The 50,924-nt window shown below is 65.6% G+C and carries 49 protein-coding genes (1 of these 49 only partly in view); 24 read left to right on the top strand and 25 right to left on the bottom strand.

The features are described from left to right. Positions 1 to 104: 104 nt before the first annotated feature. On the bottom strand, positions 105 to 677 hold the full coding sequence (locus tag RSW2DRAFT_RS11435; RefSeq protein WP_008031096.1) for a hypothetical protein: 573 nt from the start codon (positions 675 to 677) through the stop codon (positions 105 to 107). A 120-nt stretch (positions 678 to 797) separates the two neighbouring features. Between RSW2DRAFT_RS11435 and RSW2DRAFT_RS11430 the strand changes: the two genes are divergently transcribed. Both RSW2DRAFT_RS11430 and RSW2DRAFT_RS11425 read left to right on the top strand, forming a co-directional pair. Continuing rightward, complete coding sequence (locus RSW2DRAFT_RS11430; RefSeq protein WP_008031095.1) at positions 798 to 2,165, top strand: cytochrome P450; 1,368 nt, start codon at positions 798 to 800, stop codon at positions 2,163 to 2,165. A gap of 215 nt (positions 2,166 to 2,380) precedes the next feature. Then, on the top strand, positions 2,381 to 3,142 hold the full coding sequence (locus tag RSW2DRAFT_RS11425) for a tellurite resistance TerB family protein (protein ID WP_008031093.1): 762 nt from the start codon (positions 2,381 to 2,383) through the stop codon (positions 3,140 to 3,142). A 6-nt stretch (positions 3,143 to 3,148) separates the two neighbouring features. Here the strand turns inward: RSW2DRAFT_RS11425 and RSW2DRAFT_RS11420 are convergent, their stop codons facing one another. Then, positions 3,149 to 5,452: a DNA topoisomerase IV subunit A gene (locus RSW2DRAFT_RS11420; protein ID WP_008031091.1), complete on the bottom strand. Its 2,304-nt coding sequence runs from the start codon at positions 5,450 to 5,452 to the stop codon at positions 3,149 to 3,151. Positions 5,453 to 5,596: 144 nt separating this feature from the next. On the opposite strand from RSW2DRAFT_RS11420, the gene RSW2DRAFT_RS11415 reads away from it, so the two are divergent. The 5 genes from RSW2DRAFT_RS11415 to RSW2DRAFT_RS11395 all read left to right on the top strand — a co-directional run bounded on the left by RSW2DRAFT_RS11415 (position 5,597) and on the right by RSW2DRAFT_RS11395 (position 9,471). Continuing rightward, positions 5,597 to 6,067 carry an SH3 domain-containing protein gene (locus RSW2DRAFT_RS11415; protein ID WP_008031090.1) on the top strand — a complete coding sequence of 157 codons (471 nt, stop codon included), beginning with the start codon at positions 5,597 to 5,599 and terminating at the stop codon, positions 6,065 to 6,067. A 37-nt stretch (positions 6,068 to 6,104) separates the two neighbouring features. Next, positions 6,105 to 6,935 carry an SDR family NAD(P)-dependent oxidoreductase gene (locus tag RSW2DRAFT_RS11410; protein WP_008031088.1) on the top strand — a complete coding sequence of 277 codons (831 nt, stop codon included), beginning with the start codon at positions 6,105 to 6,107 and terminating at the stop codon, positions 6,933 to 6,935. A gap of 140 nt (positions 6,936 to 7,075) precedes the next feature. Next, complete coding sequence (locus RSW2DRAFT_RS11405) at positions 7,076 to 7,648, top strand: cob(I)yrinic acid a,c-diamide adenosyltransferase (protein ID WP_008031086.1); 573 nt, start codon at positions 7,076 to 7,078, stop codon at positions 7,646 to 7,648. Positions 7,649 to 7,783: 135 nt separating this feature from the next. Continuing rightward, a complete protein-coding gene (locus RSW2DRAFT_RS11400) occupies positions 7,784 to 8,545 on the top strand; it encodes an electron transfer flavoprotein subunit beta/FixA family protein (protein WP_008031083.1) in 762 nt (253 codons plus the stop codon). Further along, complete coding sequence (locus RSW2DRAFT_RS11395) at positions 8,545 to 9,471, top strand: electron transfer flavoprotein subunit alpha/FixB family protein (RefSeq protein WP_008031080.1); 927 nt, start codon at positions 8,545 to 8,547, stop codon at positions 9,469 to 9,471. The genes RSW2DRAFT_RS11400 and RSW2DRAFT_RS11395 overlap by 1 nt, the downstream gene beginning before the upstream one ends. 51 nt (positions 9,472 to 9,522) lie before the next feature. Here the strand turns inward: RSW2DRAFT_RS11395 and RSW2DRAFT_RS11390 are convergent, their stop codons facing one another. Next, the gene (locus RSW2DRAFT_RS11390; protein ID WP_008031078.1) at positions 9,523 to 10,344 is read right to left on the bottom strand and encodes a DUF6473 family protein; all 822 of its coding nucleotides are present in this window, start codon (positions 10,342 to 10,344) and stop codon (positions 9,523 to 9,525) included. 174 nt (positions 10,345 to 10,518) lie between these two features. Here RSW2DRAFT_RS11390 and RSW2DRAFT_RS11385 point away from each other — a divergent pair, with 174 nt between their 5' ends. Further along, the gene (locus tag RSW2DRAFT_RS11385) at positions 10,519 to 11,394 is read left to right on the top strand and encodes a 3-hydroxybutyryl-CoA dehydrogenase (RefSeq protein ID WP_008031076.1); all 876 of its coding nucleotides are present in this window, start codon (positions 10,519 to 10,521) and stop codon (positions 11,392 to 11,394) included. A 63-nt stretch (positions 11,395 to 11,457) separates the two neighbouring features. Here RSW2DRAFT_RS11385 and RSW2DRAFT_RS11380 read toward each other — a convergent pair whose 3' ends face one another. Genes RSW2DRAFT_RS11380 through RSW2DRAFT_RS11355 form a run of 6 tightly spaced genes read right to left on the bottom strand, consistent with a single transcriptional unit; the run spans position 11,458 to position 15,942 of the window. Next, on the bottom strand, positions 11,458 to 11,727 hold the full coding sequence (locus RSW2DRAFT_RS11380) for an HPr family phosphocarrier protein (RefSeq protein ID WP_008031074.1): 270 nt from the start codon (positions 11,725 to 11,727) through the stop codon (positions 11,458 to 11,460). Further along, complete coding sequence (locus RSW2DRAFT_RS11375; RefSeq protein ID WP_008031073.1) at positions 11,724 to 12,149, bottom strand: PTS sugar transporter subunit IIA; 426 nt, start codon at positions 12,147 to 12,149, stop codon at positions 11,724 to 11,726. Before RSW2DRAFT_RS11375 ends, RSW2DRAFT_RS11380 begins: the two co-directional genes overlap by 4 nt. A 7-nt stretch (positions 12,150 to 12,156) precedes the next feature. Further along, the gene (gene rapZ, locus RSW2DRAFT_RS11370; protein WP_040672069.1) at positions 12,157 to 13,068 is read right to left on the bottom strand and encodes an RNase adapter RapZ; all 912 of its coding nucleotides are present in this window, start codon (positions 13,066 to 13,068) and stop codon (positions 12,157 to 12,159) included. Positions 13,069 to 13,096: 28 nt separating this feature from the next. After that, positions 13,097 to 13,510, bottom strand: coding sequence for an HPr kinase/phosphorylase (locus tag RSW2DRAFT_RS11365; protein ID WP_008031069.1), 414 nt, complete (start codon positions 13,508 to 13,510; stop codon positions 13,097 to 13,099). Between the two features lie 14 nt (positions 13,511 to 13,524). Beyond that, a complete protein-coding gene (locus RSW2DRAFT_RS11360; protein WP_008031067.1) occupies positions 13,525 to 15,231 on the bottom strand; it encodes a sensor histidine kinase in 1,707 nt (568 codons plus the stop codon). A gap of 9 nt (positions 15,232 to 15,240) precedes the next feature. After that, positions 15,241 to 15,942, bottom strand: coding sequence for a response regulator transcription factor (locus RSW2DRAFT_RS11355; RefSeq protein ID WP_008031065.1), 702 nt, complete (start codon positions 15,940 to 15,942; stop codon positions 15,241 to 15,243). Positions 15,943 to 16,281: 339 nt separating this feature from the next. Between RSW2DRAFT_RS11355 and RSW2DRAFT_RS11350 the strand changes: the two genes are divergently transcribed. After that, the gene (locus RSW2DRAFT_RS11350) at positions 16,282 to 17,880 is read left to right on the top strand and encodes a phosphoenolpyruvate carboxykinase (RefSeq protein WP_008031062.1); all 1,599 of its coding nucleotides are present in this window, start codon (positions 16,282 to 16,284) and stop codon (positions 17,878 to 17,880) included. A 258-nt stretch (positions 17,881 to 18,138) separates the two neighbouring features. Then, positions 18,139 to 19,806 (top strand): acyl-CoA dehydrogenase family protein, encoded by a 1,668-nt coding sequence (locus RSW2DRAFT_RS11345; RefSeq protein WP_008031061.1) that lies wholly within the window; start codon positions 18,139 to 18,141, stop codon positions 19,804 to 19,806. Between the two features lie 56 nt (positions 19,807 to 19,862). Here RSW2DRAFT_RS11345 and RSW2DRAFT_RS11340 read toward each other — a convergent pair whose 3' ends face one another. From RSW2DRAFT_RS11340 to folK, 14 genes are all read right to left on the bottom strand, one after another. After that, positions 19,863 to 21,122, bottom strand: coding sequence for an MFS transporter (locus RSW2DRAFT_RS11340; RefSeq protein WP_008031057.1), 1,260 nt, complete (start codon positions 21,120 to 21,122; stop codon positions 19,863 to 19,865). Between the two features lie 62 nt (positions 21,123 to 21,184). Then, positions 21,185 to 22,429 carry an MFS transporter gene (locus RSW2DRAFT_RS11335; protein ID WP_008031055.1) on the bottom strand — a complete coding sequence of 415 codons (1,245 nt, stop codon included), beginning with the start codon at positions 22,427 to 22,429 and terminating at the stop codon, positions 21,185 to 21,187. Further along, positions 22,426 to 23,142, bottom strand: a complete 717-nt coding sequence (recO, locus tag RSW2DRAFT_RS11330) for a DNA repair protein RecO (RefSeq protein ID WP_008031052.1) — start codon at positions 23,140 to 23,142, stop codon at positions 22,426 to 22,428. Before recO ends, RSW2DRAFT_RS11335 begins: the two co-directional genes overlap by 4 nt. A gap of 37 nt (positions 23,143 to 23,179) precedes the next feature. After that, entirely contained in the window at positions 23,180 to 23,512 is a 333-nt protein-coding gene (locus RSW2DRAFT_RS11325) for a DUF1491 family protein (RefSeq protein ID WP_008031051.1), read from the bottom strand. Positions 23,513 to 23,569: 57 nt separating this feature from the next. Then, positions 23,570 to 24,514 (bottom strand): GTPase Era, encoded by a 945-nt coding sequence (era, locus tag RSW2DRAFT_RS11320; RefSeq protein WP_008031049.1) that lies wholly within the window; start codon positions 24,512 to 24,514, stop codon positions 23,570 to 23,572. Beyond that, the gene (rnc, locus tag RSW2DRAFT_RS11315; RefSeq protein WP_008031047.1) at positions 24,501 to 25,196 is read right to left on the bottom strand and encodes a ribonuclease III; all 696 of its coding nucleotides are present in this window, start codon (positions 25,194 to 25,196) and stop codon (positions 24,501 to 24,503) included. The genes era and rnc overlap by 14 nt, the downstream gene beginning before the upstream one ends. Beyond that, positions 25,193 to 25,981 carry a signal peptidase I gene (gene lepB / locus RSW2DRAFT_RS11310; RefSeq protein ID WP_008031045.1) on the bottom strand — a complete coding sequence of 263 codons (789 nt, stop codon included), beginning with the start codon at positions 25,979 to 25,981 and terminating at the stop codon, positions 25,193 to 25,195. Before lepB ends, rnc begins: the two co-directional genes overlap by 4 nt. A 58-nt stretch (positions 25,982 to 26,039) precedes the next feature. Beyond that, entirely contained in the window at positions 26,040 to 26,450 is a 411-nt protein-coding gene (gene acpS / locus RSW2DRAFT_RS11305; protein WP_008031043.1) for a holo-ACP synthase, read from the bottom strand. A gap of 18 nt (positions 26,451 to 26,468) precedes the next feature. Next, the gene (locus tag RSW2DRAFT_RS11300) at positions 26,469 to 26,909 is read right to left on the bottom strand and encodes a hypothetical protein (RefSeq protein ID WP_083800682.1); all 441 of its coding nucleotides are present in this window, start codon (positions 26,907 to 26,909) and stop codon (positions 26,469 to 26,471) included. A 44-nt stretch (positions 26,910 to 26,953) separates the two neighbouring features. Beyond that, a complete protein-coding gene (locus RSW2DRAFT_RS11295; RefSeq protein WP_008031040.1) occupies positions 26,954 to 27,712 on the bottom strand; it encodes a pyridoxine 5'-phosphate synthase in 759 nt (252 codons plus the stop codon). 33 nt (positions 27,713 to 27,745) lie between these two features. Further along, positions 27,746 to 28,441: a DUF2062 domain-containing protein gene (locus RSW2DRAFT_RS11290; protein WP_008031037.1), complete on the bottom strand. Its 696-nt coding sequence runs from the start codon at positions 28,439 to 28,441 to the stop codon at positions 27,746 to 27,748. A gap of 21 nt (positions 28,442 to 28,462) precedes the next feature. Then, positions 28,463 to 30,580 carry a RelA/SpoT family protein gene (locus RSW2DRAFT_RS11285; RefSeq protein WP_008031036.1) on the bottom strand — a complete coding sequence of 706 codons (2,118 nt, stop codon included), beginning with the start codon at positions 30,578 to 30,580 and terminating at the stop codon, positions 28,463 to 28,465. A 40-nt stretch (positions 30,581 to 30,620) separates the two neighbouring features. Further along, positions 30,621 to 30,974 (bottom strand): DNA-directed RNA polymerase subunit omega, encoded by a 354-nt coding sequence (gene rpoZ / locus RSW2DRAFT_RS11280; protein WP_008031034.1) that lies wholly within the window; start codon positions 30,972 to 30,974, stop codon positions 30,621 to 30,623. A gap of 96 nt (positions 30,975 to 31,070) precedes the next feature. Continuing rightward, on the bottom strand, positions 31,071 to 31,679 hold the full coding sequence (gene folK / locus RSW2DRAFT_RS17485; RefSeq protein ID WP_083800680.1) for a 2-amino-4-hydroxy-6-hydroxymethyldihydropteridine diphosphokinase: 609 nt from the start codon (positions 31,677 to 31,679) through the stop codon (positions 31,071 to 31,073). Between the two features lie 104 nt (positions 31,680 to 31,783). On the opposite strand from folK, the gene RSW2DRAFT_RS11270 reads away from it, so the two are divergent. Together RSW2DRAFT_RS11270 and RSW2DRAFT_RS11265 are read left to right on the top strand one after the other, a co-directional pair. Continuing rightward, positions 31,784 to 32,356 (top strand): LabA-like NYN domain-containing protein, encoded by a 573-nt coding sequence (locus tag RSW2DRAFT_RS11270; RefSeq protein ID WP_008031031.1) that lies wholly within the window; start codon positions 31,784 to 31,786, stop codon positions 32,354 to 32,356. Positions 32,357 to 32,480: 124 nt separating this feature from the next. Next, positions 32,481 to 33,557 (top strand): AbrB family transcriptional regulator, encoded by a 1,077-nt coding sequence (locus RSW2DRAFT_RS11265; protein WP_040672080.1) that lies wholly within the window; start codon positions 32,481 to 32,483, stop codon positions 33,555 to 33,557. Between the two features lie 6 nt (positions 33,558 to 33,563). Here the strand turns inward: RSW2DRAFT_RS11265 and RSW2DRAFT_RS11260 are convergent, their stop codons facing one another. After that, positions 33,564 to 34,001: a MarR family winged helix-turn-helix transcriptional regulator gene (locus RSW2DRAFT_RS11260; RefSeq protein WP_040672078.1), complete on the bottom strand. Its 438-nt coding sequence runs from the start codon at positions 33,999 to 34,001 to the stop codon at positions 33,564 to 33,566. Between the two features lie 70 nt (positions 34,002 to 34,071). On the opposite strand from RSW2DRAFT_RS11260, the gene RSW2DRAFT_RS11255 reads away from it, so the two are divergent. Beyond that, positions 34,072 to 34,524 (top strand): hypothetical protein, encoded by a 453-nt coding sequence (locus RSW2DRAFT_RS11255; protein ID WP_008031025.1) that lies wholly within the window; start codon positions 34,072 to 34,074, stop codon positions 34,522 to 34,524. Here RSW2DRAFT_RS11255 and dnaE read toward each other — a convergent pair. Then, positions 34,521 to 37,955 (bottom strand): DNA polymerase III subunit alpha, encoded by a 3,435-nt coding sequence (gene dnaE, locus RSW2DRAFT_RS11250; protein ID WP_008031024.1) that lies wholly within the window; start codon positions 37,953 to 37,955, stop codon positions 34,521 to 34,523. The genes RSW2DRAFT_RS11255 and dnaE overlap by 4 nt on opposite strands. A gap of 160 nt (positions 37,956 to 38,115) precedes the next feature. On the opposite strand from dnaE, the gene xdhA reads away from it, so the two are divergent. From xdhA to RSW2DRAFT_RS11195, 11 genes are all read left to right on the top strand, one after another. Continuing rightward, positions 38,116 to 39,525, top strand: coding sequence for a xanthine dehydrogenase small subunit (xdhA, locus tag RSW2DRAFT_RS11245; protein WP_008031023.1), 1,410 nt, complete (start codon positions 38,116 to 38,118; stop codon positions 39,523 to 39,525). Beyond that, entirely contained in the window at positions 39,522 to 41,852 is a 2,331-nt protein-coding gene (xdhB, locus tag RSW2DRAFT_RS11240) for a xanthine dehydrogenase molybdopterin binding subunit (RefSeq protein ID WP_008031022.1), read from the top strand. Before xdhA ends, xdhB begins: the two co-directional genes overlap by 4 nt. After that, complete coding sequence (gene xdhC / locus RSW2DRAFT_RS11235; RefSeq protein ID WP_008031021.1) at positions 41,845 to 42,786, top strand: xanthine dehydrogenase accessory protein XdhC; 942 nt, start codon at positions 41,845 to 41,847, stop codon at positions 42,784 to 42,786. The genes xdhB and xdhC overlap by 8 nt, the downstream gene beginning before the upstream one ends. Next, complete coding sequence (locus RSW2DRAFT_RS11230) at positions 42,783 to 44,318, top strand: ABC transporter ATP-binding protein (protein ID WP_008031020.1); 1,536 nt, start codon at positions 42,783 to 42,785, stop codon at positions 44,316 to 44,318. Before xdhC ends, RSW2DRAFT_RS11230 begins: the two co-directional genes overlap by 4 nt. A 78-nt stretch (positions 44,319 to 44,396) precedes the next feature. Then, a complete protein-coding gene (locus RSW2DRAFT_RS11225; RefSeq protein WP_008031019.1) occupies positions 44,397 to 45,482 on the top strand; it encodes an ABC transporter permease in 1,086 nt (361 codons plus the stop codon). Further along, on the top strand, positions 45,482 to 46,411 hold the full coding sequence (locus RSW2DRAFT_RS11220) for an ABC transporter permease (protein ID WP_008031018.1): 930 nt from the start codon (positions 45,482 to 45,484) through the stop codon (positions 46,409 to 46,411). Before RSW2DRAFT_RS11225 ends, RSW2DRAFT_RS11220 begins: the two co-directional genes overlap by 1 nt. A 48-nt stretch (positions 46,412 to 46,459) precedes the next feature. Beyond that, a complete protein-coding gene (locus RSW2DRAFT_RS11215; protein ID WP_008031016.1) occupies positions 46,460 to 47,545 on the top strand; it encodes a BMP family ABC transporter substrate-binding protein in 1,086 nt (361 codons plus the stop codon). Between the two features lie 150 nt (positions 47,546 to 47,695). Next, entirely contained in the window at positions 47,696 to 48,979 is a 1,284-nt protein-coding gene (locus RSW2DRAFT_RS11210; protein ID WP_008031014.1) for an NAD(P)/FAD-dependent oxidoreductase, read from the top strand. 136 nt (positions 48,980 to 49,115) lie between these two features. Then, positions 49,116 to 50,192, top strand: a complete 1,077-nt coding sequence (locus RSW2DRAFT_RS11205) for an NAD(P)/FAD-dependent oxidoreductase (RefSeq protein WP_008031012.1) — start codon at positions 49,116 to 49,118, stop codon at positions 50,190 to 50,192. After that, the gene (locus RSW2DRAFT_RS11200) at positions 50,189 to 50,821 is read left to right on the top strand and encodes a DUF938 domain-containing protein (protein WP_008031011.1); all 633 of its coding nucleotides are present in this window, start codon (positions 50,189 to 50,191) and stop codon (positions 50,819 to 50,821) included. The genes RSW2DRAFT_RS11205 and RSW2DRAFT_RS11200 overlap by 4 nt, the downstream gene beginning before the upstream one ends. Positions 50,822 to 50,885: 64 nt before the next feature. Beyond that, a protein-coding gene (locus tag RSW2DRAFT_RS11195) for a carboxymuconolactone decarboxylase family protein (RefSeq protein WP_008031009.1) crosses the window boundary here: on the top strand, positions 50,886 to 50,924 show its 5' end (the start). It continues 306 nt past the right edge of the window; only the first 39 of its 345 coding nucleotides appear in the window; the start codon lies at positions 50,886 to 50,888; the stop codon falls past the right edge of the window.

The following is a 50,924-nucleotide window of genomic DNA, read 5'->3' as shown; positions in this document are numbered from 1 at the left end:
GTACTTTGCCTTTGCCATCTGGGGCGCCTCGCGAAATCAAGGGCCGGGATGGCCCGTTGCAATATCGCGCGTCCGTTACAGGCAGAAACAGGGAAAATCAAGCCTCAGTTGGCGGCGCTTGGCGTGGGGCTGCGGCGGCTGTCGGTCATGTCGAACCAGGCGGGATTGTCCATCAACCAGCGCTCGACCGCCTTGACCGCATTGTAGGACAGTGCCGCCATCTGCTGCTCTTTGCTGCGGGTCAGGCCAGAGCCGACCACGGTGTCGCCCGACAGGCTTTCGAACACGGTGATCCGCTTGCCCTTGCGGTTCAGTTTCTGGCCCTTGGCGTCATCCCAGATGTTGGCCGTGATCATCAGAACCGACTTCGGCGCCACGACCAGCGGAACGCCCTTCGGTGCCAGCGCGAAGGCGTCAACCGATATGCCGATGTTATAGACGCGGTCGCCCCGGTAGCGGCCAAAGCGGTCTTCCACCGCCTTTTTCATCACCGCCTCCCATTCCTCGACCGTGACCGGGCGCGAGATCGGCACCTTCTGCATGTTGTCGGCGACGACGATGTTCAGCCCCAGCACGAAATCGCCAAGTTCGGCAGGCGGTGCGGCCAAGTCGTTCTTGCCACAGGCCACCAGCAGCAACAGTCCGGCGGTCAGGGCGATTTTGCGCAGCAGGGTCATCGGGGCGTCCTTGACAGGCTTTTGCCAAGCCATAGCGACCGGGCGACGGTCCTGCAACGGGCACGCCTTTTCCTGGCGCTGGTGCCCGCTATATCCACAGTAACCCCGCCGGAGGATGCCATGACCCTGCACAGCCCCATCGCCCCACCGCTGCCCGCAAGGGTAAAGCTTGCCACCGAGCCGCTGGGCGTGATGGGCACCCTGCGCGCCGGTCAGCGCAACGTGCTGGAACTGATCCCCGAGATCGCCACCCGGATGCCGATGCTGTCGGGGCGCACCGGCAAACGCTGGCACATGGTGATGGAGCCGGGGGCGCTGCGCCGCATCCTGCGCGACAAGGTCGATGATTACCCCAAGTCGGTGGTCACCAAGCTGATCCTGGAACCGGCGATCGGTGACAGCCTGTTCGTGGCCGAGGGCGCCGAATGGCACTGGCAGCGCCGCACCGCCGCCCCGGTGTTCTCGCATCGCAACGTGGCAAACCTCGCGCCGGTGATGACGGCGGCGGCGGAACGGGCTTCGGCGCGGATTGGTGCTGCGGCGGGGCGCGCGGCCGACATGTTCGACGAGATGATCACCGCGACGTTCGAGGTGATCTCGGATGTCACCTTTTCCGGCGGCGAGGGGTTCGAGCGCGAGGCGGTGCACCGCGCCATCGAGACCTATATCGGCCAGACCGCCAAGGTGTCCTTGCTGGATATCATCGGTGCGCCGGGCTGGGTGCCGCGGCCCTCGCGGATGTTTGCCGGCAGCGGCATGCGGCAGATGAAGCGCTTTGCCGACGCCGCCATCGACCGCAGGCGGGCCGAGCCGCCGCATCCGGTGCCGGACCTGCTGGACCTGCTGCTGGCGGGCAGCGACCCCAACACCGAGCGCCGCATGTCCACTGCCGAGTTGCGCGACAACCTCTTGACCTTCATCGTCGCCGGGCACGAGACCACGGCGCTGACGCTGGCTTGGTCGCTGTATCTGTGCGCCTTTGATCAGGGCGTGCAGGCCGCGGCGCGGGCGCAGGCACAGGCGGTGCTGGGGGATCGGGCGGCGACGGCGGCGGATCTGGCGGCCTTGCCGCTGGTGCGGGCGATCATCGACGAGGCGTTGCGGATGTACCCGCCCGCGGCGTTTCTGTCGCGCACGGCGCTGATGGCGGACGAGCTTTGTGGCCGCGAGATCAAACCCGGCGACACCGTGATCCTGCCGATCTATGCGCTGCACCGCCATCACGCGCTGTGGGCCGACCCCGACCGCTTTGACCCCGGCCGCTTTGCCGACGCCCGCCGGGTGGACCGCTTTGCCTATCTGCCGTTCGGTGATGGGCCGCGGATCTGCATCGGTGCCTCTTTCGCGCTGCAAGAGGCGGTGATCATTCTGGCGACGCTGCTGGCGCGGTTCCGCTTTGGCGCGGTTCCCGGAAAAGAACCGAAGCCGGTGATGATCCTGACTTTGCGCCCCGAAGGCGGGGTCTGGCTGACGGTCGATCCGGCCTGAGACCGGGCGCGAGCGACAGAGGCGGGGCCAGCCTGCGCCGGGTGGTTCTTGAACCAGTGGCGCCCCACCCGGCGCCCCCCCCGGGACGTTTTCACTTAGAAGAAGGCAAGCCCGCCGGGTCGGTTGTGGGAAATCTGGCGGCCTGTCCGCATTTTTCCCCTACCGATTGCAGAAAATCCGCCTAGCATGGCGGCGGGTTGGTTTTGGAGGTTGAGATGTCTTTTGTCGGAACACTGGCCAAGGTGGCCATCGGGGTAGCGCTTGCCAAGGGCTTTCAGACCGTGTCGGAGCGCAGCCGCACCAGCGGCACACGCACCGGAACCGGTGCCGGAACCGGCGGGCTGTTTGGCGGCGCACATTCGCCGAAAACCGGCAGCCAGAGCGGTGGTCTGGGCGGCCTGATCGAGCAGGTCACCGGTGGCGGCGCGGGCGGTCTGGGCGGGTTGCTGGGCGGGCTGACCGGGGCGGCGGGCAGCCGCAACAGTGGTGGCTCGGTGCTGGGGGGGCTTGGCGATTTGCTGGGCAACCGCGCGCCGCAAGGCAGCAGCGTTCGCAATTTCGGCGACATGCTGGAGGGCACGCTGGCCAATGGCGGCAGGCCTGCGCAAGCGCCAACCGCCGATCAGGAAGCCATCGCCGCCCTGCTGTTGCGGGCGATGATTCAGGCGGCCAAATCGGATGGCGAGGTGGATGAGGCCGAGAACCAGAAGCTGGTCGAACATCTGGGCGAGATCAGCGCCGAGGAGCGCGATTTTGTCGAGGCCGAGATGGCGCGGCCCGTCGATGTCGCAGCCCTGGTGCGCGACGTGCCGCCCGGATTGCAGGCGCAGGTCTATACCATGTCGCTGATGGCCATTGATCTGGATCACCAGACCGAGGCGCAATACCTCGACCAACTGGCGCGCGGGCTGGGGCTGGACAAGGCGGCAGTCAACAGCATCCACGACGAGATGGGCGTGCCGACGCTGTATACCTGACCCGCTTTAGGTAAACCGGTTGTCGCGCGGGAAACCGCGCGGCGCCATCCGCCCGGCGGTGGCCCGCGCCGCCTGCCACTCGGCCAGATCGGTCTCGGTGCGGGTGCGCCCGGCGGGGTCTTTCCACGACAACCCCTGCGCCAGCACAAAGGTCGTGGCATCGGCCAGACCACCGTCCTTGTATTTTTGCAACCTTACACCCTTGCCACGAGCCATTTCCGGCAAGTCGGCCAGTGGAAAAACCAACATTTTCCGATTGTCGCCCACCACGGCCACGGCATCGCCCTTCACCGGTCGGCACAGCGCGGTCTTCACCCCCTCGCGCACCACCAGCACCTGCTTGCCCGCCTTGGTCTGCGCCACCACCTCGTCCGAGGGCAGCACGAAACCATCGCCGGCGGTCGAGGCGATCAGCAGTTTCAGCCCCGGCCGATGGATCATCAGGTCGATGATCTCGGCATCGTTGGGCAGATCGACCATCAGCCGCACCGGCTCGCCCATGCCACGCCCGCCGGGCAGGTTGGCGCCCAGCAGCGTATAGACCCGGCCATTGGAGCCGATCAGGATGATCCGGTCGGTGGTTTCGGCATGGAACAGGAAGCGGCCTTCGTCGCCATCTTTGAATTTCTGCTCGGAATCCAGCGCGACATGGCCTTTCATCGCCCTGATCCAACCCATTTTCGAACATATCACCGTAATCGGCTCGCGTTCGATCATCGCCTCATAGGGCACTTCCTCGGCTTCGCCGGCCTCGGCGAATGTGCTGCGCCGTGCCCCACCCTTCGAGGCCTTGCCAAAGGTTTTCTGCACCTCGGCCAGATCCTTGCCGATGCGCTTCCATTGCAGCGCGTCCGAGGCCAGCAGGTCTTCCAGCCCGGCGCGTTCCACCATCAGCGCGTCGCGCTCGGCGATCAGTTCCAGCTCTTCCAGCCGCCGCAGGCTGCGCAGCCGCATGTTCAGAATGGCCTCGGCCTGCACCTCGGTCAGCTCACCCTCGCCGGGGGCGGGCGGCACATAGTCCTTTTCCGATGTGGCGCGGCGGTGCTTCTTGCCCCAATCCTCGGCCATCAGCGCCCGCTTGGGGTCGGCGTCATAGCGGATGATGTCGATCACCCGGTCCAGGTTCAGGAAGGTGATGATGAAGCCTTCGAGAATTTCCAGCCGGTGGTCGATCTTCTCCAGCCGATGCCGACTGCGGCGCTGCAACACCTCACGCTTGTGGTCCAGAAACGCACGCAACACCTCGCGCAAGGAACACACCTTGGGCGTGCGCCCGTCGATCAGCACGTTCATGTTCAGGCTGAAGCGCAGTTCAAGGTCCGAGTTGCGGAACAGCGTGCCCATCAGCATGTCGGGATCGACCGTGCGCACCCGCGGCTCCAGGATCAGCCGCACATCGGCGGTGGATTCGTCGCGCACGTCGGCCAGCAGCGGCGTCTTCTTGGTCTGGATCAGCTCGGCCAGCCGCTCGATCAGCTTGGATTTCTGCACCTGATAGGGGATCTCGGTGACGACGATCTGCCACTGGCCGCGCCCGAGGTCTTCCACCGCCCAACGCGCCCGCAGCCGGAACGAGCCGCGCCCGGTGCGATAGCTGTCCAGAATCGAGGCGCGCGGCTCGACGATCACGCCGCCAGTGGGGAAATCCGGGCCGGGGATCAGATCGACCAGCGCCGCATCGGGCAGATCGGGGTGCTTGATCAGCGCCAGACAGCCGTCGATCAATTCATGCAGGTTGTGCGGCGGGATATTGGTGGCCATGCCGACCGCGATGCCGCTGGAGCCGTTGGCCAGCAGGTGCGGAAAGGCCGCGGGCATCACCACCGGCTCTTCCAGCGTGCCATCGTAGTTCGGGCGGAAATCGACGGCGTTTTCCGCCAGCCCTTCCATCAGCGCCTCGGCAATCGCGGTCAGCCGGGCCTCGGTGTAGCGGGAGGCCGCCGGGTTATCGCCGTCGATGTTGCCAAAGTTGCCCTGGCCATCGACCAGCGGGTAGCGCACGTTGAAATCCTGCGCCAGCCGCGCCATCGCGTCATAGATCGCGGCATCGCCATGCGGGTGATAGTTGCCCATCACGTCGCCGCTGATCTTGGCCGATTTGCGGAAGGCGCTGGTCGGCGACAGCTTCAACTCGCGCATCGCAAAGAGGATGCGGCGGTGCACCGGCTTCAGCCCGTCGCGGGCATCGGGCAGCGCGCGGTGCATGATGGTGGACAGCGCATAGGTCAGATAGCGCTCGCCGATGGCACGGCGCAGCGGTTCCGAATGTTCCTGAGGCTCGATCTTGGGGTCTTGCGGCGCTTTGGTCATGGATGTTGTGTAGTGGGCCAGCGCCAGCCGGTCCAGATCGAATTGCAGCCGGGGCGAAGACGGGGAAAATGGTGTGGAAATTCCGCACTTCCCTGTCGGAAAACATGGTAACTAACGGCATTATTGTGTGATTCTGGTGCCCTGATGCTGCGTCTGACCCTGCTTTTATGTGCTGCCCTGTTTGCCACTGCCCTGATCGGCGGCCGCGATTATGGCCAGTTGCGCCCCGGCCTGAAAGCCGCCCGCGAAGCCGCGCTGCTGGCGCAATCGCAACCGCAAGCCACCCCTGCCCCGGCGATAATCACCCCCCGCCCCGCGCCGGTGATCGCGGTGCGGGCCGAAGCCGCCGCCCCGCTGCAAATGCCGCTGGTGCAGCCGGTGGCCGAAGCGGCGCCTGAACCCGCGCCGCAGGTCTGGTATGTCAACGCAAGCACGGTCAACGTGCGGCTTGGGCCATCTACCGAGACCGACGTGCTGGGCAAGCTGTCGCGTGGCGAGGCGGCGACGGTGGTTGCGGTCAGCGGCGATGGCTGGGCGCAGATTCGCATTGAAGGCGACGGTATCGAAGGCTATGTGGCCGAGCGGTTCCTGACGCCGGATGCCCCGGCCAACTGACCGCGTTGCCCGGTCGCCGGGAAACCGGAGTGTGCGCATGACATCCCCCCGCTCGATCCTGATCACCGGCTGTTCCTCCGGCATCGGGCTGGATGCTGCCCGTAGCCTGCACGCGCGCGGCTGGCGGGTGTTCGCCACCTGCCGTGCCGAGGTTGATTGCGAAAAGCTGCGGGCCGAGGGGCTGGAAAGTTTCACGCTCGATCTGGCCGACGAGGCCAGCATCACCGCGGCCGTGGCCGAAGTGGTGGCCCGCACCGGCGGCACGCTGGACGCGCTTTACAACAACGCCGCCTACGCCTGCCCCGGCGCTGTGGAAGACCTGCCGCGCGGGCTGCTGCGCGAGATTTTCGAGACCAATCTGTTCGGCACCCATGACCTGACGCGGCGGGTGATTCCGCTGATGCGGGCGCAGGGGCATGGCCGGATCGTCAACGTCTCGTCGGTGCTGGGGCTGGTGGGGATGCAGTGGCGCGGCGCCTATGCCGCCACCAAATTCGCGCTGGAAGGCCTGACCGACGTGCTGCGGATGGAGATGACCGGCACCGGCATTGCCGTGGTGCTGATCGAGCCGGGGCCGATCCCGACGAAGGTTCGGGTGAATTCGATCCCGCATTTCGAACGCTGGATCGACTGGCGAGGCTCGGCCCGGGCCGAGCAATATCGCAGCCTGCTGAAACGGCTTTACCAGGACGGCGGGCCGGACCGGTTCGAACTGCCGGCTGCGGCGGTGACGGCCAAACTGATGCTGGCGCTGGAAAGCCCGAGGCCGAAGCCGCGGTATTTCGTGACGCTGCCGACGCATCTGATGGCGGTGGCGCGGCGCATCCTGCCGGTTCGGGCGCTGGACTGGCTGATCCGCAAGGGTTGAGCGGGCGGCTCATCCCTTCCTTGCGGTCGGTCTTCGCGGGCAGCGAGGAGCGACCGCAAGGGAGGGACCGAGCGGATTTGCAGTTCGCTTTTCCGCCGCCAGCCGCTACATCAGCGGCAAATCATCGAAGGAAACCTGCCATGGTCGTTCTGAACCGCATTTACACCAAGACCGGCGACGCGGGCGAAACCACGCTGGGCAATGGCGCGCGGGTGGCCAAACATTCCACCCGGGTCAACGCCTATGGCACGGTCGATGAAACCAACGCCACCGTCGGCCTGGCCCGCCTGCATGCCTCGGGCGAGATCGACGCGGCGCTGCAGCGCATCCAGAACGACCTGTTCGACCTTGGCGCCGACCTCTGCCGCCCCGACATGGAGCGCGATGCCGAGGCCGGTCACGCGCCGCTGCGGATCATCGAAAGCCAGGTGCTGCGGCTGGAATCGGAAATCGACACGATGAACGCCCGGCTTGCCCCGCTGCGCAGTTTCATCCTGCCCGGTGGCACCGCCTTGGCAGCCCATCTGCACCTGTGCCGCACTGTCAGCCGCCGCGCCGAGCGGCTGGTGGTGGAACTGGCCACCATGGAAGAGGTCAACCAGGAGGCGGTGAAGTTTCTGAACCGGCTGTCGGACTGGTTCTTCGTCGCCGGCCGCATCGCCAATGCCGACGGCACCGCCGATGTGCTCTGGGTGCCGGGCCTGACCCGCTAAGGCAAAGACGCGACGTAGCGCCGCCATTCGCTGTCGGTTTTGGTCTGTTTTCCGCAGCGCAGAAAGGTTAGTAACACCGCCAAGTGGCATGGATTGGCCCCGCAGCCCGGGGCCCGGATAAGGAGATTTGCGCCGATGAAGGTTCTTGTGCCTGTCAAACGGGTGATCGACTACAACGTGAAGGTTCGCGTCAAGGCGGATGGCACGGGCGTCGATCTGGCCAATGTGAAGATGTCGATGAACCCCTTCGACGAGATTGCCGTCGAACAGGCGATCCGGCTGCGCGAGGCGGGCACCGCTTCGGAAGTGATCGTGGTGTCGATCGGCGTGAAACAGGCGCAGGAAACCCTGCGCACCGCGCTGGCCATGGGTGCCGACCGCGCGATTCTGATCGAGGCCGCCTCGGACGTGCATACCGATATCGAGCCACTGGCGGTGGCCAAGCTGCTGGCCGCCGTGGTGCGCGACGAAGCGCCGGGGTTGGTGCTGTGCGGCAAGCAGGCGATCGACAATGACATGAACGCCACCGGCCAGATGCTGGCGGCGCTGCTGGGTTGGTCGCAGGCCACCTTCATCTCGGAACTGGCGATCGAGGGCGATCATGCGCTGGTGACGCGCGAGGTTGACGGCGGCTTGCAGTCGATCCGGGTGACGATGCCCAGCATCATCACCGTCGATCTGCGGCTGAACGAGCCGCGCTATGCCAGTCTGCCCAACATCATGAAAGCCAAGAAGAAACCGCTGGAGGAAAAGACCGCCGCCGATTACGGCGTCGATGTCAGCCCGCGGCTTTCGGTGCTGAAAACCACCGAACCGGCGGGCCGCAAGGCGGGCGTGCGGGTGGCCTCGGTGGCCGATCTGGTGGCGAAACTCAAAGACGAAGCGGGGGTGCTGTGATGGCCGTTCTTCTTCTTGCCGATGTGGTGGGCGGGCAACTGGCGACCGATCAGGTGGCCAAGGCGCTGACCGCGGTCAAGGGCCTTGGCCCGGTGACGGTGCTGGTGGCGGGCACCGGTGGCGATGCGGCGGCCGCCGAAGCGGCAACTCTGGCCGGGGTGGCCAAGGTGCTGTTCGCGGGCGATCACGTCTATTGTCATGGCATGGCCGAGCCGACCGCGGCGCTGATCCTGTCGCTGGCGGGGGATTACACCCATATCGCCGCGGCCTCCGGGGCGTTTTCGAAAAGCGTGATGCCGCGGGTTGCGGCGCTGCTGGACGTGATGATCCTGTCGGAAGTGATCGGCGTGATCGACGCTGACACCTTCGAACGCCCGATCTATGCCGGCAATGCCATCCAGACCGTGAAATCGCTGGACGCCACGAAGGTGATGACCATCCGCACCGCCACCTTCGAAGCGGCGGGCAAGGGTGGTGCCGCCCCGGTGCAGGCGCTGGCGACGGCGGCGGATGGCAGCCTGTCGGCCTGGGTCGAAGACCGCGTGGCGACCTCCGATCGGCCCGAACTGACTTCGGCCAAGATCGTGGTTTCGGGTGGCCGCGGTGTCGGCTCGCACGAGGATTTCGCGCTGATCGAAAGGCTGGCCGACAAGCTGGGCGCCGCCGTGGGCGCCAGCCGTGCCGCGGTGGACAGTGGCTATGCCCCGAACGACTGGCAGGTTGGCCAGACCGGCAAGGTGGTGGCGCCGCAACTTTATGTTGCCGTCGGCATCTCGGGTGCGATCCAGCATCTGGCGGGGATGAAGGACAGCAAGGTGATCGTCGCCATCAACAAGGACGAGGATGCGCCGATCTTTCAGGTGGCAGACTATGGCCTGGTGGCCGACCTGTTCACCGCCCTGCCGGAACTGATCGAAAAGCTGTGATTTCCAAGGCTTGACCAAGGCGGGCACCCCGGACCGGGTGCCCGTTTGCATTTACAGCATGCGCTGCAACACCACGGCCAGCTTGTCGGCCACCTCGGCATGCACCGCAGGCCCCGGCACGCCCAAAGCCGCGGGTTGTTCCAGTGGCGTGTAAGCCATGCCGGTCAGGCCGCTGGCGCGGGCATCCGGGCTGGGCACCACCTCCAGATAGTCCGAGGCATAGGCCCGCACCGCACCGATCATCGCGGCGTCAATCAGCATCGGGTCGCGGTCCAGATCATTGGCGGCAGCGGGCGGCGCGTGATCGCCAATCCACAGCAGCACGGTCTTGCCCGGAATATGATCCAGCAGCAGCGTCATCCGCGCCAGCCAGACCGCGCGCAACTCCTCGGCCACGGCGGCGAATCGTTCCGCCGACACCGCGTGCAAGGTGCGCAGCAGGTGGCGGGTGAAATGAAACTCGGTGAAATCGACCTCGGGAAAGGTTTGGCGCAGCAGCGGCGAGGCCCAGAGAAACCGGTCGTTGCGGCGCGGATGCACCGAATAGAACCGGTTCGAGGCGTTCTGCGCACCGACGATCTGCACCACCGTCACCGCGGCCCGCCCAACGATATCCAGCACCGCCGGTTCCTGCACATAGGCATCAAGCCCGGCATTGACGCAGCCCAGATTGACCAGCCGCAAGCCGGTATCGCGTTCCACCAGCGCCGGATAGGGCACCGGCACGAACTTGCCATAGGTTTCCGTGCCGCCCAGCACGGCGACATAGTCCTTGTCCAGATCGCGGCCGGGGCCACGGAACAGCAGTTTCGACTTGCCATAGCGGCAAGGATAGTAATCCAGGGCCCCTTCGCCCGGATAAGCATAAGCCATCACACCCACCCATATTTCACAACACCCACGAATCAATCTGCGCCAAAGCCATTGCCAAATGGCTAAACCGCGAATTCGACGTGAATTTTAGCCTTGCTGGCGCACCGGACCGGCCTTGCACCCGGCCGCGCTCGGTGCATATGGTTCGCTGCACGAAACGTCGGAGGTCGCGGCATGGCAATTCAAACGGTGGGCATCGTCGGGGCGGGCCAGATGGGCAGCGGCATCGCCCATGTCTTTGCGCTGGCGGGCTATGACGTGCTGATGACCGACGTCAATCAGGCCAGTCTGGACAAGGCGATGGCGCTGATCGACCGCAACATCGAACGCCAGGTGACCCGCGGCAAGACCACCGCCGAGGCGAAGGCCGCCGCGATGGCGCGGATCAAGACCACGCTGAAACTGGCCGACCTTGGGCCGCTTGATCTGATCATAGAGGCCGCGACCGAACGCGAAACCGTCAAGCAGGCGATTTTCGAGGATCTGGCGCCGCATCTGAAACCGCACACCATCCTGACCTCGAACACCTCGTCGATCTCGATCACCCGCCTTGCCTCGCGCACCGACCGGCCGGAAAAGTTCATGGGTTTCCACTTCATGAACCCGGTGCCGGTGATGCAACTGGTCGAACTGATCCGCGGCATCGCCACCGACGGGCCGACCTATGATGCGCTGCTGGAGGTGGTGGTGCGCCTTGGCAAGACCGCCGCCCCGGCCGAGGATTTTCCGGCCTTCATCGTCAACCGCATCCTGATGCCGATGATCAACGAGGCGGTCTATACGCTGTATGAGGGCGTGGGTTCAGTGAAATCCATCGACGAATCGCTGAAGCTGGGCGCCAACCACCCGATGGGGCCGCTGGAACTGGCCGATTTCATCGGGCTGGACACCTGCCTTGCCATCATGAACGTGCTGCACGACGGACTGGCCGATACCAAATACCGGCCCTGCCCGCTATTGACCAAATATGTCGAGGCGGGCTGGCTGGGCCGCAAGACCCAGCGCGGTTTCTACGACTATCGCGGCGAAGTGCCGGTGCCGACCCGCTAAACCTTTATTCTTCGCGTGTCGGGCGGCAAAACTGCTGCCCACTTTTGCCTGACACGCCTCAGGTCAGTAGTCTTCACCGAACCGCGCGGCGACCAGCGCCTGCAAGGCGTCGGCCAGCGCATCGGCCTGCGGGCCACTGGTGGCGATGTCGATCGAGGTGCCGCGCGAGGCCGCCAGCATCAGCAACCCCATGATCGAATCGCCCGACACCGTCATGCCATCACGGCTGACCTCGGCGCGGGCGTCGAAGCGTTCCACACATTCGACGAACTTGGCCGAGGCACGGGCGTGCAGCCCCTTGTCGTTGACGATCAGCAGGCGACGGCGAATCATCGACGCGTCCCGTAATCGGCCTCGCCGGTGCCGTCGCTGCCCAGATCCAGGCTGTTGATGTATTTGCGCCCGGCATCCAGCGCCAGCGCCACCGCCTGCGCCACCGGCAGGTCGCGCGATTTGGTCAGCTTGATCAGCATCGGCAGGTTGGCACCGTAAAGGATGCGGCGGTTGCGCCCGGCACAGGCCGGCAGCGACAGGTTGGAGGGCGAGCCGCCGAACATGTCGGTCACCACCACCACGCCATCGCCGCTGTCCACCGAAGCGGCAGCGGCGCTGATCTCGTCCTGTTTGTCCGCGCGGTCGCAATCATCCTCGATCGAGATTGCGGCAATCGCCAATTGCTTGCCCACCACATGCTCGACCGCGGAAAGATATTCCCGCGCCAGCCCGCCATGTGCGACGATCACGATGCCGATCACGCGCGTTTCATCCTGTCTTCCCCGGCTGCGCGCCCGTCGCCCGACGCTCAAGCTCCCGATGTCTTTTTGACACCGCCCAGCCCTCCTGTGCAAGCAGATTGCCCAGTTTCTCCGCGACGGCAACCGAACGGTGTTGCCCACCTGAACAGCCGAGACCGATCGACAGATGCGCCTTGCCCTCGTGCCGTTGCGCCGGAAGCAGGAACAGCACCAGTTCGGCAAGCCTGGCCATGAACGGCGCAAACAGCGGGTCGTCGGCCACGAACTCGGCCACCGTCGGGTCGCGGCCATCCAGATCGCGCAACGCCGCCACCCAATGCGGATTGCGCAGGAACCGGCAGTCGAAAATCATGTCAACGCCGCGCGGCACCCCGCGTTTGTAGGAAAACGACTGCACCGACACCGCCATTCCGGCCGCCCCCGCACGTGCGAACCAAAGGGTAATCTCGGCCTTCAGGTCATGCGGCGACATCTCGGTGGTGTCGACCAGATGATCGGCGCGCACCCGGATCGGTGCCAGCAGGTCGATCTCGCGCTCGATGCCGCGGGTCGGGGTTTCGTCGGGGGCCAGCGGATGACGGCGGCGGGTTTCGGAGTAGCGCCGGATCAGCGCCTCGGGGGCGCAATCCAGATACAGCACGTCCAGATCGACCCTTGGATCGCGGGTCAGGCTGTCGATCAGCTCGATCAGGGCGGTGGCATTGAACTCGCGGTTGCGCACGTCCAGCCCCAGCGCGATGGGGCGGCCCAGCGGCGGGCCGTCGATCAGCCGCGGCACCAGGCTGAGCGGCAGGTTGTCGATCACCTCGTAGCCCAGATCCTCCAGCGCGTGAATCGCGGTCGAGCGTCCCGCCCCCGACGGCCCGGTGACCAGCACCAGCCGGTGGTCCCGGGTCTGATCGGCCTGAGGGCTGGACATGTTCGTCACGACGCGATCCTTGCTGCGGCTAAGCCTGCCGCCCGAACCTGAGCATCTGCAGCAGTGCTGAAGGAAAATGGCGTCCATCCTGCCCCAGCACAAGGTCCAAACACTGGTTCATCAAGGTGATGTGACGTTTTGGTGGCAGGCGCTGGGTTTCGGACTGACCCAGATCAACCACCAGATGCAGCGGCGCACTTTCGAGCGGCAAGGCGTTCAGCAAACCAATGCCGCGCGCCTCTATCAGGCCGCGCAGCGGGGCGGGGCAGCGGGCGATCAGCGCGGCATCTTCAAGGCGGATTTCTGTCTGGTCATCGGCCACCAGCCCGGCACCCAGCGCCATCAGTTGCAGCGCCAGCCCGGATTTGCCGCTGCCCGAGGGACCAAGGATCAACAGCCCGCGCCCGTCAACCGCCACGCAACTGGCATGCAGGGTCTGCACCTGCGTCCCGCTGGTCAAATCGGCAGGCCAACCACGAAGCGCGCGCCCAGGGGTTCCGAGGTGATGTCGGCATGGGTCGGGCGGATGTTTTCGGCCCAGATCACCCCACCATGCGCCTCGACGATCTGCTTGGAAATCGCCAGACCCAGGCCCGAGTGGTTGCCGAACTGGCCCACCGGGCGTTCGGAGTAGAACCGCTTGAACACCTTTTGCAGGGCGGCTTCGGGAATGCCCGGCCCGGTGTCTTCCACCACCACCAGCACCCGGTTTTCCCGCCGCCGCGCCCAGACCCGCACCGCATCGCCCTCGTCGCAGAACGACACGGCGTTGGTGATCAGGTTGACGAAAACCTGCGCCAGCCGCGCCTCCAGCCCGCGGATGATGATCGGCTCCGACGGCAGGTCGGTGATGAAATCCACGCCCTTTTCCGAAGCCTGCGCGCCCAGGTATTCACTCAGGTTCGACAGGGTTTTCAGCAGGTTGAACTCTTCTTCCTCTTCCTTGACCAACTCAGAGTCCAGCCGTGAGGCGTTGGAAATGTCGCTGACCAGCCGGTCCAGGCGGCGCACGTCATGCTCGATCACCTCCAGCAGACGCTCACGCTGATCGTCGCGCTTGGCCACCCGCATGGTGCCCACGGCCGAGCGCAACGACGCCAGCGGGTTCTTGATCTCATGCGCCACATCGGCGGCAAACTGTTCGTTGGCGTCGATGCGGTCGTAAAGCGCCGCCACCATGCCGCGCATTGCCACCGACAGCCGACCGATCTCGTCGGGTCGCGCGGTCAGATCGGGGATCCGCACCCGGCCCGGCGCCATCTTGCGGGCGTCGCGGTCGCGGCCCAGTTCCGCCGCTGCCGCCAGATCCGACAAGGGGTTGGCTATGGTCGAGGCCAGCACCAGCGAAAGGCCGATCGACACCAGCAGCGCGATCACGAACATCTGCAAAACCTGCTCGCGTTCATAGCGCACCAACCCGTCAATCTCACCCGCGGCCGAGGTCAGCGCCACCACCCCCAGCACCTCGCCCGCCCGCCAGATCGGCGTGGCGACCGAGAACAGCGTGCCGCCCTGCGGTGCCTTGGCGGTGTTGACCGCGGTCTCGCCCGACCTTGCGGCGGCGTAAAGATCGCGCGCCAAAGCCTCGCCATCGACCTTGGTGGCACTTTCGGGGGGCGCCAGCACGCCTGAAACCCCCTCCCAGATCAGGTTCAGGAAATCGGTGATCACGGTCGAGCGGCCCGAGGCCGCCGGTTCGCCCGCGGCACCGATGGCCTTGGTCAGCAAGCCGCCATAGGTGTCGAACACAAAAATCTCGACCCCCGGACCCAGATCGACCTGATCCAGCACCTTGTCGATGTCGATGCCGGTGCCGGTGGCCAGATCGACCGCCTGATTGCCCGGCATCCGCGCTTCGAACACGTTCGAGATCAACCGCGCTTCGGCCACCAGCCCCTTTTCGCGCTGCTGTACCAGACTGTCGCGGAACGGGTTCATGTAAAGCACGCCCGACACCAGGATCACCAGCGCCATCATGTTGAAAATGATGATCTTCCGGGCCAGCGGCGAGCGGTTCAGCGCGACGATGCCACGCCTGCCGCGCACGCTTCGCCAATCGGCATCGGCCTGGGCGTCGGGCGACACCCAATCGTCACCGACCAGCACCTCGCCCTTGCGGGTTGGTGGGGTGTCTTCCACGGGGATCTGGCGTGCAACGGTCATGCGGTGCCGTCACTCTTCGTTATAGCGATATCCAATGCCATACAGCGTCTCGATCGCCGAAAACTCGGCATCGGCGCTGCGCATCTTCTTGCGAAGCCGCTTGATGTGGCTGTCGATGGTGCGGTCATCGACATAGACCTGATCATCATAGGCCACGTCCATCAGCGCATCGCGGCTTTTCACGAAACCGGGGCGTTGCGCCAGCGCCTGCAACAGCAAAAATTCGGTGACGGTCAGCGACACGTCATTGCCCTTCCAGGCCACAGAATGGCGCAGCGGGTCCATCCGCAGATAGCCACGCTCCATGATCTTGGTTTCCTCGGTCACCGCCACCTCGCCGGTGGCAATCGCGTCCTGTCGCCGCAGCAGCGCGCGGATGCGTTCGACCAGCAGCCGTTGCGAGAACGGTTTTTTCACATAGTCGTCGGCGCCCATCCGCAGGCCCAGAACCTCGTCGATCTCGTCATCCTTCGAGGTCAGGAAGATCACCGGCATGGTGGTTTTCTGCCGCAAGCGTTGCAGCAGGTCCATCCCGTCCATCCGCGGCATCTTGATGTCCAGCACCGCCATGTCAGGAAGACGGCGGTTGAATGCGTCCAACGCCGACTGGCCGTCGTTGTAGGTTTCCACTTCGAAGCCTTCGGCCTCGAGCGTCATCGAAACCGACGTCAGGATATTCCTGTCGTCGTCCACAAGGGCGATCCTTGACATTACTGGTGATCCTATACTGCTCGTTTGCCTGATTTTTTCCATATGATCCGGTTTTCGACCCGAACAATCAACACTTAACTGCGAATCACCCCCTGCCGGTGGCTTCAGGGGACACGAAAATTACCAAGGATTGACTAATTTGCCGCAGTCGATGAGTTGGTTGCGCTAAACTGCCGCTGCTTGCGCTAACGCCGCAAATGCGTTCTGGTTCGCCGCATTTGCACATTGTATAGAACTCGTGTCAGCGTCGGCCCCGGGGCTGACCGGTAGCCCTGCACACCACGGGCGCCGATATCGGATATGAATTACGGTCGCGGCTGCGGCTACGGGAGCTTGAACATGACACTCGGACACGTGAACCCAGCCTGCAAACTGGACCATCAAGGCATCACCGGCCTGGGCAAGGTGCATTACAACCTGATCGAGCCGCAACTGGTTGAAGCAGCGCTGCTACGCGGCGAAGGCACCCTTGGCAAGGGCGGCGCTTTCCTGTGTTCGACCGGCAAATTCACCGGCCGCTCGCCCAAGGACAAGTTCGTGGTGCGCACAGCATCGGTCGAAGACAGCATCTGGTGGGAAAACAACCAGCCGATGGCGCCTGATGCCTTTGTGCAACTGAAGGCCGACATGCTGGCTCACATGCAGGGCCGCGACTTTTTCGTGCAGGATATGGTGGGCGGTGCCGACCCCGAACACCATCTGGCCGTGCGCGTCGTGACCGAGTTGGCCTGGCACAGCCTGTTCATCCGCCACATGCTGCGTCGCCCGGCCCGTTCGGCACTGGACAGCTTTGTGCCGGAATGGACCATCATCAACGTCCCCAGCTTCAAGGCCGACCCGAAAAAGCACGGCTGCCGCACCGATACGGTGATCGCGCTGAATTTTGACACCAAAGAGATCCTGATCGCCAACACCGGCTATGCGGGCGAGATCAAGAAGGGCGTGTTCACGCTGCTGAACTACATCCTGCCCGGCAAGGGCGTGATGGCGATGCACTGCTCGGCCAACCATGCCAAGGGCAATACCGATGATACCGCGGTGTTCTTCGGCCTGTCCGGCACCGGCAAGACCACGCTTTCGGCCGACCCGTCGCGCACGTTGATCGGTGATGACGAGCATGGCTGGTCCGACAATGCGGTGTTCAACTTCGAAGGCGGCTGCTACGCCAAGACCATCAACCTCAGCGCCGAAGCCGAGCCCGACATCTATGCCACCACCTCGATGTTCGCCACCGTGGTGGAAAACAACGTGTTCAACCCGGAAACGCTGGAGATCGACTTCGACGATGCCAGCCTGACCCCGAACGGTCGTTGCGCCTATCCACTGGAATACATTGCCAATGCCTCGGCAACCGGCATCGGCGGCACGCCCAAGAACGTGATCATGCTGACCTGCGACGCCTTCGGTGTGTTGCCGCCGATCTCGCGGCTGACCCCGGCGCAGGCGATGTATCACTTCCTGTCGGGCTTCACCTCGAAAGTGGCAGGCACCGAGCGTGGCATCACCGAGCCGCAGCCGACGTTTTCCACCTGCTTCGGTGCGCCGTTCATGCCGCGCCGTCCCGAGGCTTATGGCAAGCTGTTGCAGGCGGCGATTGCCCGCACCGGCGCGCATTGCTGGCTGGTGAACACCGGCTGGACCGGCGGCGCTTATGGCGTCGGCAAGCGGATGCCGATCCGCGCCACCCGCGCGCTGCTGACCGCGGCGCTGGATGGCAGCCTGGCCAATGCCACGTTCCGCCGCGACCCGAACTTCGGCTTCGACGTGCCGGTGGCGGTGCATGACGTCGATACCGGCCTGTTGGACCCGCGCTCCACCTGGACCAGCGGCAATGCCTATGACGCGCAGGCGCAGAAACTGGTGGCGATGTTTGCCGAGAATTTCGCGCAATATCTGCCCTATATCGACGCCGACGTGAAAGCCGCCGCCATCGGCTGAGGCTGAGCCAAGGAAAGGCCCCGAAGTTGCCCTTGCGGGACAGCTTCGGGGCCTTTTGCATTGGCGGCGCACCCGGACCAAAATCCTTCGAAGGATTTTGGCAAATTTTTCGAAAAATTTGCGGCTGGCCTTGCCGATCTGGCGCACCCGCAACGGCCACGACATATTCGGTCTTCGCTGCATCCCACCGCGAATTAATATTGCGCTGCATGTGCGAAGGCGCTACCGCTTTTGCAACCGCAGAAACGGAGAATCGCCATGCCGCATGATGGACAAGACCTGCCCCAATCGCCGCTTCTGGCCGATATCCTTGCGCTGACCGAAAGTGCGCTGCCGGAAGTCGAGGCGCTGTTTGCCGAAGGCCGCGAGGCGTTGCGCGCGCTGGTGACCGTTGGCGGCAAGCTGTCCGCCCCGGCGCTGGAACAGCACCAGTTCGCCGCCCACACCCTGTCTTGGCTGGCGACCTACACCCAGGCATTGCAGCAGATGCGCGCCTGGGCCGGGCGGCTGGACGCTGAGGGCAAGTTCGGCGAGATGGAAGCCCTGCTTCTGCAGATCGGCTTTGGCGAATATCTGGCGCAAATCCGCGGCGGTATTCCGATGAGCCAAGGCGAGATGGCGCGGCTGGGCGATCTGGGGCTGACCGCACCGGCACCCAGTGCGGCGGCGGCCACGCTGATGGCTTCGGGCAACACCAGCCTCGCCCGCACCCGTCTGGTCGCCCTGATGCAGGACAACCACGGCCGCGCCACCTTTGGCGCTTCGGGGCTGGACGACGAGCTGGAAATGATCCGCGACCAGTTCCGCCGTTTCGCCGACGAGCGCGTGGTGCCTAACGCCCACGGCTGGCACCTGCGCGACGAGTTGATCCCGATGGAGATCATCGACTCGCTGGCCGAAATGGGGGTGTTCGGCCTGACCATCCCCGAGGAGTTTGGCGGTTTCGGGCTGTCGAAAGCCTCGATGGTGGTGGTGTCGGAAGAACTGTCGCGCGGCTATATCGGTGTCGGCTCTCTGGCGACCCGCAGCGAAATTGCCGCCGAACTGATCCTGTGCGGTGGCACCGACGCGCAAAAGGCGCAATGGCTGCCGGGGCTGGCCTCGGGCGAGATTTTGCCCACGGCGGTGTTCACCGAACCCAATACCGGCTCGGATCTGGGCAGCCTGCGCACCCGCGCGGTGAAGGTGGGCGATGACTGGCAGGTGACCGGCAACAAGACCTGGATCACCCATGCCACCCGCACCCATGTGATGACCCTGCTGGCCCGCACCGACCCCGCCACCAGCGATTATCGCGGCCTGTCGATGTTCCTGGCCGAAAAGACCCCGGGCACCGATGCCATCCCCTTCCCGACCCAGGGCATGACCGGAACCGAGATCGAGGTGCTGGGCTATCGCGGCATGAAAGAATACGAACTGGCCTTTGACGGCTTTGCCGTGAAGGGCGCGAACCTGCTGGGCGGGGTGGAAGGGCAAGGCTTCAAGCAGTTGATGCAGACTTTCGAATCCGCCCGCATCCAGACCGCCGCCCGTGCCATCGGCGTGGCGCAGAACGCGCTGGAGGTGGGGATGCAGTATGCGCAGGACCGCAAGCAGTTCGGCAAGGCGCTGATCGAGTTTCCGCGCGTGGCCGGCAAACTGGCGATGATGGCGGTCGAGATCATGGTGGCGCGGCAGTTGACCTATTTCAGCGCCTGGCAGAAAGACCACGACAAGCGCTGCGATCTGGAGGCCGGGATGGCCAAGCTGCTGGGAGCCCGCGTCGCCTGGGCCTGCGCCGACAATGCGCTGCAGATTCACGGCGGCAACGGCTTCGCGCTGGAATACCAGATCAGCCGCATCCTGTGCGATGCGCGCATCCTGAACATCTTTGAGGGGGCCGCGGAAATTCAGGCGCAGGTGATTGCGCGGCGTTTGCTGGACTGAAACAGGCCGGGGGCGCTGCCCCCGGACCCCCGGGATATTTGAGAACAGATGAAAGTTCAGTCGGGTAGAACGCCGCCATGCGACGGGCGTTTGGCCCCGAGTCTGGGGTGCAACTGCCCGGCGATGGTCCAGGCAATTGCCATGCCGGCACCTGCGGCGGCAAAGATGCCGGACAGCGGCGCCACCAGCAGCACGAGATACGCCGCCCCCGGCGTCAGGATGCCCGAGACATCGCGGAAGCTGGAATAGACCGCCGCCATCTCGGTGCGCTCGGAGGGTTTGACCGACATCATGAACGGCAAGCCGCCCGCCGCATCCAGCATCACCAGCCCGAATGACCCCAGCATCATCATCGCCACCGTCACCCAGGGCAGACCCGAGGCCAGGGTTGCCACCATATAGGTGCCGCAGCACAGCGCGAACGCCCCGCGCACTGCCCGGCGCACCGAGGTGCGATAAACCAGCCGCAGCATGAAGGGCGAGATGAACAGCAGCGCGTTGGACAGCGACAGCGCCACGCCACCGACCTTGTCGCCCAGACCCGCCTCGATGCAGAAGATCGGCAGATAGACCACATAGACCCACCAGCCGCACGATCGCAGCACCGCAAACAGCCAGCCCGCAATCAGCCTTGGCTGCGCGAAAAACCGCCCCAGATAGGCCAGAGGGTTCAGCGCTGGGCCCTTGGCGCGGGTGATCTGCTTGCCGTTGCCCAGCCGCAGGATCCAGAAGGCTGTCAGCAGCAGCACGGCACAGCCCCCCGCCACCACAAACGGCAACGGTTGCCACAGGCTGCGTAGCCAGACCCCCAGCATCGGCCCCACCGCCCAGGGCGCCGCCGCATACAGCATCTGCAACGACTGGGTGCGCCCCAGTTCGGCCCGCGCCACATAGTCCAGCACATAGGCGTTGAAGCATACGAACACCGTGGCGGTGGCCAGCGCCATGCAGCCCAGCGCCAGTGTCACCGCCAAAGGCGCGCCCGAGGCCGCCAGCGTCGCCCCGATCATGTAGAACACGCAGCCCACGGTATACATCCAGCGCCGCGGCACATGCCGTGTGGCCCAGGGCACCATCAGCCCCCAGATCAGCGAGGCGATGCCGACCAGGAAATATACCCGGCTGACCACGCCTGCATCCTTGACCGCATCATAGACCGCCAGCGGCATAACCGAGATGACGACGCCGCGCACCGCCGCCTCGAGCCCCGCCAGCAGGGCAAAGGCCTCGATCCGCGGCGTGGCGGAGTGTTTCAGGAACAGGGGCAGGTATCGCGTGGCCATGGCGTTCAGTCGTGCCAGCCCGGGCGGCCCCATGCTGCGGCATCCGCGACATTTCGCGTCGTATTCCAAGCGCGAGGGGCATCACGAAACGGGCATCAGCCCAGCGCCGCCCCGCCACGCCGCAACACCCGCCATCCCAGAAACGCCAGCCCCGCGGCTCCCAGTGTCGCCACCGCAAAGGGCGCCGTCAGCGCCAGCGCCCGCGGCAGCGCGGTTTCCGCAAGCCGGGTGACAACCCCCGCCAGCACCAGCCCCAAAGGCATCATCCCGGTGGCCAGCAGCCGGTAAAGGCTGTTCACCCGCCCCAGCAGCCGGTCCGGCGTGGCGCGCTGGCGGTAGGACACCGCAACCGTGTTCCACACCAGCCCGGTAAACTCGAACCCCATCAGCGCCAGCCCCAGCGTCACCGGCCCCGGTGCCAACCCAACCACCAGAAACGCCGGAACCGACAGCGCCAGCATGGCTTGCGCCGTGCGCGCGGGCCCCCAGACCGCGATGATCCGCGCGCCAAAGATGCCACCGAAGATACCGCCCAGCGCCCCCGCCGCCAGCACCAGCCCGAAGGCGGTGGCCGAAAGCCCAAGGTTTTCCTGGCCATGCAGCACCAGCGCGATCATCACCATCTGGAAAAACAGGTTCCAAACCCCGGTGATCAGCGCCAGATGCAGCAACAGCGGCGTGCCCCGCAAACCCGCCCACCCCTCGGCCAGATCGGCGCGCCAGCCATTGCCCGCCACCGCCAAGGGCCGGAAATTCCCCGCCAGCCGCAGCATCAGCCCTGCCGCCAACAGATAGGCCAAGGCATTGGCGGCGAAGGGCAAAGGCAGCGCCACGGCGATCAGCAAGGCGGCCAGCGGCGGGCCGACCAGCATGTTGCCCAGCAATTCAACCGTCCACAGCCGCCCGTTGGCCGCCTCCAGCGCGGCCTGCGGCACCAGCGCGGGCAGCAGGGTCTGGGCGGCATTGTCACGAAACACCTCGGCCACCCCGGTGATCAGCGCCGCAGCCAGCAGCAGCGCAAACAGTGCAGGCTCAGCCAGCCCGCGCGTCGGCGGTGCCAGCGGCAGGGCGGCCCACAGCGCCAGCGCCACCGCGGCAAAGGCGAAAAGCCGCAGCGCGTCCATCGCCAGCACCAGCCGCCGCCGGTCCAGCCGGTCAGTTGCTAGCCCGGCGGGAATGGCAAACAGCAGCCACGGCCACCGCAGCGCCACCGGCACCAGAGCGATCAGCAGCGCGTCGCGGGTCAGCAGGCTGGCGACCCAGGGCCAGGCCAGCACCGCCATGCCATCGGCCAGATTGGCCATGCCCGCCGCCGCCACAAACCGGCCGAAACCACTCATCGCGCCAACAGTTCCAGCAACCGCGCCCGCGCCTCGGGCAGATGCTGCACATGCCGCAAGCTGGCCATCTCGCGGGTCAGGAAATGCCCGGTGACCGCCAGCCCGGCGGCAAGGTCAGCCCCCGAGGCCGGCCCCTGCCCCAGCAGACAATCCGGCAACGGCAGCAGCCGCGCCGCCCATTCCCCCGCCCCGTCCCGGCTGACCGCCCGCCCGGTTTTCGGGCTGACATAGGCCAGATCATCACGCGAACCGGTCACCGCACAGCGCCCAAGGTCAAGGCCGAAACCCAACTCCTCCAGCAACAACAACTCCCAGCGCAGATAGCGGGCGGGCCAGTCTGGCGCGGTTTCCAGCGCGTCCAGCACCGCGATGGTGGCGGCATAAAGCAGGTCATGTGGCGCGCGTTCGGGCAGCGCCACCCGCACCATGGCGCAGATCGCGTTCAGCCCGGCCAAGGCCAGCCGGTCACCCAGAACCCCGGCACGGCTGCGCACCGGCTCCACCGTGAAGGCGCCGATATGCCCCTCCAGCCGCGCCCGCCAGACCACGTCAAGCTGCGCACCGGGCTGCAACAACGGCGCTATGCGCCGCGAGGCCCCGCCCCGCACCACCCCGGCATGACGCCCATGCGCCGCCGTGAACACCTCGATGATCGCGGCACTTTCGCCGTGCGGACGCACCGACAAAAGCGCCCCCTGGTCGCGCCATTCCATGCCGCCAGTATCCATGCGCCACGGGTGGCCGCAAGCCTCAGCGCAAGCCGTCTTCGTCCAGAAGGGTTCGCCCGGCCTTGTCCTCGATCTCCAGCACCCAAAGATCGGGGTCAAATTGGCGCTGCCGGGCAACCGCGGCGTCCACCTCGGCTTCGGGGCCAGCTTTCAGCACCACCCAGATCCGCTCATCCGCGCTCAGATCGAAACTGCGTTGATACGCCACCGCCTGCCCGTCCAGCGTCGCCAGCTTGACCAGCACCGCCCCCGCCGTGGCATCGCCCTTGCGGGTGACAAAGGCCGGTATCGCCGCCAGCCGCAACCGCGCCAGATATGCCGAAACCCAGAACCCGGTGGTCAGTTGCGGCTTCATCCCAACCCCGCATTCTTCTCTGCAAAAATATCCCCGCCGGAGGCTCCGACCTCTGCGTCAGTTGCCGTCCTTGAAATCCAGCCCCATCTCGGAATACCGCTCGGGCTCCTCCAGCCAGTTCGGCCGAACCTTCACCTGCAAGAACAGATGCACCGGCCGGTCCAGAAACTCCACCAGCTCCAGCCGCGCCGCCTGGCCGATCACCTTGATGGTCTCGCCCTTGTTGCCCAGCACGATGCCCTTGTGACCATCGCGCGCCACATAGATGATCTGGTCGATCCGCACCGAGCCGTCGGGCTTGTCTTCCCATTTCTCGGTCTCGACGGTCAACTGATAGGGCAATTCCTCGTGCAGCCGCAGCGTCAGCTTCTCGCGCGTCACTTCCGAGGCGATCATCCGCAGCGGCAGATCGGCGATCTGGTCCTCGGGGTAGAACCACGGACCTTCCGGCAGTTGCGTCGCCAGCCAGGCCTTCAGCTTGTCCACCCCATAGCCTTTTTCGGCGGAAATCATGAAGGTCTCGGCAAAGGGAAACGCCTCGTTCATCTGCGCCGACAGGCCCAGCAACACCTCGGCCTTGACCCGGTCGATCTTGTTGATCGCCAAAGCCACGGTCTGGCCGCGCGGGATGCGGTCGCGCATGGCGTCGATGATGGCCTTGGTGCCCTCGGTCAGCCCGCGATGCGCCTCGATCAGCAGCACCACCACATCGGCATCCGCCGCCCCGCCCCAGGCCGCCGCCACCATGGCGCGGTCAAGCCTGCGCCTTGGCCGGAACAGGCCGGGCGTATCGACAAACACGATCTGCGCCGCACCCTCCATCGCCACGCCGCGGATGCGCGCCCGCGTGGTCTGCACCTTGTGGGTGACGATCGAGACCTTGGCCCCCACCATCTTGTTCAAAAGTGTCGATTTCCCGGCATTCGGCTCGCCGATCAGCGCCACGAAGCCCGCCCGCGTGCCACCGGTGCCGCCCACGGCCTCGCCCTCAAGCTCTGTCATCTGTCGCCTCCATCCGCGCCAGAAGCGCCTTTGCCGCCGCCTGTTCGGCAGCCCGCTTGGTGCCCGACCGGGCCAGTTCCACAGCACCATTCTCCAGCCGCACTTCGACGGTGAATTGCGGCTGGTGGTCCGGGCCGTCGCGGCCCAGTTCGATATAGGCAGGCGGCGGCAGACCGCGGGCCTGCGCCCATTCCTGCAGGCTGGTCTTGGCGTCGCGGGCGTCCGATTGCACCGCGCCGATCCGCCCGCCCCACAGCCGCAACACCAGCCCGCGCGCCGCGTCGAACCCGCTGTCGAGGTAAACCGCGGCGATCACCGCCTCCAGCGCGTCGCCCAGCAGCGCATCCTTGCGCCGCCCGCCCGACATCATCTCGGATCGGCCCAGCTTCATCACCTCGCCCAGACCTAAGTCGCGGGCCACATCGGCGCAGGCCTCCTTGCGCACCAGCGCGTTGAAGCGCGGCGCCAACTGACCCTCGCTGGCGGCGGTATCGGCGGTCAGCAGCGCCTCGGCCATCACCAGACCCAGCACCCGGTCGCCCAGAAACTCCAGCCGTTGGTTATCGGGCCGGGTCTTCGAGGAAATCGAGCTGTGCGTCACCGCGCGCAACAGAAGCTCCGGCTGGCGGAACACATGTCCGATGCGGCCACAAAAGGCCTGAAGTTCGGCCGATAGCTTCACTCGATCCCCTTGAAGAAGCGGTCGCTGCGCCAGGTCCAGAAATACAGCATGGATTTCCCCGCCGACGAGAACATCACCCGGTCGGCCCGCCCGATCAGGTTTTCGGCCGGCACGAAGCCCACGCCGCCCACGGCCTGACCATAACGGCTGTCCTGGCTGTTGTCGCGGTTGTCGCCCATGAAGAAATAGTGGCCCTCGGGCACGGTGAACACGTCGGTGTTGTCGGCAAAGCCGTTGGTGTCGATGTTCAGCACCGAATGCACCACGCCATTGGGCAGGGTTTCCTTGAAACGCGATCGCGTGCAATCGCCGCCCTCGCCAACAGGACCGTTTTCACAGCGCGGGGTGTTGCCCATCGGGCCCTGGCGTTCAAAAACCTCGTGGAACTGGCCATCGGGCACCTGCGGCGCTGCGGTGCCGTTGATGTAAAGGATACCATCCTTCATCTGAACGGTATCCCCCGGCAGGCCGATCAGCCGCTTGATGAAATCCGAGCCGTTCACCGGATGGCGGAACACCACGACATCGCCACGTTCGGGTTCAGACCCCAGAATCCGCCCGGTGAACGGGCACAGGCCGAACGGGCAGGAATAGCGCGAATAGCCGTAGGCCATCTTGTTGACGAACAGGAAGTCACCGATCAGCAGGGTGTCCTTCATCGATTCCGAGGGAATCCAGAACGGCTGGAAAAACAGCGTGCGGAAAACGCCGGCGATCAGAAGCGCGTAAACGACCGTCTTGATGGTCTCGACGATGCCGCCTTGGGGTTTTGCCGTGCTGGCCATGCTGTCTTGCTTTCCTGGGGGTTTCGAAGGCGCTACATGCGCGCGCCGTGGGCCGCTGTCAAGTTGGGGCGGCGTCGCGCAGCGCCTCGATCACCACGAAGGCCTGCGCCCAGGGGTGATCGTCGGTCAGGGTCACATGCACGATGGCGCTGTGGCCCGGCGGGGTCATCGCCGCCAGCCGTTCGGCGGCCCAGCCGGTCAGATGCATCACCGGCTGGCCGGTTTCCAGATTTGAAACCGCCATGTCCTTCCAGGCAATGCCCATGCGCAAGCCGGTGCCCAGCGCCTTGGAGCACGCCTCCTTGGCGGCCCAGCGTTTGGCATAGGTGGCGGCAACCTCGCGCCGCGCCTCGGCGGTGGCCTGTTCACGCGGCGTGAACACCCTTGTGCGAAAGCGGTCGCCAAACCGCTCCAGCGTGGCGGCGATCCGGTCGATATTGGCCAGATCAGAGCCGATGCCCAGGATCATGCGTCGCCGCCCCTGCGGTCAGTCGAGGCTGGCACTTATGCCCCCGGTGGCCTGATTGATGCTGACGCTCAGGACGTAAGGGGCGAACCCGGCGGTTGCGTCGTCGTAAAGTTGCACCGGCATCACCACCGTCAGCCCTTGCGCCGGATCATAGCTGGCCTTGGCCGCCGCGAGGTCAATGCCGGAATACCCCAGCGACTCGGTATAGGTCACCAGCTTGCACTGCCGCGCGCCCAATTCGTCATAGGGTGGCGACAGCACCAGCAGGTGCATCGACCCCGCACCCGGTTCAATGGCATCCACCGCCGCAAGCCGGATCTCGCCCTTGGCAAAGGCGCGACTGTTGGCCTCCCAAGGCTCGACGATGCCCTGCGCCGAGGCGCGCCAGTCGTCGCAAGGCACCACCTGCTGCGCCAGGGCCGGCAGCACCGGCAAACCGGCCACCAGCGTGGCAGACAAAATCCTTCGAAGGATTTTGGCAAAAGTTTTGCAAAACTTTTGCGTCACACACCCCTCCCGCGCGCCAGGTCCATCCGGCGGCGCATGTCCTCGATCGCCGCCCCCAGCCCGATGAACACCGCCTCGCCGATCAGGAAATGGCCGATGTTCAGCTCCATCACCTGCGGCAGCGCGGCAATCGGTGCCACGTTGTCATAGGTCAGCCCGTGGCCTGCATGCACCTCCAGCCCCAGCGCGCGGGCCAGTGCGGCACTGCGGGTCAGCGCCGCCAGTTCGGCCTCGGTTTCCGCCTCATGGCCCGCGGCATGCAGGTCGGAATAATGCCCGGTGTGCAATTCGACCACCGCCGCCTTGATGCTGGCCGCCGCCTCGATCTGCCGCGCGTCGGGGCCGATGAACATCGACACCCGGATGCCCGCCTCGCGCAAGGGCGCGATGAAATCGCCCAGCCGCGCCATATCGCCCGCCACGTCCAGACCACCTTCGGTGGTGCGTTCCTCGCGCTTTTCCGGCACCAGACAGATCGCATGCGGCCGGTGCCGCAGCGCAATGGCCTGCATTTCCGCCGTGGCCGCACATTCAAAGTTCAACGGCACCGTCAGCGCCGCCATCAGCGCCTCGATATCGCCGTCCGAGATATGGCGGCGGTCTTCGCGCAGATGGGCGGTGATACCATCGGCCCCCGCCGCCTCGGCCAGCAGGGCCGCGCGCAGCGGTTCCGGCCAGACCGCCCCCCGGGCGTTGCGCAGGGTCGCCACGTGGTCGATGTTCACACCCAGCCGCAGTCTGCCAATCGGTCTCATCGTCGTCTTCCTTTTGCAGTGTCCGCACCCCGGTCAGGGAGTTCCCGCCGCGTCATCCTCGCTGGCCAGCGCCTGCGCATGCTTGCGCAATTCCGCCTCGGCCATCGCCTGCCGCAACCGGCGACGCTTTTCCACCTGCTCGCGGAACTTCACATGGCGGATCTTCTGATAGGCGTGGATCAGCGGCAACGAGATGTAATAGGCGACGGTCGCCGCCACCAGCCCCGGCAGGATCGAGCCGATCACATAGGGCCAGAAAATGAAGTGGAAAAACTCGATCAGCTTGTCCCACTCGGCGTCCTGGCGGCTGAACATGGCCCAGAAGTTGTGCCACAACTGCACACTGGCGTCCGAGAAGGCGGCATAGACCGTCAGGAAATCCAAGGGCGCTTCGATCCCCAGCATCCAGTGACCCAGCTCCAGCGAGCCGGTGGCGATGAACGGCGTGGTGATCGGGTTGGACAGAAAGGTGCACAGCAAGGCCGCCACGATATTGCCGCGCATCCCCCAGGCCAGCAGCGCCGCCGACAGCATCTGCACGCCGTAAACCGGCGGGAAGTTGACGAAGGTGCCCGCAAACACGCCTCGCGCAATGCGGTGCGGCTTGTCGGGCAGCCGCCGCATCCGGTGCAGCACATAAAGCACGGCCCGCCAGATGCCGCCGCGCGGATAGACGAATTCGCGCGCCGCTTCCGGCCAGGTCCGAGGATTGCGCCGCTTGAATACCAACTTGTGCCGCCCCTCTGCCCCTCAGGGCTTCTTGCTCAGATCCCGTTGCCGGGAAATCTGCGCCACATCGGTTTCGGCTTCAAGCGCCGTCATCACCGCGTGCAGATGTTCCAGATCGCGCAGATCGACGTCAACCAGCAACCGGTAATAATCCGGTTTCCGATCAACGAAGTGCAAGTCAGAGATATTGGCCTTCTGGCCGCCGATCAAGGTGCAGATATGGCCCAGCACCCCGGCATCGTTGGAAATCGTCAGGTTCAGGCTGACGGTATGCACCGCCGCATGCCGCCCGGCCTGCCAGTGCAGATCGACCCAGCGGGTCGGCTGTTCTTCAAATTCCTCCAGCGCCGGGCAGTCGATGGCATGCACCACCACGCCCTGGCCGCGATAGGTGATGCCGACGATGCGTTCACCCGGCACTGGCTGGCAGCAGCGGGCGCGGTTGTAGGTCTGGGTCGGCGGCAGGCCCACCACCGGGCGCTGGGCATCGACCTCGGCGGCCTGTGAAGTGGCAAGCTCGGGGTAAAGCGTCTCGATCACCTTGCGGGCGGTCAGTTCTGCCGAGCCAAGCTGCGCCAACAGATCGGTCTCGTCCACCAGCCCCAGCATCTTGGCGGCGGTGCGCAAGGCCTTGTCGGTGGCCTTGCGGCCCACATGATCAAACGCCGCCCGCGCCAGTTCCTGCCCCAGTTTCACGAACCGGCCCCGGTCTTCCTCGCGCAAGCTGCGCCGGATCGCCGCCTTGGCCCGACCGGTCGTCACGATGTCGATCCACGACGCCTGCGGCCGCTGACCCTCGGCGGTGATGATCTCGACCGACTGGCCGTTCTTCAGGCGGGTCCACAGCGGCACCCGGATGCCGTCGATCTTGGCGGAAACGCAGGAATTGCCGATGCGGGTGTGGATGGCATAGGCGTAATCCAGTGGCGTAGCACCACGCGGCATCTGGATCACATCGCCCTTGGGCGTGAAGCAGAACACCTGATCGGTATACATCTCCAGCTTGACGTTTTCCATGAAGTCGTCGTGGTCGTCTTCGTCCAGCCGTTCGGTGATGCCGGCAATCCAGCGCGCCGGATCAACGGCAAACGGGTTGTGCGCCCGCTCGCCCTCGCGGTAGGACCAGTGCGCCGCCACCCCGGCCTCGGCCACCTCGTGCATCTGCCGGGTGCGGATCTGCACCTCGACCCGCTTGCCGTCGCGGCCCGAAACGGTGGTGTGGATGCTGCGGTAACCGTTCGATTTCGGCTGGCTGATATAATCCTTGAACCGCCCCGGCACCGCCCGCCAACGCTGGTGAATGACCCCCAGCACGCGGTAGCAATCGGTCTCGGTGGCGGTGATCACCCGAAAGCCGTAGATGTCCGAGAGGCTGGAGAACGCCAGATCCTTCTCCTGCATCTTGCGCCAGATCGAATAAGGCTTTTTCGCCCGGCCATAGACATCGGCCTCGATCCTGGCCTTTTCCAGCTCGTTGCGGATGTCGGCGGTGATCTTGTGGACCACATCGCCGGTTTCGCGCTGCAAGGTGATGAAACGGCGGATGATCGAGTTGCGCGCGTCGGGGTTCAGCACCCGGAACGACAGGTCTTCCAGCTCGTCGCGCATCCATTGCATGCCCATGCGCCCGGCCAGCGGCGCAAAGATCTCCATGGTCTCGCGCGCCTTCTGCGCCTGCTTTTCGGCACGCATGCTCTTGATGGTGCGCATGTTGTGCAGCCGGTCGGCCAGCTTGACCAGGATCACCCGCAGATCCTTCGACATCGCCATGAACAGCTTGCGGAAGTTTTCCGCCTGCTTGCTTTCGGCGGAAGACAGTTGCAGGTTGGTCAGCTTGGTCACGCCATCGACCAGTTCGGCAACCTCGTCGCCAAACAGCCGCTGAACCTCGGTATAGGTGGATTTGGTGTCTTCGATGGTGTCGTGCAGCAGCGCCGTGACGATGGTGGCATCGTCCAGCCGCTGTTCGGTCAGAATCGCCGCCACCGCCACCGGATGGGTGAAATAATCATCGCCCGAGTGGCGTTTCTGCCCCTCGTGCATCTGCTTGCCATAGGCATAGGCGCGGCGGATCAGGTCGGCATTGCTGCGCGGGTTGTAGTTGTGGACCAGGGCGACAAGGTCTTCGACGTCGATCATTGCAGGTCTTTCCCGGTCCCTGCCGCTCAGGCGGTGGCGCTCAGTTCTCGCCCTGCGCTTCCATCAGCATCCGCAGCATCCGCTCTTCCGACATGTCGTCCTGCATCGGGCGATCCATCTCGCCGCTCATCAGTTGCGCCATGTCGTCGTCTTCGGGCTCGTCGATCTCGATCTGGGTCTGGTGGCTTTCGATCATCCGCTCGCGCAGCGCGTCGGCAAGCTGGGTCTCGTCGGCAATCTCGCGCAAGGACACGACCGGGTTCTTGTCGTTGTCGCGGTCAACCGTCACCGGCGAGCCTGCGGTGATCTCGCGCGCCCGGTGGGCGGCCAGCATCACCAGTTCGAACCGGTTCGGAACCTTGTCAACGCAATCTTCAACCGTCACGCGGGCCATATGCGACTCCATTTGCGGATTTGGGGCATGGAACGGCCTATGTAAGGCGGGACGGCAGGCTTGACAAGCGCCGATTCCGCGCCGCAGCGGGGCAAATCACAGCAAAATCACCGCATCCCGGTCGGCTTGCGGCAAGGCGGCCAGCATCTGCGCCACGGTTTTGCCCAGCAGCGGATGGCGCCAGTCGGGTGCCACCTCGGCCAGCGGCACCAGCACGAAGGCGCGGTCTTGCAGGCGCGGGTGCGGCAGGATCAAATCACCCGGCACCTCGCGGGCCTGCGCCGCGGGGTCCAGATTGCGCCATTGGCTTTGGGTTTCGGCATCGGGCAAAACCGCATCGCCCAGCGCCAGCAGGTCCAGATCCAGCGTGCGCCCGGCCCAGCGCGCGGTGCGTTCCCGCCCGAAACCCGCCTCGATTCGGTGCAGCGCGCCCAGGATCGCCGCCGCCGTCATTGTTTCCCTTACGGCAATCTTGACGCAGGCGTTCACATAATCCGGCCCAGCCCCCGCCGGAAAGCATGGCGTGGCATAAAACCGGCTTTGTGCTACGATTTCAAGACCTTCAGCTGGAAACCGCGCCAACGCCGCCCGAAGAATTTCAGCGGGAAGGCGATTTTCATGCGGCAGGTTAGCGCCAAGCGCAACCAGTGCGTGTAATATGTTGCCGTGGCTGGACGCGGCTCTTTCGTCGGGGATGGCTTGCATGTAGTCTGGTGCCACTGCTATTTGACGGTGCTTTTCATCGGGCGTTCAAGCGCGCCGAGCTTTCGGGACCCTTGGTCGGTGAAGCAGGTTTGAGGGGAAAAAAGATGTTTTACAAGGATGACCGGCTGGCGTTGTTCATTGATGGCTCGAATCTTTATGCGGCCGCCAAGGCGCTGGGATTCGACATCGACTACCGGCTGCTGCGTCAGGAATTCATGCGTCGCGGCAAGCTGTTGCGCGCCTTCTACTATACGGCCCTGCTGGAGAATGACGAATATTCGCCGATCCGGCCGCTGGTGGACTGGCTGCATTACAACGGCTTCTCGATGGTGACCAAGCCCGCCAAGGAATACACCGACAGCCAGGGACGGCGGAAGGTGAAGGGCAACATGGACATCGAGCTGACGGTGAACGCCATGGAACTGGCACCGCATGTCGATCATGTGGTGCTGTTTTCGGGGGATGGCGATTTCCGGCCGCTGGTGGAAAGCCTGCAACGTCAGGGGGTTCGGGTGTCGGTGGTGTCCACCATCCGCAGCCAGCCGCCGATGATCGCAGACGAATTGCGCCGTCAGGCCGACAATTTCATCGAGCTGGACGAATTGCGCGACGTGATCGGCCGCCCGCCGCGCGAGCCGCGGGTGGAACGCGACGACACCGCCGCCGATGTGAAGTGACCAAAGGCGCCCCCTCCGGGGCGCCCGTTTCCGGTTTTCCCTGCAAGCTCGGATCCACCTTGCCGCCAACGCGCGCACCAAGGGGGTTGTGGTCTGCACCGCCGCCTGTTTGGCTGCAGCGGTGATGCGCCGCCCTGCCCTCCCCATCGCCGCCCTTGATCTGCCTGCACTTGCCATCACCCTGGCGATTGGCACGGCCGGTGGGCTGTTGGGGTGGGCTCTGTCGGTGCCGCTGGGGCTGATGCTGGGGTCGTTGCTGACGGTAGGCAGCGTGGCTGCCCTGGGGCGAAGGCCGTTCGGGCGACAGGTCGCGGTGCCGCCAAAGCTGCGGTTCTTTTTCGTGCCGGTGATCGGGGTGGCGATCGGTGGCGCGTTCACGCCTGCGGTGCTGGCGCAGATACCGGGGTGGTGGGCCAGCCTGCTGGCGCTTTGCCTTTACATCCCGGCGGCGCATCTTTGCGGCTTCTGGATTTACCGCCGTGGCGGGCTCGACCGCAGCACGGCGTTCTTCGGTTCGGTGCCGGGCGGCCTGATCGAATCGGTGACGCTGGGCGAAGAGGCGGGGGCCGACGGGCAGATGCTGGTGCTGTTGCAGTTCCTGCGGCTGATCCTGACCATCGTGGCGGTGCCGCTGGCCTTCATGGCGCTGACCGGCCATGCGGTTGGCTCGGCCTCTGGCGCGAAGATGGTCGGGGCCTCGGTGCCGTTGGGCTGGGGGGATGCGGCGATGCTGCTGGCGGCAGGTGTGGGCGGGTTCTGGGGCGGGCGCTGGTTGCGGCTGCCTGCAGCGATCATGACCGGGCCGATCATCGCCTCGGCTCTGCTGCATCTGGCGGGAGGCACCCAGACGGTGCCACCAGCTTGGGCGGTGGGGGCGACGCAGGTGGTGATCGGCTCGGTGCTGGGGGCGCGGTTCGCCGGCATGCCGCCGGGCACGTTGGTGCGTGCGGCGCGGCTGGCGCTGGCCAATGCCGCGGTGGCGCTGGTGCTGGCGTTAGGCTTTGCGCTGGCGGTGGGGCCGCTGGTCGGGCAACCGGTGGCGGCGGCCTTTCTGGCCTTCGCGCCGGGTGGTCTGGCCGAGATGAGCCTGATCGCATTAAGCCTGCAAATGAGCGTGGTCTATGTCACCGCGCATCACGTGGCGCGGATCGTGCTGAGTGTCAGCATCGCCCGGGCGATGGCGGGGCGGGTGGTGCGGTAGCGCCGGTCACGCCTTGGGGGGCTGCAAGGCCGTGATCACCTGGCGCAGGTTCTCCAGAAACTGCCGCTGTTCGCCCGGCTCCAGCCCGGACAGCGCCAGCGCGTTCACCTCTGCCGCCTCGGCAATCGCCACCTGCTTCAGGGCACGGGCGCGCGGGGTCAGGCGCACGCGCTGCACCCTTGCGTCGGCCTCGTCCTTCTGCCGGGTCACCAGCCCGTCGCGCTCCATCCGCGCCAGCGTGGCCGCCATGGTCGGCTGCTCGATCCCGAGGCGGTCCACCAGGTCTTTCTGGGTCAGGCCGTCGTTTTCCCACAGGTGCAGCAGCGCCGGAAACGCCCCCAGCGCCAGCCCATGCGGCTTGATCCGCGCCTCCAGCTGCTTGGCCAGCAGCCGGGCCAGCAGGTTGACCAGATAGCCCGTCGATGCGTCACGATCAAAGTCCATGCCGCAGTCTTGCATCATATAGCTGGCTATGCAATAACACATAGCAAGCTATCTTTATGGGGAGACTCAGATGTTGTCCGTCATGCACCGGGTGTCGGGCGCAATTGCCGCCCTGACCATCGCCAGCTTCTGGCTTTCGACCCTGATTTCGGAACTGTTTCTGACCCAATCCGCCATTGTCACGGTGAAAACCCTGATCCCCTACGGCTTCCTGCTGCTGATCCCGGCAATGGCTGCGGTCGGTGCCACCGGGTTTCGTCTGGCCAAGGGGCGCAGCGCCGGGCTGATCGGCGCCAAGCGCAAGCGGATGCCGTTCGTGGCGGCCAATGGCGTGCTGGTGCTGATACCCGCGGCGCTGTTCCTGTCGTGGAAGTCGCAGGCCGGGGCGTTCGATGCGGCCTTCTATGCCGTGCAGGGGCTGGAGTTGCTGGCGGGGGCTACCAACCTGACGCTGCTGGGCCTGAACCTGCGCGATGGTCGCCGCCTGACGGCCCCGCGCCGCCGTGCTGCAAGCAAAGCCTAGACCTCTTCCACCAGCACCACGCCGGGCATCGCCTTGATGGCACCCTTGATCTGCGGGGTGACGGGGTAATCGGCAGGCAGGGTCAGGTCGATCTCGCGGCCGGTCTGGTCGGGGATGCACAGGATGATCTGCCCGCGCGACCGGCTGTTTTCCACCCGCGCAAACAGGGCTGCCACCGAGGCCGCCGCTTCGGCGCGGTTCAGGTGGATGCGCAAGCTGGCCCCCCCGGCCTCGGCGGCCACCTGATCAATCGGCTGCACCGCATTGGCCAGCAGCTTCAGCGTCTCGCCTTCCAGTTCGGCCTTCACCGTCAGCACCACGTTCATCCCCGGCTCCAGAAACCCGCGCGCCGCTTCCAGCGTGTCGGAGAACACCGTGACCTCGTAAAGCCCGGTCGGGTCGGACAGTGAAACAAAGGCAAAGCGGTTGCCCTTGGCCGATTTCTTTTCCTGCCGCGAGGCCACCGAACCGGCGATCTTGGCGATCAGCGGGCTATTCTCGGTGGCGCGCAGGTGCAACTCGTGCAGCGTCATCACCTGCTTGCGTTTCAGCGGCCCCATGTAGTCGTCCAGCGGGTGACCCGACAGGTAGAAGCCGATCGCCTGATGCTCCTGCGACAGCCGTTCCACCGGCAGCCAGTCGTCGCGGAACGGCAGGCGGGGTTCGGGCAGGTCGGCCCCGGCCTCGCCGAACAGCGACACCTGATTGGAGTTGCGGGCCTCGTGGATCGCCGCCGAATAGCTGCCCAGCGCATCCAGCGCGTCGAACACCCGGGCGCGGTTGCTGTCCAGCACGTCAAACGCCCCGGCACGGGCCAGCATCTCCAGCGGGCGCTTGCCGATGCGTTTCAGATCGACCCGCCGGGCCAGATCGAACAGGCTGGCAAAGGGCTTGGCCCCGCGCGCCTCGGTGATCAGCTTCATCGCCTCGACGCCGACATTCTTCAGCGCCCCCAGCGCATAGACCACCGCGCCATCGCGCACGCTGAAGCTGGCAAGACTGGCGTTGACGCAGGGCGCCACCGTCCTGATCCCCAGCTTGTCCACCTCGCGCTTGTAAACCGCCAGCTTGTCGGTCAGGTGGATATCGCAGTTCATCACGCCCGCCATGAATTCAACGGGGTGGTTGGCCTTCAGCCAGGCGGTCTGATAGCTGACCACGGCATAGGCGGCGGCGTGCGATTTGTTGAAGCCGTAGTTGGCGAATTTCTCCAGCAGGTCAAAGACTTCACCGGCCTTTTCCTTGGAAACGCCGTGGGTCTTGGCAGCCCCTTCAATGAACTTGGGCCGCTCCTTGGCCATTTCGGCGGCGATCTTCTTGCCCATGGCACGGCGCAGCAGGTCGGCGCCGCCAAGGGAGTATCCGGCCATCACCTGACCGATCTCCATCACCTGTTCCTGATAGACGATGATGCCCTGGGTTTCGGCCAGGATATGGTCGATGGTCGGGTGGATGGACTCGATCTGCCGCAGCCCGTTCTTGACCTCGCAATAGGTCGGAATGTTCTCCATCGGGCCGGGGCGATACAGGGCGACCAGCGCCACGATATCCTCGATGCAGGTGGGCTTCATCCGGCGCAGCGCGTCCATCATGCCAGAGCTTTCCACCTGGAACACCGCCACCGTCCGGGCGCTGGCGTAAAGCTCGTAGGTTTTCGCGTCGTCCAGCGGGATCAGGCTGATGTCGATGTCGATGCCGCGCTGGGCCAGCAGTTCCAGCGCGTTCTGGATCACCGTCAGGGTCTTCAGCCCCAGAAAGTCGAACTTCACCAGCCCGGCGGCTTCCACCCATTTCATGTTGAACTGGGTGGCCGGCATGTCCGACCGCGGGTCTTGATACAGCGGCACCAATTCATCCAGTGGCCGGTCGCCGATCACCACCCCGGCGGCATGCGTGGAGGCGTTGCGCAACAGCCCCTCGATCTGCTGGCCGTAATCCAGCAGGCGGGCAACCACTTCTTCCTTGGCCGCCTCGCGCAGTCGCGGCTCGTCGGCCAGCGCCTTGGTGATCGACACCGGCTTGACGCCCTCGACCGGGATCATCTTCGACAGCCGGTCCACCTGGCCGTAAGGCATCTGCAACACCCGGCCCACGTCGCGGATCGCGGCCTTCGACAGCAGCGCGCCAAAGGTGATGATCTGCCCCACCTTGTCGCGGCCATATTTCTGCTGGACGTATTCGATCACCTCTTGCCGACGGTCCATGCAGAAGTCGATGTCGAAGTCGGGCATGCTGACCCGCTCGGGGTTCAGAAAGCGTTCAAACAGCAGCTTGTAGCGCAAGGGGTCCAGATCGGTGATGGTCAGCGCATAGGCCACCAGACTGCCCGCCCCCGAGCCGCGCCCCGGCCCGACCGGAATACCCTGCCCCTTGGCCCATTTGATGAAATCGGCCACGATCAGGAAATAGCCGGGGAATTTCATCTTCTCGATGATGCCCAATTCGAACGCCAGCCGTGCCTCGTATTCCGCCACCGGCACCGCATGCGGGATGATGGCCAGCCGCGCCGCCAGCCCTTCGCCCGCCTGACGCCGCAACTCCTCCACCTCGTCATCGGCGAATTTCGGCAGGATCGGGTCGCGCTTGGCCACCTTGAAGGCGCAGCGCCGGGCAATCTCGACCGAGTTTTCCAAGGCTTCCGGCAGGTCAGCGAACAGCGTCGCCATCTCGGCCTCGGTCTTGAAATAATGCTGCGGCGTCAGGCGGCGGCGCGGGCCTTGCTGATCGACATAGGCGCCCTCGGCGATGCACAACAGCGCGTCATGCGCCTCATACATCGCAGCTTTCGGGAAATAGACATCGTTGGTGGCGACCAGCGGCAGGCCCATGGCATAGGCCATCTCGACCAGCCCGCGCTCGCTGGCACGCTCGGCCTCGGGCAGTTGCTCGCCCGCACCGGGATGGCGCTGCAACTCAATATACAGCCTGCCGGGATAGATCGCCGCCAGCTTCTCCAGCAAGGCCTGCGCCTTGGGCCGCTGCCCGGCCTGCAGAAACCGCCCCAACGGGCCATCCGGGCCACCGGTCAGGCAGATCAGGCCCCGGGCGTGCGCCGCCAGTTCGGCCACCGTCAGTTGCGGCAACTGCCCGGCCTTGCCGATATAAAGGCAGGTGTTCAGCTTCATCAGGTTCAGATACCCGGCTTCCGATTGCGCCAGCAGCACGATGGGGGCCGCCGCCCGTGGCCGTTCGCCGGGACCTGCCGGATCATGCGCCAGACTGACCTGACAGCCGATGATCGGCTGCACCCCGGCGCTGGCGGCATAGGTCGAAAACTCCAGCGCCGCGAACATGTTGTTGGTGTCGGTGATTGCCACGGCAGGCATGGATTGCGCCACGCACAGCCCGATCAGCTTTTGCACCGGCACCGCCCCTTCCAGCAGGGAATGTTCGGTATGCACACGCAGATGGATGAATCGGGGGCTGCTCATGCGCCGACCCTAAAGCATCGGCGGGGCGCAATCTAGGCTTGCCAACCGCAGCGCCCCAAGGCTTGATGCAGGGCAGGAACTGGGGCGCGTGGCCCGTTTTACGCCGCATCGGGCGGGCACGCAGCGGCCCCGAACGCAGGGAAGGCGGCGGATTAATCGGATGACCGAGATTGCGTTTCTGTTGAACGGAACGCCGGTGCGCCTGTCGGATCAGGCCCCGACAAGGCCGTTGCTGGACTGGCTGCGGGTTGATCGCGGCCTTTGCGGCAGCAAGGAGGGCTGCAACGAAGGCGACTGCGGCGCCTGCACGGTGATGGTCAGCGACGCCACCGGCAGCCGCGCGCTGAACGCCTGCATCCTGCTCTTGGGCCAGATCCACGGCAAGGCGCTGCGCACCATCGAAGGCATCTCCGGCCCCGACGGTGCCTTGCACCCGGTTCAACAGGCGATGATCGACCAGCACGGCTCGCAATGCGGCTTCTGCACGCCGGGCATCGTGGTGTCGCTGGCCGTGGCCCATGCCCAAGGCCGCACCGACCATGACGACGTGCTTTCGGGCAACCTCTGCCGCTGCACCGGCTACGCCCCGATCATCAAGGCTGCCCAATCCGTCGAATCCGCCCCGATCCCAGAATGGATGACCGAAAACCACGCCGCTGATTTCTCCTTTGCCCAAATATCCTCGGGGGGGTCCGGGGGGGCAGACAGCCCCCCCGGCGCCTACCACCCCAAGACAGCGGATGATTTGGCAGACTGGTATCAAACCCACCCCGACGCCACCCTGATCGCTGGGGCCACCGATGTCGGCCTCTGGCTGACCAAGGGCCTGCGCGGGCTGCCGCAAGTGGCCTTCCTTTCCGGCATCGCTGATCTGCAACAGATCACCCCCCAAGGCGATACCCTGCGCATCGGCGCAGGCGTCAGCATCACCGACCTGATGGCGGCCCTGCCCCAGCATCACCCCGCCTTCGCCGCCTTCCTGCGCCGGTTTGCTTCGGTGCAGGTGCGCAACGCCGCCACGCTCGGCGGCAACATCGCCAACGGCTCGCCGATTGCCGACACCCCGCCCGTGCTGATTGCCCTTGGCGCGCGGCTGCATCTGCGGCAGGGGGCAAAGCGGCGCGAGATGGCGCTGCAGGATTTCTACCTCGACTACCGCAAACAGGATCGCCGCCCCGGCGAGTTTGTCGAGGCGATCACCATCCCCGCCACCGCCCCGGCGCTGCGCTGTTACAAGCTGAGCAAGCGCTTCGATCAGGACATCTCGGCGGTCTGCGGCGCGTTCAATTTGACGGTGCAGGCGGGTCGGGTCACCGAAGCCCGCATCGCATTCGGCGGCATGGCGGGTATCCCGAAACGCGCGGCAGTGTTGGAGGCAGCACTACTGGGGCAGGACTGGAACCTGACGACGGTGCAGGCGGTCCTTCCGGCGCTGGCGCAGGATTTCACCCCGCTCAGCGACATGCGGGCCTCCAGCGCCTACCGGCTGCAAACCGCGGGCAATCTGCTGATCCGGTATTTCCACGATCTTGCAGGGGACTTCACTGATCTGCGCGAGGTGGCACCATGAGCCTCGGCCAAGCCCTGCCGCATGACAGCGCCCGCCTGCACGTCACCGGCGAGGCGCGCTATATCGACGATATCGCCCTGCCCGCAGGGGCGCTGCATCTGGCCTTCGGGCTGTCGGACACCGCACACGGGGTGATCGAAAGCCTTGATCTGGCGGCGGTGCGGGCAGCACCCGGCGTGGTGGCGGTGTTTTCCGCCGTCGATTTCCCGGTGATGCCCGATTGCAGCCCCTCGGCGCATGACGAGCCGCTGCTGGCGGTGGACCGCGTGCATTACGCCGGTCAGCCGGTGTTTCTGGTGGTGGCCGACAGTCACCTGGCGGCGCGAAAGGCGGCCCGGCTGGGCAAGTTGTCCTGCCAAGCCCTGCCCGCCCTGCTGACGCTGGATCAGGCCCTGGCGGCGAACAGCCGGTTCGAGACCGGGCCGGTGGTCTGGCAGAAGGGCGACGCCGCGGCGGCGATTGCCGGGGCGGCGCGGGTGGTTGAAGGCCAGATCGAAATCGGCGGGCAGGAGCATTTTTATCTGGAAGGTCAGGTGGCCGCCGCTGTGCCGCAAGAGGACGGCGACATGCTGATCCTGGCCTCGACCCAGCATCCCAGCGAGATCCAGCACAAGGTGGCGCATGCCTTGAGCCTGCCGATGCATGGCGTGCGGGTGGAAGTGCGGCGGATGGGCGGCGGTTTTGGCGGCAAGGAAAGCCAGGGCAACGCGCTGGCGATTGCCTGTGCGCTGGCGGCACGCGCCACCGGGCGGCCCTGCAAGATGCGCTATGACCGCGACGACGACATGCTGATCACCGGCAAGCGCCACGACATGCGGATCAGCTACCGCGCCGGGGTGGATGCGACGGGTCGGGTGCTGGGGCTGGAGTTCCTGCATCTGGTGCGCTGCGGCTGGGCGCAGGATCTTTCCTTGCCGGTGGCCGACCGGGCGATGCTGCATGCCGACAACGCCTATCACCTGCCCGCAGTGCGGATCGAAAGCCACCGGCTGCGCACCAACACCCAAAGCGCCACCGCCTTCCGCGGCTTTGGCGGGCCGCAGGGGATGCTGGGGATCGAGCGGGTGATGGATCATGTGGCCTTTGCCCTTGGGTTGGAACCCTTGGCGGTGCGGCGCGCGAATTTCTATGGTGGGAGGTCGGTGCGGGCGGGAGCCTCCGGCGGGGATATTTCGGCAGAGAAGAAGCCGCAGACCACGCCCTATCTGATGCCGGTGACGGATTTCATCGGGCATGAGGTGGTGGCGGCACTGGAGGAGAGTGCGGCCTATCAGGCGCGGCGGGCGGCGATTGCGGAATGGAATTCGGGCAGTCCGGTGTTGAAGCGGGGGATCGCGCTGACGCCGGTGAAGTTTGGCATTTCCTTCACGCTGACGCATCTCAATCAGGCCGGGGCATTGGTGCATCTGTATCAGGACGGCTCGATTGCCATCAACCATGGCGGCACCGAGATGGGGCAAGGGCTGTTCCAGAAGGTGGCGCAGGTGGCGGCTGGGGTGTTCGGCGTCGATCTGGCGCGGGTCAGGATCGCCGCCACCGATACCGGCAAGGTGCCCAATACCTCGGCCACGGCGGCGTCGTCGGGGTCGGACATGAACGGCATGGCGGTGCGGGCGGCGTGCGAGACGCTGCGCGGGCGGTTGGCGGCGTTCATTGCCGACAAGCATGGGGTCGAGGCTGCCAGCGTGCGGTTTGCCGGGGGGCGGGTGCGGGTGGCGGGCGAGGTTTACGGCTTTGCCCAGGTGGTGAACTGGGCGTATCTGGCGCGGGTGTCGCTGTCGGCCACCGGGTTTTATGCCACGCCGAAGATCACCTGGGACCGCAGCCGCGGCGCCGGGCGGCCGTTCCTGTATTTCGCCTATGGTGCTGCGGTCAGCGAGGTGGTGATCGACACGCTGACCGGCGAGAGCCGCATCCTGCGCGCCGATATCCTGCATGACACCGGCGCCAGCCTGAACCCCGCCATCGACATCGGCCAGATCGAAGGCGGTTATGTGCAGGGCGCGGGTTGGCTGACCACCGAGGAACTGGTGTGGGACGCCAAGGGGCAGCTGACCACGCATGCGCCCTCGACCTACAAGATCCCGGCCTGCTCGGACCGGCCTGCGGTGTTCAACGTGGCCTTGTGGGGGCGCAAGAACCCCGAGGACACCATCGGGCGGTCGAAGGCGGTGGGCGAGCCGCCGCTGATGCTGGGGATCTCGGTGCTGATGGCGCTGTCGGATGCGGTGGCGGCTTGTGGTGACGGGTCGGTTTATCCGGGTCTGGACGCCCCGGCGACGCCGGAGCGGGTGCTGGCGGCGGTGCGGCGGGTGCGGCATGTTTGATCTGGGCGGCTTGCAGGCGGCGGTGGCGCGGCACGGGCGGGTGGCGCGCGTCGTGGTGGCGGCGGTGCAGGGCTCGGCCCCGCGCGAGGTGGGGGCTTCGATGCTGGTCTGGGACGGCGGGCAGTCGGGCACCATTGGCGGCGGGGCGCTAGAATGGCAGGCTGTCGGGCGGGCGCGCGAGGTGTTGGCCGTGGGTGGGCGGCGGCTGGACCGCGAGGCTTTGGGGCCGGGTCTGGGGCAATGCTGCGGTGGCGTGGTGACGTTGCTGACCGAGGTTTACGGCGCGGCGGAACTGGTTGGGCTGGCGGGGCTGCAGATGGTGGCGCGACCTGTCGCGGCGGCGGGGGAGATGCCGCTGGCGGTGGCGCGGTTGCTGGCGCGGGCTAGGCAAGGGGCGGTGCCGGTTTCAGTCCTGATGCAGGGCTGGATGGTTGAACCGGTGGCATCGGTGGGGCGCGAGGTCTGGGTCTGGGGTGCCGGGCATGTGGGCCGGGCGGTGGTTTCGGTGCTGGCGCCATTGCCGGGGGTGGCGATTACCTGGGTGGATGTGGATGTGGCGCGGTTTCCCGAGGTGGTGCCGGAGGGCGTGACGGTGCTGGCGGCGGCGGACCCGGGCGATCTGGTGGCGCGGGCGCCCGCCACGGCAGAGCATCTGGTGTTGACCTTCAGCCATGCGCTTGATCTGGAATTGTGTCACCGGTTGCTGAGGCATGGCTTTGCGTCGCTGGGGCTGATCGGCTCGGCCAGCAAGGCCCGGCGCTTTGCCAGCCGGCTGCAAACCTTGGGTCATTCGCAGGCAAGTATCGCGCGGATTGCCTGTCCGATTGGCGACCCGGGCTTGGGCAAGCATCCGCAGGCGATTGCGCTGGGCGTGGCGGTGGCGTTTGTGAAGGCTGGCAAGGCCGGGGCGACCGGCAGGGAGATCGCGGTATGAACGACGCGCAAAAGCCGGCGCTGCTGGCGGTGCAGGGGGTGACCAAGGCCTATCCGGGCGTGGTGGCCAATTCCGACGTGTCGTTCTCCATCCGCGAGGGCGAGGTGCATGCGCTGCTGGGCGAGAATGGTGCGGGCAAATCGACGCTGGTCAAGATGATCTACGGGCTGGTGCAGCCCGATGCAGGCGCGATGGAGTTGCGCGGCGTGCCCTATGCGCCTGCCGATCCGCGGGCGGCACGGGCGGCGGGCGTGGGGATGGTGTTCCAGCATTTCAGTCTGTTCGAGGCGTTGAACGTGGCGGAAAACGTCGCGCTGGGCATGGAAAACCCGCCCAAGCTGCGCGCACTGGCGCAGGCGATCCGCGATGTATCCACGGAATACGGCCTGCCGCTGGACCCGGGCCGGATGGTGGGCGATCTGTCGGCGGGCGAGCGGCAGCGGGTCGAGATCATCCGCTGCCTGCTGCAAAGCCCGAAGCTTTTGATCATGGACGAGCCGACCTCGGTATTGACGCCGCAGGAGGTTGAAATCCTGTTCAAGACCCTGCGGCAACTGGCGGCCGAGGGCACGGCGATCCTGTATATCAGTCACAAGCTGGAGGAAATTCGCAGCCTGTGCGACGAGGCGACGATCCTGCGGCGGGGCAAGGTGGTCGATACCTGCACGCCGCGGGAAAAGACCGCGCGCGAATTGGCCGAGATGATGGTGGGGGCGGTGCTGACGCCGCCGGCGCGCAGTGGCGGTGCCAAGGGCGCGGTGGCGTTGCAGGTGGCGGGCCTGTCGGTGGATTCGCCCATTCCCTTTGGCACCTCGTTGAAAGATATCAGTTTTGCGGTGCGGCGCGGCGAGGTGCTGGGGATTGCCGGGGTGGCGGGCAATGGGCAGGACGAGTTGCTGCTGGCGCTGTCGGGCGAGGTGCGGACGGCGCGTGATGCGGTGCAGATTGACGGGGTGGGGATCGGCGATCAGGGGCCGAACGAACGCCGCCGTGCCGGGTTGGTGGCCGCACCCGAGGAACGGCTGGGCCATGCGGCGGCACCGGATATGACGCTGGTGGAAAATGCGCTGCTGTCGGGGGCGGTGCGGCAGGGGCTGGTGCGGCGCGGCTTCATCGACTGGGCGGCGGCGAAGGGGTTTGCGCAGACCATTGTCAGGGATTTCGATGTGCGCACGCCGAGCACCGGGGTGGCGGCGCGGGCGCTTTCGGGCGGGAACTTGCAGAAATTCGTGATCGGGCGCGAACTCAGCCAGTCGCCGGGGGTGATCGTGATCAACCAGCCGACCTGGGGGGTGGATGCCTCGGCGGCGGCGGCGATTAGGCAGGCCATTCTGGACCGGGCGGCGGCGGGGGCGGCGGTGGTGTGCATTTCGCAGGACCTGGATGAATTGCTGGAGATTGCCGACAATTTCGCGGCGCTGAACGAGGGGCGGCTGTCGGCACAGCGCCCCGTGCAGGGGCTGAGCATCGAGGAGATCGGGCTGATGATGGGCGGCGCGCATGGCATGGAGGTGGCGCATCATGGCCCTTAGAGTAGCGGGGGGGCTTTCCGCCCCCCTCTTGGCCTGTGGCCAATTCACCCCCCGAGGATATTTGGGCAAAGGTGAAGCATGGTGAGGCTGGAGAAACGCCCCTCGCCCTCGCGGTTCTGGACCATGGCGACGCCGGTGGTGGCGGTGGCTTTGACGATGATCGCGGGCGGGATCATGTTCGCGCTGCTGGGCAAGAACCCGGTCGAGGCGATACGGACGATCTTCTGGGATCCGTTGTTCAACGAACAGTTCGCGTCCTATTCGCGGCCACAACTGCTGGTGAAGGCGGGGCCGCTGATCCTGATCGCGGTGGGGCTGTCGCTGGGGTTCCGGGCGGGGATCTGGAACATCGGGGCGGAAGGGCAGTATATCATCGGCGCGATTTGTGGCGCGGCGGTGGGGCTGGCGTTCTATCCGGTCGAGGCCTGGTATGTCTTTCCGCTGATGGTGATTGCGGGGGGCTTGGGCGGCTGGGCCTGGGCGATGATACCGGCGATCCTGCGCACGCGCTTTGCCACCAACGAGATTTTGGTCAGCCTGTTGCTGGTCTATGTGGCGCAGGCGATTCTGGCGTCGATGGCGCTGGGAGCGTTGCGCAACCCCGAGGGCGGCGGCTTTCCGGGGTCGCGCAACCTGTCGCAATACCCGGCGGCGGCCAACCCGGAGCTGATTGCCGGGACTGGCATGCATTGGGGCGTGGTGGCGGCGTTCATCGCGGTCATTGCGGCCTATGTGCTGCTGCACCGGCACATGCTGGGGTTTTCCATCCGGCTGGCGGGGCAGGCACCGCGGGCCGCGCGGTTTGCCGGGGTCAACCCGGACCGGCTGGTGCTGCTGTGCATGGGGCTTTCGGGCGGGCTGGCCGGGTTGGCGGGGTTGTTTGAGGTGGCAGGGCCGGCCGGGCAAATATCCATCGACTTCGGCTCGGGCTACGGCTTTACCGCGATCATCGTGGCGTTTCTGGGCCGGTTGAACCCGGTGGGCATCCTGCTGGCCGGCCTCTTGATGGCGCTGACCTATATCGGCGGCGAGCTGGCGCAGTTCATGCTGGGGCTACCCTCGGCGGCGATCCAGGCGTTTCAGGGCATGCTGCTGTTCTTCCTGCTGGCGGTCGATCTGTTCAGCAACTACCGGCTGCGGTTCGGCAAGCGGGAGGCGGTGTGATGGACCTTTCGGCAATCAACCCGGCGGTGCTGGTGGCCAGTCTGATGATGGCGGCGGTGCCGATCATCCTGGCAGCCATTGGCGAGCTGGTGGTGGAGAAATCCGGCGTGCTGAACCTTGGCGTCGAGGGGATGATGATCATCGGGGCGGTCTGCGGCTTTGTGGTGGCGGTCAAGACCGGCAGCCCGTTCGTGGGGTTTCTGGGGGGTGCTGCGGGTGGTGCGGGGCTGAGCCTGATCTTTGCGCTGTTGACGCAGGTGCTGCTGGCCAATCAGGTGGCGACGGGGCTGGCGCTGACGCTTTTCGGGCTGGGGCTTTCAAGCCTGCTGGGGCAGGGTTTCAACGGCATCAAGCCACCGGCGACTGGCAAGGTGCCGATGGGGCCGCTGGCGGATATTCCGGGCGTCGGGCCGGTGCTGTTCCAGCATAATCTGGGGGTCTATCTGTCGATCGCGGTGATTGCCGCGGTGTGGTGGGGGCTGAAATACAGCCGGATGGGGCTGATCCTGCGGGCGGTGGGCGAGAATCACGATGCCGCCCATGCGCTGGGCTACAAGGTGGTCCGCATCCGCATTGCCGCCATCCTGTTCGGCGGCGCAATGGCGGGGTTGGGCGGCGCCTACATCAGCCTGGTGCGGGTGCCACAATGGACCGATGGCATCACCGCAGGCGCGGGTTGGATCGCGCTGGCCATCGTGGTGTTTGCCTCTTGGCGGCCGTGGCGGGTGTTGATCGGTGCCTATCTTTTCGGCGGCATCACTGTCTTGCAGTTGAATCTGCAGGTCGCCAACGTGCCGATCCCGGTCGAATACTTGTCGATGGCGCCATATCTGATAACCATCCTCGTGCTGGTCATCATGTCATCGGGCCGGGGCCGTGCTGCTGCCGCACCTGCCGCCCTGGGCCAGAATTTCCATGCCTCGCGCTGAGGCCACAATCAACCGGGGCGCAAGCCTTTACCTTTGGGGAGTTACCATATGCAACGCAGAACGCTTCTGACCACCGCCGCGATGGGCCTTGGCCTGTCGATGGTGGGCCGTGCCGCCTTCGCGCAGGACAAGCTGAAAGTCGGCTTCATCTATGTCGGGCCGATCGGTGACGGCGGCTGGACCTTCCAGCATGATCAGGGCCGTCTGGCGCTGGAAGCCGCCCTGGGCGACAAGATCGAGACGGTCTATCAGGAAAGCGTGCCGGAAGGTGCGGATTCCGAGCGGGTGCTGACGCAGATGGCGCTGTCGGGCTGCAAGATCATCTTCACCACCTCGTTCGGCTATATGGACGCCACCAACGCCGTGGCCGCCAAGTTCCCCGATGTGATGTTCGAACATGCCACCGGCTTCAAACGCGATTCGGCCAACGTGTCCACCTACAACGCCCGGTTCTATGAAGGCCGCGCCGTGATGGGCACCATCGCGGGCCGCATGACCAAATCGAACAAGATCGGCTATATCGGCTCGTTCCCGATTCCCGAAGTGATCCAGGGCATCAACTCCAGCTTCATCCATGCGAAAAAGGTGAACCCGGATGTCAGCATCTCGGTGGTCTGGGCCTACACCTGGTTCGACCCGGCCAAGGAAGCCGACGCCGCCAAGGCGCTGATCGAACAGGGTGTGGACGTGATTCTGGCGCATACCGACAGCACCGCCGTGCTGGCCGAAGCTGCCAAGACCCCGGGCGTGATCGGCTTTGGCCAGGCCTCGGACATGGCCGAATACAAGCCCAGCCCGCGGGTTTCGTCGATCATCGACAACTGGGGGCCGTATTACATTGAACGGGTGCAGGCGCTGCTGGATGGCACCTATGCGCAAAAAGACACCTGGGCCGGAATCGGCGGCGGCGAAGTGAAGATCGGTGAGATCACCGACGCCGTGCCCGCCGAAGTGAAGGCCGAGGCCGAGGCGCTGGCAGCCTCCATTGCCGACGGCAGCTATCACCCGTTCACCGGCCCCTTGAACAAGCAGGACGGTTCGGTCTGGCTGGCCGAGGGCGAGCGCGCCGATGATGGCACGCTGTCGGGGCTGAACTTCTATGTCGAAGGCATCGTCGGCGACATTCCGAAATAAGCCCTGCCCGATAGGCTGCGTCAAAGGCCCGCTTCCGCGGGCCTTTTTCCATTTTTTCGACAAGCTTTGCCGGATGCAAAAGTTTTTCTTCGCATATTCCTTTTTGTCTATATGTTGGTCCGATGGAGTAGCTGTCGGGGAGGACAGAGAATGGCACACATCGTTGTGTTGGGAGCAGGCTTGGGCGGGTCTATCATGGCCTACGAGCTGAAAGACCAGTTGCGACCGGGGGACACCATTACCGTGGTGACCAAGGATCCGAAATACCACTTTGTGCCGTCGAACCCGTGGATCGCCGTTGGCTGGCGCGATCGTGAGGACATCACCGTCGATCTGGCCCCGACCATGGCCAAGCTGGGGATCAAGTTCATCCCGGTGGCTGCCGAAAAGCTGCACGCAGAAGAAAACCGGCTGGAGCTGGTCGACGGGCAGTCAATCTCCTACGACTATCTGGTGATCGCCACCGGGCCGGAACTGGCCTTCGACGAGATCGAGGGCTTTGGCCCGGAAGGTCACACCCAATCGGTCTGCCATGTCGATCATGCGCTGAAGGCCAAGACGGCGTTTGACGCCTTCTGCAAGGACCCCGGCCCGGTGATCGTGGGCGCGGTGCAGGGTGCCAGTTGCTATGGCCCGGCCTATGAATTCACCTTCATTCTGGAAACAGCACTTCGGCGGGCCAAGATCCGCGACAAGGTGCCGATGACCTTTATCACCTCGGAACCCTATGTCGGGCATCTGGGGCTGGACGGGGTGGGCGACACCAAAGGGCTGCTGGAATCGGAATTCCGTGGCAAGCACATCAAATGGATGACCTCGACCCGGGTGAAGAAGGTCGAAGACGGCAAGATGACGGTGGAAGAGATTGCCGATGACGGCAGCGTCAAGGCCGAGAAGGAACTGCCGTTCAAATACGCGATGATGCTGCCGGCGTTCCGCGGCATCAAGGCGGTGCGCGGCATCGAAGGGCTTTCCAACCCGCGCGGTTTCACCATCGTCAATCAGCACCAGCGCAACCCGAAGTTCCCCAATATCTTTGCCGTGGGCGTCTGCGTGGCGATTCCGCCGATGGGACCGACGCCGGTGCCTTGCGGCGTGCCGAAAACCGGCTTCATGATCGAGTCGATGGTGACCGCCACGGCGCACAACATTGGCGCGCTGCTGCGTGGCCGCGAGCCGGACGAGGTGGGCAGCTGGAACGCGGTTTGCCTTGCCGACTTCGGCGACGGGGGCATTGCCTTTGTGGCGCAGCCGCAGATTCCGCCGCGCAACGTCAACTGGTCGTCCTCGGGCAAATGGGTGCATCTGGCCAAGATCGGCTTCGAGAAGTATTTCATCGGCAAGGTGCGCAGTGGTAATTCCGAGCCCTATTACGAAAGGGCGGCGCTGAAGTTGCTGGGGATCGACAAGCTGAAGGCGGTCAAGAAGGGCTGAGGCCGCGATTGCGGCAAGCGCCGGGGCGGGGCTGTCTGCCCCTCCCCGGACCCCTCCCCGAGGATATTTTTGAACAGATGAATGGGAAGGGTTGGTTGCGCTTTTCCTTGGCGGTTGGGCATGGCAGGGTGCGGCCATGGAACATGATTTTCTGATCATTGGCGGCGGCATCGCCGGGGTGTCGGCGGCAGCAAGGCTGGCGGAATTTGGCAAGGTGCTGGTGCTGGAGGCGGAAGGCGCGCTGGCGCATCATGCCTCGGGGCGGTCGGCGGCATTGTTCGAGCCGCGCTATGGGCTGCCCGCGGTGGTGGAGTTGTCGCTGGCCTCGGAGCCGGAGTTCCGGGCGGCGGCCGGCGTGCTGAGCCCGCGCGGCATGATGATCCTGGGGCGGGCGGATCAGGAGGAAATTTTTGCGCGCGACGTGGCGGCGATGGGGCTGGAGCCGGTGTCGGTGGAGGCCGCGCGGGCCATGGTGCCGGTGATCAACCCCCAAGTGGTGGCGCTGGCGGCGCATGCCGATCATGCCTGGGATATCGACACCGACCTGTTGTTGCAGGGCCATGCCCGGCGGGTGAAGGCGTCGGACGGGCAGGTGATCACCGATGCGCGGGTGACGGCGATTGACCGGCTGCCGGGGGGCTGGCGGGTCAGCACCGGCAAGGGCGAGTTCACCGCGCGGGTGCTGGTCAATGCCGCCGGGGCCTGGGTGGATGTGGTGGCCGAGATGGCCGGGGTGCAGCCCTTGGGGTTCACGCCGCTGCGCCGGTCGATGGCGCGGATACCGGCACCTGGCGGCCATGATGTCAGCCGTTGGCCGATGATCTTTGGCGCGGGCGAGACCTGGTATGCCAAGCCCGACGCCGGGGCGCTGATCGTGTCGCCCGCCGAAGAGCACGCGATGGACCCGCATGACGCCTGGGCCGATGACATGGTGCTGGCCGAAGGGCTGGCGCGCTATGAGGAGATGATGACCGAGCCGGTGACGCGGCTGCTGGCGAACTGGGCGGGCTTGCGGACCTTCTCGCCTGACCGGGTGCTGGTGATCGGGCCCGATGTGCGGCAGGCGGATTTCTTCTGGCTGGCCGGGCAAGGCGGCTACGGCTTTCAGACCTCGCCCGCGGCCAGCCGGTTGGCGGCGGACCTGATCCTGGGGCGGGCGCCCGAGGTGCCGGGGTCGCTGGTGGCGGCGCTGTCGCCCGTGCGGTTCGGATGAAGCTGCCCGACAGCGGCGCGCCGGTCACCCCGGACGGGCGGCGGCATGCACCTTCGGCGGCACGCAATGCCGGGCCGATCTTGCAGCTTTTGCAGGCCGAACTGCCAGCGCAGGGGCAGGTGCTGGAGCTTGCTGCAGGCACCGGCCAACATGCGGCGGAGTTTGCGGCGGCCTTGCCGGGGTTGGTGTGGCAACCCACCGATGCGGACCCCGACAACATGGTGTCGATCCGCGCCTGGGCTGATTTTTCGGGCTGCGACACGCTGCGCCCGCCCCTGGTGCTGGATGCCGCCCGGCCCGGTTGGGCGCAGGCCTGGCCGGGGCAGGATGCGGTGCTGGTGGTGAACCTGCTGCATCTGATCCCGGTGCCTGCCGCCAAAGTGGTGCTGTGCGAGGGCATCGCCGCACTGGCGCCCGTCGGCAAGTTGCTGATTTACGGCCCGTTTCTGCGCGATGGCCGCACCACCAGCGATGGCGACGCGGCGTTTCACGCCAGCTTGCAGGCGCAAGACCCGGGCATCGGCTACAAGGATCTGGGCTGGGTCGCGGCGCAGGTTCATGCCCTTGGCGCGCAGATGCGGGTGCAGCCGATGCCAGCGAACAATTTGGCGCTTGTCATATTCAAATAACTATATATGTAAGCTGCAGCGCCTGCTGCGTGTGGCAGACCGGGCCGACAAACAGGAGTTTATCATGGACTGGAAAGCCAAGAACGCCGATATCCGCGCCAAT

This window comes from Rhodobacter ferrooxidans, assembly GCF_000176015.1.
Taxonomy (GTDB): domain Bacteria; phylum Pseudomonadota; class Alphaproteobacteria; order Rhodobacterales; family Rhodobacteraceae; genus Pseudorhodobacter_B; species Pseudorhodobacter_B ferrooxidans.
The sequence above is the reverse complement of the archived record's forward strand: the minus strand, read 5'-3'. Positions and strand labels throughout refer to the sequence as shown.

Bases quoted from the DNA above. Each gene is read 5' to 3' on its own strand.
- RSW2DRAFT_RS11230 (WP_008031020.1), top strand. From the start codon at position 42,783: ATGAACGACGCGCAAAAGCCGGCGCTGCTGGCGGTGCAGGGGGTGACC.
- RSW2DRAFT_RS11380 (WP_008031074.1), bottom strand. From the start codon at position 11,727: ATGATTCGCCGTCGCCTGCTGATCGTCAACGACAAGGGGCTGCACGCC.
- acpS (WP_008031043.1), bottom strand. From the start codon at position 26,450: ATGATCCTGGGCATCGGCTCTGATCTGGCCAATATCGACCGGATCGCC.
- dnaE (WP_008031024.1), bottom strand. From the start codon at position 37,955: ATGAGCAGCCCCCGATTCATCCATCTGCGTGTGCATACCGAACATTCC.
- xdhB (WP_008031022.1), top strand. From the start codon at position 39,522: ATGAGCCTCGGCCAAGCCCTGCCGCATGACAGCGCCCGCCTGCACGTC.
- RSW2DRAFT_RS11210 (WP_008031014.1), top strand. From the start codon at position 47,696: ATGGCACACATCGTTGTGTTGGGAGCAGGCTTGGGCGGGTCTATCATG.
- RSW2DRAFT_RS11400 (WP_008031083.1), top strand. From the start codon at position 7,784: ATGAAGGTTCTTGTGCCTGTCAAACGGGTGATCGACTACAACGTGAAG.
- rapZ (WP_040672069.1), bottom strand. From the start codon at position 13,068: ATGTCCAGCCCTCAGGCCGATCAGACCCGGGACCACCGGCTGGTGCTG.
- RSW2DRAFT_RS11255 (WP_008031025.1), top strand. From the start codon at position 34,072: ATGTTGTCCGTCATGCACCGGGTGTCGGGCGCAATTGCCGCCCTGACC.
- RSW2DRAFT_RS11205 (WP_008031012.1), top strand. From the start codon at position 49,116: ATGGAACATGATTTTCTGATCATTGGCGGCGGCATCGCCGGGGTGTCG.
- RSW2DRAFT_RS11335 (WP_008031055.1), bottom strand. From the start codon at position 22,429: ATGAGTGGTTTCGGCCGGTTTGTGGCGGCGGCGGGCATGGCCAATCTG.
- RSW2DRAFT_RS11340 (WP_008031057.1), bottom strand. From the start codon at position 21,122: ATGGGGCCGCCCGGGCTGGCACGACTGAACGCCATGGCCACGCGATAC.
- RSW2DRAFT_RS11430 (WP_008031095.1), top strand. From the start codon at position 798: ATGACCCTGCACAGCCCCATCGCCCCACCGCTGCCCGCAAGGGTAAAG.
- RSW2DRAFT_RS11265 (WP_040672080.1), top strand. From the start codon at position 32,481: ATGCGCCGCCCTGCCCTCCCCATCGCCGCCCTTGATCTGCCTGCACTT.
- RSW2DRAFT_RS11420 (WP_008031091.1), bottom strand. From the start codon at position 5,452: ATGACCAAAGCGCCGCAAGACCCCAAGATCGAGCCTCAGGAACATTCG.
- RSW2DRAFT_RS11220 (WP_008031018.1), top strand. From the start codon at position 45,482: ATGGACCTTTCGGCAATCAACCCGGCGGTGCTGGTGGCCAGTCTGATG.
- era (WP_008031049.1), bottom strand. From the start codon at position 24,514: ATGACAGAGCTTGAGGGCGAGGCCGTGGGCGGCACCGGTGGCACGCGG.
- RSW2DRAFT_RS11215 (WP_008031016.1), top strand. From the start codon at position 46,460: ATGCAACGCAGAACGCTTCTGACCACCGCCGCGATGGGCCTTGGCCTG.
- xdhC (WP_008031021.1), top strand. From the start codon at position 41,845: ATGTTTGATCTGGGCGGCTTGCAGGCGGCGGTGGCGCGGCACGGGCGG.
- RSW2DRAFT_RS11435 (WP_008031096.1), bottom strand. From the start codon at position 677: ATGACCCTGCTGCGCAAAATCGCCCTGACCGCCGGACTGTTGCTGCTG.
- RSW2DRAFT_RS11225 (WP_008031019.1), top strand. From the start codon at position 44,397: ATGGTGAGGCTGGAGAAACGCCCCTCGCCCTCGCGGTTCTGGACCATG.
- RSW2DRAFT_RS11425 (WP_008031093.1), top strand. From the start codon at position 2,381: ATGTCTTTTGTCGGAACACTGGCCAAGGTGGCCATCGGGGTAGCGCTT.
- RSW2DRAFT_RS11360 (WP_008031067.1), bottom strand. From the start codon at position 15,231: ATGACCGTTGCACGCCAGATCCCCGTGGAAGACACCCCACCAACCCGC.
- RSW2DRAFT_RS11295 (WP_008031040.1), bottom strand. From the start codon at position 27,712: ATGAGACCGATTGGCAGACTGCGGCTGGGTGTGAACATCGACCACGTG.
- RSW2DRAFT_RS11345 (WP_008031061.1), top strand. From the start codon at position 18,139: ATGCCGCATGATGGACAAGACCTGCCCCAATCGCCGCTTCTGGCCGAT.
- RSW2DRAFT_RS11325 (WP_008031051.1), bottom strand. From the start codon at position 23,512: ATGAAGCCGCAACTGACCACCGGGTTCTGGGTTTCGGCATATCTGGCG.
- xdhA (WP_008031023.1), top strand. From the start codon at position 38,116: ATGACCGAGATTGCGTTTCTGTTGAACGGAACGCCGGTGCGCCTGTCG.
- RSW2DRAFT_RS11405 (WP_008031086.1), top strand. From the start codon at position 7,076: ATGGTCGTTCTGAACCGCATTTACACCAAGACCGGCGACGCGGGCGAA.
- folK (WP_083800680.1), bottom strand. From the start codon at position 31,679: ATGCAAGCCATCCCCGACGAAAGAGCCGCGTCCAGCCACGGCAACATA.
- RSW2DRAFT_RS11270 (WP_008031031.1), top strand. From the start codon at position 31,784: ATGTTTTACAAGGATGACCGGCTGGCGTTGTTCATTGATGGCTCGAAT.
- RSW2DRAFT_RS11395 (WP_008031080.1), top strand. From the start codon at position 8,545: ATGGCCGTTCTTCTTCTTGCCGATGTGGTGGGCGGGCAACTGGCGACC.
- RSW2DRAFT_RS11390 (WP_008031078.1), bottom strand. From the start codon at position 10,344: ATGGCTTATGCTTATCCGGGCGAAGGGGCCCTGGATTACTATCCTTGC.
- RSW2DRAFT_RS11260 (WP_040672078.1), bottom strand. From the start codon at position 34,001: ATGGACTTTGATCGTGACGCATCGACGGGCTATCTGGTCAACCTGCTG.
- rpoZ (WP_008031034.1), bottom strand. From the start codon at position 30,974: ATGGCCCGCGTGACGGTTGAAGATTGCGTTGACAAGGTTCCGAACCGG.
- RSW2DRAFT_RS11355 (WP_008031065.1), bottom strand. From the start codon at position 15,942: ATGTCAAGGATCGCCCTTGTGGACGACGACAGGAATATCCTGACGTCG.
- RSW2DRAFT_RS11350 (WP_008031062.1), top strand. From the start codon at position 16,282: ATGACACTCGGACACGTGAACCCAGCCTGCAAACTGGACCATCAAGGC.
- RSW2DRAFT_RS11385 (WP_008031076.1), top strand. From the start codon at position 10,519: ATGGCAATTCAAACGGTGGGCATCGTCGGGGCGGGCCAGATGGGCAGC.
- RSW2DRAFT_RS11410 (WP_008031088.1), top strand. From the start codon at position 6,105: ATGACATCCCCCCGCTCGATCCTGATCACCGGCTGTTCCTCCGGCATC.
- RSW2DRAFT_RS11285 (WP_008031036.1), bottom strand. From the start codon at position 30,580: ATGATCGACGTCGAAGACCTTGTCGCCCTGGTCCACAACTACAACCCG.
- RSW2DRAFT_RS11200 (WP_008031011.1), top strand. From the start codon at position 50,189: ATGAAGCTGCCCGACAGCGGCGCGCCGGTCACCCCGGACGGGCGGCGG.
- lepB (WP_008031045.1), bottom strand. From the start codon at position 25,981: ATGGCCAGCACGGCAAAACCCCAAGGCGGCATCGTCGAGACCATCAAG.
- recO (WP_008031052.1), bottom strand. From the start codon at position 23,142: ATGGAATGGCGCGACCAGGGGGCGCTTTTGTCGGTGCGTCCGCACGGC.
- RSW2DRAFT_RS11415 (WP_008031090.1), top strand. From the start codon at position 5,597: ATGCTGCGTCTGACCCTGCTTTTATGTGCTGCCCTGTTTGCCACTGCC.